Genomic DNA, 56,270 nt, shown 5'->3' with positions numbered 1-56,270 from the left:
CCCGGCCCGGTCGAGCTCGCCCAGGATGCCCATGATGCCGCCGGCCCGGTGCACGTCCTCGACATGCACGTTGGCGACCGAAGGCGCGACCTTGCAGAGCACCGGCACCCGGCGCGACAGCCGGTCGATGTCCTGCATGCTGAAGTCGACATGGCCCTCATGCGCCGCGGCCAGCAGGTGCAGCACGGTATTGGTCGAGCCGCCCATGGCGATATCCAGGGTCATCGCATTCTCGAAGGCGGCGACGGTCGCGATGTTGCGTGGCAGGACCGACATGTCGTCGGTCTCGTAATGCGCCCGGGTGATCTCGACGATCTTGCGACCGGCTTCGAGGAACAACGCCTTCCGGTCGGCATGCGTCGCCACGACGGTGCCATTGCCCGGCAACGCCAGGCCCAGCGCCTCGGTCAGGCAATTCATCGAATTGGCGGTGAACATGCCGGAGCAGGACCCGCAGGTCGGGCAGGCGGAACGCTCGATCACCTCGACCTCGGCATCGGTGATGCTGCTGTCGGCCGCGGCGATCATCGCGTCGATCAGGTCGACGCTGCGCTTCTGGCCGCGATGCACCACCTTGCCGGCTTCCATCGGCCCGCCGGAGACGAAGATGACCGGGATGTTCAGCCGCATGGCCGCCATCAGCATGCCCGGCGTGATCTTGTCGCAGTTGGAGATGCAGACCATCGCATCGGCGCAATGCGCATTGACCATGTACTCGACGCTATCGGCGATCAGGTCGCGCGACGGCAGGCTGTACAGCATGCCGTCATGGCCCATGGCGATGCCGTCGTCGACCGCGATGGTGTTGAATTCCTTGGCCACGCCGCCGGCCGCCTCGATCTCCCGCGCCACCATCTGGCCAAGGTCCTTGAGGTGGACATGGCCGGGGACGAATTGGGTGAAGCTGTTCACCACGGCGATGATCGGCTTGCCGAAGTCGCCGTCCTTCATCCCCGTCGCGCGCCACAGACCGCGGGCGCCGGCCATGTTGCGGCCATGGGTGGTGGTGCGCGAACGATACTGGGGCATGTCGGGGATCCCGCCTGGATTGCTCGCAGCGGCTGGGACGGGCCAAGACATGGAGGGGGTTGGATTCGAACCAACGTAGGCGTAGCCAGCGGATTTACAGTCCGCCCCCTTTAGCCACTCGGGCACCCCTCCGCAGTCCTGGTGGTCAAGGCCCGCGAGAGGCGGCGGGTTATCCGGTTTCGGGCCAGCCTGTCAATCCGCCCCGTACCGTTCGCCGTCCTTTACCGTCGCCCGACCTGGCCATTGGCCAGGAACTCACCCATCCAGGGCCGCCGATGACCGGTCAAGTTCCAGCCGGTCGCCTCCGCCGCACCCTCCGGCGGGTCCGGGACATCGGCGCGGACTTCCTGGCGGTCGCGCTCACCGCGCAGATGCGCATAGCGGCCGGCCGCCTCCAGCCGCAGGGCGCTGGCCGGTCCGGCGAGGCGGGCGATGCCGTCGCTGGGATGGAACACGCCGGCGACGGTCACGCCCGGCGGCAGGTGCCGCGCCAGCAGGAAATTATGGCCATCCCCACCCAGTCGCAGCCCGAGGAAGGTCGCCTGCGGCCGCAGGCCCTCCGGTGGCGGCGCCGAATCGGGTCCCTCAGCCGGTCCGGCCCGGGCGATGCTGAGATACTCGCCCTCCAGACCCCAGCGGCAGACGATCAGCCATTCCCGCGTCGCCTGCCCCGCGCGATGCGGCGCGCCATAAGGGGATAGGGTGAGGCTGGCCCGCATGGCCATGACGAAGCCTTCGGGCACCATGCCAAGAATTGCCGCTTCGATCATGCCGCACCACCTCGCCGGGTAATTTCCAGGAAATTGGTTTCCGGCCGCTCGCCGGAGATGACCCGGCAGGTCGCGGTCTCGGCCGCCGGGATGCCATGGGCCAGCCGCATCACCCCGCCCGGGTCGCGCTGGAAGCGGACCCAGTCGAAGCAGGCCTCGTGGTAGGCGGCATCGGCCATGTCCCGGTCGGTATTCGCCACCACCAGCCGGCCGCCCGGTCGCAACAGCGCGAAGCAGGCGGCGGTGACGGTATGGGCCAGCCGGTCCGTCAGGTCGTCGTAGAGGGCGACCGCATAGACCAGGTCGAAGGCACCACGCGGCAGGGTGCCGTCGAAGGTCGCCTTGGGGCTGCGATGCAGCGTCTCGATCCCGCGCGCCGCCTGTTCGACCTGCACCACGGCCAGCGAGGCGGCATCCTGGTCGAGCGCCACGAAGCGGCCGATGCGCCCGCCCCGGACGGCACGGGACAGGTCGGCCTCCCGCAGATGCGCCGCCCCCAGGGCGAGGATATGCGGCGCCCGGCGCTGTTCGGCCGCCGCGTCGATCCGCTCCGCCATGGTGGTGATGCGCTCGCGCGCCGCAAGCGCCGCCGGGGCGGCGAGGTCGCGGCGGAACAGGTCGAGACCGAGCGGGGTCACCGGCTCGTTCTCCAGCGCCGCCTCGCCCAGGTAGAGCATGTCCAGCATGGGGGCATCGCCGGCATAGCCGCGTGGCTTGCGGTAGCCGCGCCGGGCCAGCGGGTTCTCGTGCAGCAGCGGCAGCAGCGGGTGCGCCCGCACCGCAGCGATGGTGCGCTGCCAGCTGGCCGGTGCCGCGGTGTTCCGCAGCCAGCGAAGCCCCTCGGCCAGGCCATCCGCCGCCGCCGCCGCGGCCTCGCCACCCTTGAGCCTGGCGAGGGCGAGATCCATCAGGCTGCGCGGGTCCGGCGGTGCGGAAGCCTGCGACAGCCCAGGGGGATTGACCACCTGGATCGGCATATGGGTCATCGTGACGCCTCATTGCATTGGGCCACCGGCTCAGCCGATCGGTGGCCATCTCATGCCGCGGAGACTGGCGCAGCCACCGTGACCCCAGCGTGATTGCCTGGGGTGCATGGTCATGCAACGAACGAATCACGCTAGGGTCACGCCCACCCGCACAGGATGCCGGCGTGGGTGGAGTTGGGGACATGAACGCATGACAGCGGATACGGGTCCGAAGGGGGGCGCTGCGGCGGCCTGTCCCTTTGCCGGCGGGCAGCCGAAGCCGGGCGGCGCGCAGGATGGCATCCTCGGCCCCCTGCCGGGATTCCGGCACTTCCTGGGCGCCCCCGGCGCGGCGGAACGCTTCCAGGTGGATGGCGCGGACCCGCGGCAATCCGCCGATGCCATGGCGGTCCTGCGCCGCCGGCTGCGCGGCCTGGCGCTGCTGATGGGCAACCGGCCGGCGCATGCGGCGGAGAATCCGCAGATCCCGTCGGGCTATACCTATCTGCTCCAGCTGACGGCGCATGACCTGGTCTCGACGACAACCGGCTTCTGGTCGGCCGGTGGGCCGCGGCCGGGCGTCGCCAATGCCGCCGGCGCGCCGCTCCGGCTGCGCACGCTCTATGGCGATGGCCCGGGTGCCTGCCCCTTCGCCTTCGCCCCGGATGGCGCCCGCGACCTGACGCGCAGCCGCTTCCGGCTTTCCGCCATCCGCGATGCGCCGGCCGCGACGCCCGATGCCGGCGCCTACCGCGACATCGGCCGTGCGGCGACGCCGGGCACGCTCGGGACCCGGCGGGGCAGCGGGGAAGCCCTGCTGGCCGATACCCGGAACGACCAGTCGGCCCTGCTCGCCCAGGTCACCGGCCTGTTCGAGATGCTGCACAACGCCATCCTCGACATGATCCCGCCGGTCGGCACCCTGCCCGCCAAGGCGATGCGGGAGGCCGCGGCGGCCCGCTTCGCCGTGGCGCGGGAGGCAACGGCGCTGATCTTCCGCGCCGTGCTGCGCACCGACGTGCTGCCGCGGATCCTGGATCCCGCGGTGCAGGCCTTCTACGGCGGCCCCGCGCCGGATCTGCTGGACCGGCCGGCCGATGGTGCCATCCCGCTGGAATTCTCGCATGGCGCCTTCCGCTTCGGCCATGCCATGGCGCGGGACAGCTATCGCATCGGCAGCTTCGCGGCGGCGCCGCTGGCGGATCTGCTGCGGCTGAATTCCAGCCGCAGCCCGAATGCGATGCCGTTGAGCCGCAATTGGATCCTGCGCTGGTCGCAGTTCTTCCCCCTGCCCGGGCTGCCGGCCCCGAATGCCAGCATGAAGCTGGGGCCGCAGCACAGCCCCATGCTGATCGCCGATGGGCTCTTCGATCCCATCGCGGAGGGCGATCCCTTCGGCGTCGCCTTCCGGGACCTGATGAGTTCGAGCCTCGCCGGCCTGCGTTCGGTGAACGACCTGGCGACGCAGCTGCTGCGGCTGCGGCCCAGGCTGGCCGCCTTCTCGCCGATGCTGGTGGATGCGGCGGCGCGGCGGTCGGCCTTGGCCGCCTGGCTCAGCCGCGACCCGGCGCTGAGCCTGCTGGACCAAGCCGATGTCGAAGCCCTGGCCGCCGAGCCGCCCCTGCCCTTCTACGTCCTGTTCGAAGCCGAGCAGGAAGCGGCAGGCGAGCGGCTCGGCATCCTCGGCTCCGTCCTGGTCGCCGAGACGATCTACGGCGCAATGCTGCGGGAGCCGCTGCCCTCCGAGACCGGCGACGGCGGGCTGGCCGCCGCGCTCGACCGGCTCTGCGCCACCTGGCTCGGGGATTGGCGCTTTCCGGACCGTCCGGTGGTGCAGGACATGCCGGGGCTGATCGCCTTCGTCGCCCGTCGGCTGGACCTGACCGCCGCCGACCCCGCCTTCCTTTGATCCCACCTTCGCCGACCAAGGAGCTGAGCCGATGATCGATCCGACCGAACCGATGGACATGGCCCCGGTGAATTACGAGAACTGGGGCAAGCTGATGAAGACCTGGGCGACTGGGGAGGATTACGTGAAGAACGGCCACCACTTCCCGGTGCCGAAGACGCTGGAGGAGGTGAAGGAGCAATTGCGGATGGCGCAGACCGGCGTGGTGCTGCCGGCCCGCATCCAGCACCTGCAGGTCGTCGTCGGGCGCAGCGACACGCTGCTGCTGCGGCTGCCGCCGCCGGATCTGGTCAAGGCCTCGGAGAAGCGACTGGCGACGGAGGATTATACCCTGCCGGCCTTCTACAACGAGCATTACGACGGCCAGGCCCCGACCGCGCTGCCGGACAAGGCGGCACGGCTGAAGTTCCATGCGCAGCGGATCGGCGACTACTCCATCGCCAACTGCCAGTAGCGGGGCCTCCGCCCTACCAGTCGTTGTGCCGGGCGCCCGCAGTGGGCAGCCCGGCGGCGGCGATCCCATCGCGCAGCCGCGTCCATTCCTCGGCACGGCGGATGGGATAGAGGTGGAGCAGCCAGCGCACCATGTCCTCCTCGCCCGGCCCGGTCTCGGCGAACCAGCTCGCCCGGACACCGCGCAGGAAGCGCTCGGCCGATTGCGCCGCCTCCTCCGTCCGGCCGAGCCGGGCGAGGGCCGCGGCGCGCCAGGCCGGCAGGGTGCGGATGACGTCCTGGGCCCGGTCGCAGGCCTCCAGCGTCGCCGCGTCGTCGCCGCGCAGATAGGCGATGGTGACCTGGTAGCCCCAGTGGGTCAGGCTCGGCATCAGCGTCATCTCGAGCGACTGCGCCGCCAGTCCCGCCGCCTGGTCATGATTGCCGCTGAAGCTGTGGAACAGCGCGGTCGAGATCAGGGTCCAGCTGTCGTTGGGGTTGAGCTCGCAGGCCAGCCGCATCGGGACCTCGGCCTGGGCATGCTGGTTGCTCATGGCCAGCGACCAGCCAAGGGTGAGCTGGGCGCGCGAATCGGTCGGGTCGAGATGCACGGCGCGCCGGGCCAGTTCCACCGCGCGCTTCTCCCGGTCGCGGCTGCGGCGTTCGCCCGGATGGATGATGTGGACCGAGTTCTCCATCTGGGCCAGCCCGCTATAGGCGGAGGAGAAAGCCGGATTGTGCTCGATGCATTCTCGGAACAACTGACCCGCGCGGGCCCAGTTCTGCGGGCTGAAGCTGCGGATCATGGCGGTCGCCCGCAGCCAGCGGTCATAGGATTCGAGCGAGACATCCGCCTCGACCGAAAGCCGCTGCAGCCGGGCGGAGGAGATCTGCAAATTCAAGGCAATCGCAATGCGGCGGACGATGTCCCGATGCGCCTCGAACCAGCCATCCAGCCGCAACTCCATCCGTTCCGACCAGACGAAGATCCCGCTGTCCTGCTCGGCAAGGGTCAGCACCATGCTGATGCGCTCGCCGACCTGATAGGTCGTGGCGCTGATGCGGTAGCGGGCGGAGACACGGTTCGCCGTCTCGGCGGCCGGCGGCATCATCGGGCCATCCACCACGAACCATTCGCGGAAGCGGACCAGGCAGGCGATCAGGTCGTGACGGAATCCCTGGGCCAGATGCAGCTGTTCCGGCGCCACGCCATTCATGGCGAAGGGCTCGACCAGCAGCGCGATCCGGGCGGGCGTACCGGCCATGCGCGGCACCGGGACGGGGGCCAGCGCTTCGTTGAGCATGGCCGCCGCCGGCGCGTTGGCCGCCGCGCCGGGCGATGGCGCATCCGCCAGGCCGGTGGCGATCGGGCCGATGCGGCCGAGCTTGATATCGGCCACCAGCGCCTGGGTCGGCGCCGAGGGCTCGGTATCGTAGTCGTCCTCCAGCAACCGCCAGAGCTGGTCGTAGGTGCGGAGCGCGGCGATGGCATCGCCGGATTCGGCATTGCCGCGCATGACGCCGCGGCAGGCTTCCTCATGCGTCGGATCGAGCTTCAGGATGGCTTCGGCCAGTCGCAGCCGGATGCTGCGGGGCTGGCTTTCCTGCCGCATCGCTGATTCGAGCGCGCGGATCAGCCGGTCGTGATAGCCCTGGCGGGTGACCATGAGCCAGCCGCGGAAGGCGGGGTCGAGGTCGTCCAGCCCCTGCAGCAGGGCTTCGCTCAACCGTTGGGTGGTGAAGAGCAGCGGATGGGATATGCCGCGTTCGGCGGCCCGCAGCACGTCGCGCGCATCCGGCACCACCGCAGCAAGGTCGAGCGCGACATTCAGCCGCCCGGCCCGCAGCGCGTTGCAGCCGATCGCCTCCAATGCCTCGCGCAACTCATGCACAACCTGGCGCAAGGAGGCACGCGCCTTCTCCTCGCTGGCCTCGCTCCACAGCAGGCCGACCAGCCTTTCCCGGCTTTCCTCACCGCTCTCGCTGAGCAGCAGATAGCCCAGCAGGGCACGGGCCTTGCGGCTGCGGATGCGCAGTTCCCGGCCGGAGGACACGGCCCGCATGGGACCAAAGAGCGAAACCAGCAGCGGCGGCGACAGGTTGATGCCCGTTGCTGCGCCCGATGCGATGGCTTGGCTTGGCTGCGATGGCTCCTCCATCCACTCCTGATCCGGTCAATGGCGCGGTGATGGCCTCTGCCCTCACAACAACGCAATTCCTCCATGATGGCAATCGCCGCTGCCGGTTTCGGCTTGGCAGGCCGCAAGCCTTTCACCGATGACCCGGCCCGGCTCGACCGCGAGGCCGGGGCACAGCATCCGCATGACCGGCACGCCGAGTTCGGGCCGGGTCAGGTCGCGGGCCAGCACCGGAATGCCCTGTTCATGCAGGCGCCCGATCAGTGCGGCCAGGGCCTCGGCCGGCGGCTCCGGCAGGTCTGCCGTCATGACCGCCGCCCCATGGGGATGCAGCAGGATGCAGCCTGCGGCATCGAGCCTCTGGTAGCGGGCGAGCAAGGCGTGATCCCGTGCATTCAATGCCGCGGCGCCGGCCTCCCGCTGCTTCGCCAGCACCACGGCATGGGCCATCTCCATCTGCGCCATCTCCCGCACCGCGGCCTCGGCGGCACGGGCGCGGCCGGGACGGGCAGCCAGGCCGCAGCAGAACCCACGGCCATCCGCCCCGGTGGAGATTGCGGCCAGCACCGGCACGCCGAGATCGGTGGTCAGGTCGAGCAACCAGCTGCGCCGGCGCCCGGCACCCTGGCGCAAGCCCTGGACCAAAGCCTGCGCCGCCGCGGCGGCCGGATCCTCCAGCGGCACCGGGCGGCCACGCCGGCCCCCGCGCCACCAGAGCGCCGCCGCATCCCGCTCCACCAATTCCAGCAGCGCATGCAGCGCCGCGGCTTCCGGCGTGGACCCGGCCGCGCAGCCGATGCTGAGCGGCCAGGGCGGCGGGAATTCCCTGACGGCATCGGGCTGACGGAAGCAGAGGCCGGCCGGAACCCAGCGGCTTCCGGGACCGTCCAGCCGCAGCATTTCCGCCCAGGAGGACGGCCTCGTGCCGGGCGGGAGCACCTGACCGAGCCATCGGGCATCAACCGCATCCGGCGGCGCTGGACGCTGCGACGCGCGATCCGCCGTGGTTTCAACGGACGCGAGCAGTTCCACCCCCTCCCCCGCACAGCTCTCGAAGGCTTGCAGCAGGCTGGTGCCGGCACCGGAGGCAGCGGCGTGCGGCAGGCCGGGCCGCGCGGCCAGCAGATCCAGCGGCACCTCCGCGCCGAAGACGGCGAGGCCCGGGGCGGTGGGACATTCGAGGCTGAAGAGGCGGGTGAAGCGGGAGGCGGCCATCAGCAACCGGGCGCGGCCCTCTTCGGCCGGACCAGGGATGGCCGGCATTGGGCAGGCCAGCCAGTCGAGGAAATCGCGCGCATCGGCCGAGCCCGAGGCGGCCGGGTCCAGCAGCATTTGCCCGGCTGCCAGGCAGATCGCGGCGGTATCATGCATCGGGGCCCCACGGGATGGATCGCAAGGCAGGCTAGCAGGCCCGGCCCATGGGCCGCGACGGTTCAGCCGAACAGGAAATCCCCGGCAGCCAGCGCCGCCCTGGCAATGCCATTCAGCACGATGAAATCGCCCTGGCCAAGGTCGATCACGGTGTTGCCGCCATCCTGCGTCGTGGCCGCGAGGACTTCGATGGCCGTCGCCAGGCCCAGGCCGAGCAGGCGGATATGATCGGTCCCAGGCGTGAAATCACCGATCACGTCGCGGCCGGTGCCCCGTTCGAAGACGAAGCTATCCGCGCCAGCCTCACCGAAGAGCAGGTCGCTTCCCGTCTTGCCGTTCAGCGTGTCATCGCCGTCGCCACCCAGCAGCCAATTCCCCAGCTGGTTGCCGGTCATCGCATTGGCGATGCCATTGCCGACCCCGAACAGCGTGCCGCCTTGCAGCACCAGATTCTCCACATTGGCGGGCAGCTGATAGCCGGCGCCGGCCATCATGGCGAAGACGGTATCAAGGCCTTCGCCCACGCCCTCGAAAACGAGATCGGTCATGCTGTCGATGGAGTAGGTATCGTCCCCGGCCAGGCCATGGAGATAGTCCCGCTCCCCAAGGCCGCTGGCGCCATCGAGCGTATCGTCGCCATCGCCGCCGGCGAGCACGTCGGAGGCGAGGTCCGGGCCGCCGGTCAGCGAATCATGGCCGGCACCGCCGACCAGGGTGTCGGGCCCCGCCCCGCCATCGAGACTATCGTCCCCATCCAGGCCCAGCAGCAGATTGGCGCCTTCGTTGCCGGTCAGGCTATTCGCCGCCGCATTGCCGATGCCATAAAGGTCGCCAGCCCCCGCAACGAGGACCAATGCCTCGATGGCGTCGGGGAGATGATAGCTGCCGGCCGCGATGACCCTGTCATTGCCCTGTCCGGAGATCTCGAAGACCGCATCCGCCTGGCTGTCGATGTAATAGGTATCGTTGCCCGGGCCACCGGCCAGGGATGCATCGCCCGAGAGTGCGTAATGCCAGCCGAGGCCGGCGATGCCGCCGCCATCCCAGTCGTTGCCCGCCGCATCCGCGACATGTCCCGCGGTGACGAGGCCCTGGAGCTTGATGGCCTGCGGCCGCCACGCGAGATCGAGGTGGAACAGCAGGATGGCCGGCTGAGGCACCGCGGCGAGGCTGGCGAGATAGGACACCCCATCCACCACGACGGCCAATGCCGGCGGCGCACCGGAGAGGACCAGCGGTTCGGAGAATTCCAGGGTGATATCGAGGCCATCGTCCCGCACCGGCTCACCGACAGGCAGGACGGTGGGCGGCGTCTGGTCGGCCGGCCAGAGACTGGCCAGCAGCAGCCCCTGCGGCGCGGTGAACTGCAGCCCATTGCCCGCGGCATCCAGCAGGCGCCCGCCGGGATCATCGAGCCCGATGACCCGGATGCCGGACCGCGCCACATCGCCGGCCTGTACCACAAGGTCGAAGGCCAGGCTGGTCGTGGTGCTATGCGACAGGTCGAAGGTCGCGGTCCGGTTGATCCCGTCCAGGTCGAGCAGCAGGCCGGGTAATTCGGGCCCATCGGCGAGATGGACCGGCTCGGTCGTCGTCAGCACCAGATGCAGGATCTCGCCGGGAATGTAGCGGCCGGCACCGGGCAGGGCCAGGCTGGCAACCGGCACCACCGCATCGATCACCTGGGCCGCCAGGGCGGGGGCGGCGGGCAGACTGAGGTCGAGCGGGTGGCCGGCGAGATCGGTCACGGCTCCGCCCGGGTCGCTGAGCCCGACCAGGGTGATGCCGGTCGCCAGCAGTCCCGGCGTCACCATGGTGCCGAAGCGCAGCACGCCGGGGTCGCTCCCCGGCAGCAGGCTGGCCTGCACGGGCTGGCCGCCGATGCTCAGGTGCAGCAGGGGCGCCACGCCGCCCGGGGCAATGGTCACCGCCTCGGTCAGCTGGAGTGCCAGGATGATGCGGTCGCCCAGGCCGAAGGGCCCCGCCTGCTCCAGCGCGACGGCCAGGATGGCGGGCGGGGTCAGATCCGCCTGCACCAGCACGGCGGACAGGTCGGGCAGCGTGCCGAGGTCCCCGGACCAGGCATTGCCCATGGTATCGGCGATGCTGGCGCCATTGGGGAGCAAGGCGCCCAGGGCGATCCCCGCCTGGGCCACCGCATTCGCCTGGACGACGAGGCCGAAGCTCAGCCGGTCCGCCGCCGGCTGGCCCTGGTAGCCGGCCAGCCAGGTTATGCCGCCGATGGTCACCTGCAGCTGCGGGCCGGACCCGACACCCTGCAGAAGCTGCACCGCCTCATCGAATACCAGGGTGAAGGCCAGCAGGTCCCCGGCGGCATGATTGCCGGCGGCGGGACCGATGATGCTGGCCAGCACCGGCGCGGTGAGATCCGCTTGCACCAATACGCCCGAAAGGTCCGGGACCCCGGCCAGCCCGCCGGACAGCGGATTGTTGGAGGTATCGCGGATGGCCCCGCCCGTGGTCAGCAGCCGGCCGAGGGCGATGCCATCCTGGTCCGAGACCCCGGCCGGCAGGACCAGCCGGAAGGTGAGGCGGTGCGGCGCCGCGTTGGAGACATAGCCGGCGGTGAGCACCTGGTCCCCGACCAGCACCTCCAGCAGCGGCCCGCTGCCGCCCGGGGGCGTGCTGACCGCCACCGGCTTGTTGAACTGGATGACGAAGTCGAGCGCATCCCCGGATGCGTAATTGGCCGGCGCGGGGGCCTGCACCGCGGTCACCACGGGCACCGTGGTCTCACCGACCCGCAGGTTGAGCGGGGTGCGGGAGGAGGTATTGCCGGCGCCGTCCTCCGCCTCAATCCCGATCGCGTAGAACTGGCCGAGCGGGCAGTCGCCGAGGTCGAGCGTCCAGGCGCCGCCGATCCCGGCCGTGGTGGTGGCCAGCAGCGTGCTGCCGTCATAGGCGCGGACGATGGCGCCGGCCTCGGCGGTGCCCGCGACGCTCGGGGTGGTGTCCACCGTCTGCCAGATCGGCTGCGAGCGGTCCCCGGTGGTATCCCCGGCGAAGCCGGTCAGCACCGGGGCGTCGGGCGCGGTCTGGTCCACCACCAGCCGGTAGCCGGCGCTGTCACCCGCGGCGGTGCGGGCGATGAGGTCGACGCTCGCCTCCCCGATCACATTGGCCAGGGCCCGCCAGGCGCCAACGCCATCGGCCGTGGCGCTGCCGATCTGGGTGCCGCCGCGCAGGATATGGACCAGGGCACCCGGCGCCGCCGTCCCATAGAGAACCGGCGCGGCATCGGCGGTGATGCCATCCCCGGCGGTGCCCGAATCATTGATCAGGCCAAGGATGACCGGGAGGAGGCTCATCGGGCGACCGATGCGGCGGGGTGGGCGGGCATGGCCTGTCTTGGTCCCTGTCCAGACCGGCCGAGTGTCGGTGCCCCGGGTAAAGGAAGCGTAGCCATGGGCGGCAGACGCATCCGGCCCGCCATGCTATCGGCCGGGCATGTGCACCGTCATCCTGCTGCACCGGCCTGGCCATGCCTTCCCGGTCCTGATCGCCGCCAACCGGGACGAGCGCCTGGACCGGGCCTGGGACCCGCCCGCGGCCTGGTGGCCCGGGCAGCCCGCGGTCGTCGGCGGCCGGGACCGGACGGCGGGGGGCACCTGGATGGCGGCCAGCCGGGGCGGCGCGGTGGCGACCGTGCTGAACCGCCCGGGCAGCCTGGGGCCTGCCCCCGGCCTCCGCTCCCGCGGCGAATTGCCGCTGCTGGCCCTGGCGGCGGGCAGCGCGGCGGCCGGCGCGGCCGCGATCGCCGGCCTGCCGGCGGCGGAATGGCGCCCCTTCAACATGGTCCTGGCGGATGCCGCGGGCGCCTGGTTCCTGCGCGGCACCGGCCAGGGAAGGCCGGCGGCGCTGCCGCTCGGCCCCGGGGTGCACATGGTCACGGCGCATGATCCGAACGACCTGGCCAGCCCGCGCACCGCCCGCCACCTGCCGCGCTTCCGCGCCGCGGCGGAGCCTCGGCCCGAGCAGGAGGACTGGCAGGGCTGGGAGGCGCTGCTGGCCGATTCCGGCTTCGACACCGGTGCGGCGGAAGCCCTGCGGGTGCCGCCGACCAACGGCTTCGGCACGGTGTCCTCCAGCCTGCTGGCCATCGGCCGGGATGGGCAGGTCATCTGGCGCTTTGCCACGGGGCCGGCCGGGGAAGCCCCCTTCCTGCCCGTCGCCATGCCCTGATCCGCGGCTGCCGCGGGTCTGCCCAGCCTCGCCGGGCCGCCGCATTCGCCCCTTGGGCCGTGGCGGTATCAGCAACCCCTTGCTATACCCCACCCGCCGGAGCACCCGGGCCAGCCGGGATGCCCGCGCGCGGCCATGGGTGCGACTCGCAAGAAGTCGCCGACAGAAGGATAGTCCACACCATGGCGCGACGCCGTCAGCTCTATGAGGGGAAGGCCAAGATCCTCTTCGAAGGCCCCGAGCCCGGCACCCTGGTGCAGTATTTCAAGGACGACGCCACCGCCTTCCATGCGCAGAAGAAGGGCATCATCACCGGCAAGGGCGTGCTGAACAACCGCATCAGCGAATACCTGATGACCCGGTTGATGGAGATCGGCGTCCCGACCCATTTCATCCGCCGGCTGAACATGCGGGAGCAATTAATCCGCGAGGTGGAGATCATCCCGCTGATGATCGTGGTGCGGAACGTGGCCGCCGGCAGCCTGAGCACCCGGCTCGGCATCGCCGAGGGCACCCGCCTGCCGCGCTCGATCATCGAATACTACTACAAGAACGAGGCGCTGAACGACCCCCTGGTCTGCGAGGAGCACATCACCGCCTTCGGCTGGGCGGCGACCCAGGACCTGGACGACATCGTCGCCCTGACGCTCCGGGTGAACGACTTCCTCACCGGGCTCCTGCTCGGCGTCGGCATCAGCCTGGTGGATTTCAAGCTGGAATTCGGCCGGCTCTACGAGAACGACGAGATGCGGATCGTCCTCGCCGACGAGATCAGCCCGGATAATTGCCGGCTCTGGGACAGCAAGACCGGCGAGAAGATGGACAAGGACCGCTTCCGCCGCGACCTCGGCAAGGTCGAGGAAGGCTACCAGGAAGTGGCGCGCCGCCTCGGCATCCTGCCCGAGGCCGGCGTGCGGGACCTTAAGGGTCCGGAGATGATGCAATGATCCTCGCCGGTCGCCGCAGGGCGGACGCGAAGCGGAGTACCGAAGGCGTGAATCGGAGGGACCAATGAAGGCACGTGTGACCGTCATGCCCAAGGCGGGCGTGCTGGACCCCCAGGGCAAGGCGATCGGCCATGCCCTCGCCGGCCTCGGCTTCGAGGGCGTGGGCGAGGTTCGCGCCGGCAAGGTGATCGAGCTGGAACTGGCCGAGACCGACCCGGCCAAGGCCCAGGCCGCGGCCGAGGCCATGGCCCGCAAGCTGCTGGCGAACATGGTGATCGAGAGCTTCTCGGTGACCCTGGCATGAGCCACCGCTTCGGCTGTGACGGAGCTTCGCCCAGCCGATGATGAAGACCTCCCTGCTCATCATGGCGGCGCTGACGGTGCTGATCTCGATCGGCCTGCGCTGGCGTGAGGAGCGGGTGGCCGCGGTGAAGCCGCAGGTCCGGCCGCGCCGGGGCTGGCTGGCGGCGCAGAAGCGCACGTTGAACCGCTGGCTCACCGCCGCGACGCTGAGCGCGGTGGCGACCATGCTGGTGCTGGGCGGGCTGCATTGGCTGAAGGTGTGGCAGGGAAGCTGAGTGGGGAGTTGATGTGATGCAGGCTGGAATCGTCCTTTTCCCCGGCACCAACCGGGAACGCGACATGGCCCTGGCCCTGCAGCGGGTCACCGGCCGCAAGCCGGCCATGCTCTGGCACCGGGACACCGAATTGCCGGCCGGGACCGATCTCGTGGTCCTGCCGGGCGGCTTCTCCTATGGCGACTATCTCCGCTGCGGCGCCATGGCGGCGCAGAGCCCCATCATGCGCGCCATCCAGGCCTTCGCCGCCGGCGGCGGCCATGTGCTCGGCGTCTGCAACGGCTTCCAGATGCTAGTCGAGGCGGGGCTGCTGCCCGGCGCGCTGTTGAAGAACGCGACGCTCCGCTTCCTTTCGATGGATTGCCACATGCGGGTGGAGCGCACCGACACCCCCTATACCCGGCACTTCCAGCGCGGCGCGGTCTTCCGCTCCACCATGGCGCATGGCGACGGCAACTACTTCGCCGACGACGCGACCCTGGACCGGCTGGAGGGCGAGAACCTGGTCGCCCTGCGCTACGCGACCGCCGAGGGCGCGGTGACCGAAGCGGCCAACCGCAACGGCAGCGCGCGAAACATCGCCGGCATCCTCTCCCCCAACCTGCGGGTCATGGGGCTGATGCCGCATCCCGAGAACCAGGTGGACCCGCTGATCGACGGCACCGACGGGCTGCCGCTGTTCGAAGGCCTGGCCGAGGCGCTGGCCACGGCCTGAGCTAGCCCTCAGGCCGCTAGGGCATCCGCGCCGCCTGCACCCGCCGGTTCAGGGACCGGCCGGCCTCGCTGCCATTGTCGGCGATCGGCTCGTTCGGCCCCCGCCCCTCGGCCGCCAGCCGGTCCGCGCCGATGCCGCTGGCGACCAGCCATTGCCGCACGCTGTCCGCCCTTCGCTGCGACAACGGCAGGTTGGTCGCGGCGGAGCCGGTGCTGTCGGTATGGCCGATCAGGGTCAGCCGCAGCCCCGGGTCGGCGGCGAGCGCATCCCGCACCTGGTACAGCACCGGCGCGGCATTCATGTCGAGGTCGGCGGAGCCGGTCCGGAAGGTGATATAGAGCTGCACCTGCCCGGTCCGCTGCAGGCTCTCCGCCACCGGGGCCTGCACCGGGGCGCCGGCCTTGGCCGCCCGCGGGTCGCCCAGGAAGCGGTAGCTGGCGCCAAAGGCGCCGTAGTTGTTGCTGGCGATGCCGTTCCGCGTGGTGCCGGGATAGCGCGGCGCCCCGGGCAGCATCTGCAGGCTCACGGTGCCGCCCGTCTGGGCGATCATCCCGGCATGGACGGCGGCACGGCAGGTCGCGCTATCCGCCGTATAGGTATCCGTCCCCCAGATGCTGCCGCGCAAGGTCGCCTCGCCCGGGCAGAGGCAGCTCACCTGCTCGGCGCTATCGGCGAAGGCGGTCATGCTGTCGGGGCAAAGCTGCGGGCCGCTGGCCGCGGCGCCCTGGAAGCGGAAGCTGGAGCCATAGGCGCCGTAGTTGTTGCTGGCGATGCCGTTGCGGGTGGTGCCGGGATAGCGGGCCTCGCCAGGCAGCATCTCCAGGGTCACGGTCCCGCCCTGGCGGCCGATCCGCCCGGCATGCAAGGCGGCACGGCAGGTCGCGCTATCCGCGGTATAGGTATCCGTCCCCCAGACCGAGCCCGATCCGGCCTGGGCGGCTGGGCAGCCGCAGGTCACGACCTCCGTGCTATCGGCGTAGGCGCTCATCGTATCCGGGCACTGGCCGGCAGTGGTGGGGCCGGCATTGGTGGGGCCGGCGCCGACCTGCGGCGGCCGCTGCGGGTCGCCCCGGAAGCGGTAGCTGGCGCCATAGGCCGCATAGTTGTTGCTGGCGACGCCGTTGCGGGTGGTCCCGGGGTAACGCGGCGCGCCCGGCAGCATCTCCAGGGTCACGGTCCCGCCCTGGCGGCCGAGCATCCCGGCATGCAGCGCCGCGCGGCAGGTCGCGCTGTCCGCGGTATAGGTATCCGTTCCCCAGACCGAGCCTGCCCCCAGCTGGGCCGCCGGGCAGCTGCAGGTCACCACCTCCGCGCTATCGGCGAAGGCGCTCATGTTGTCGGGGCATTGGCTGATCTGGGTCGGAGCGGCCGGGGCCGCGGGGGCCGCCTGGGCCCGGACCGGCTCCCCCTGGAAGCGGTAGCTGCCGCGGTAGCTGCCGTAATTCTGGCTTTGCACCCCGTTGCGGGTGGTGCCGGGGTAGCGGGCCGCGCCAGGCAGCATCTCCAGGGTCACGGTCCCGCCCTGGCGCCCCACCATCCCGGCATGCAGCGCCGCACGGCAGGTCGCGCTATCCGCCGTATAGGTATCCGTCCCCCAGACCGAGCCCGACCCCAGTTGCGCCATGGGACAGACGCAGGTCAGGACCTCGCTGCTATCGGCGAAGGCATCCATGTTGTCCGGGCACTGGCTGGGCGGCGCCGCCACGGCCGGGGCCTTCGGCGCCCCATCGAGCTGCGCCGCGGCGGGGAATGTCAAAAAGGGGAATGCCAGCAGAGCGAAAAACAACAAGGACAGAACCGCTCTCGGCATGGCAGGTGTTCCCCTGACGCGACGGAGCGGGCCACCGCCACCTCCGCGACTGATGCTATAACGCCACACCATTTCGCCTCCATGGGAATCCCGAAAGCGTGAGCACCCAGCAAGCCACCCCCTCCCCCCTGGACGCCAGCCGGGCGCGGCAACTCGCCGGCGAATTCGGCCTGAAGCCGGATGAGTATGAGCGGGCCCTGACCATCCTTGGCCGCACGCCGTCGCTGACCGAGCTCGGCATCTTCTCCGTCATGTGGTCGGAGCACTGTTCCTACAAATCCAGCCGGGTCTGGCTGCGGGAACTGCCGACCAAGGCCCCCTGGGTGGTGCATGGCCCGGGCGAGAATGCCGGCGTCATCGACATCGGCGGCGGCCTGGTCGCGGTCTTCAAGATGGAGAGCCACAACCACCCGAGCTTCATCGAGCCCTACCAGGGCGCGGCGACCGGCGTCGGCGGAATCCTGCGCGACGTCTTCACCATGGGCGCCCGGCCAATCGCCAACCTCAACGCGCTGCGCTTCGGCCTGCCCGGGGCGCCGCGGATGAAGTCCACCATCGACGGCGTGGTCCGCGGCATCGGCGGCTACGGCAATTGCGTCGGCGTCCCGACCGTGGGCGGCGAGGTCAATTTCCACGCCGCCTACAACGGCAACCCGCTGGTCAATGCGATGACCGTCGGCATCGCGCCGAAGGACGGCATCTTCCTCAGCGCCGCCGCTGGCGTCGGCAACCCGGTGGTCTATGTCGGCTCGAAGACCGGCCGGGACGGCATCCACGGCGCCACCATGGCCAGCACCGAATTCACCGCGGACTCGGAAGAGAAGCGCCCCACGGTCCAGATCGGCGACCCCTTCGCCGAGAAGCTGCTGATCGAGGCCTGCCTCGAGCTGATGCAGACCGATGCCATCGTCGCCATCCAGGACATGGGCGCCGCCGGCCTGACCTCATCCTCGGTCGAGATGGCCGGCAAGGGCGGCGTCGGCATCGAGCTGGTGATGGACAACGTCCCCCAGCGCGAGGAGGGCATGACCGCCTATGAGATGATGCTCTCCGAGAGCCAGGAGCGCATGCTCATGGTCCTCCGCCCCGGCGCCGAGCACATCGCCGAGCGCATCTTCACCAAATGGGAGCTGGATTTCGCCGTCATCGGCCACCTCACCGATACCGGCCACATCACCATCCGCCACAAGGGCATCCTCGAAGCCGACATCCCCCTGGCCCCGCTGGAATCCGAGGCGCCGCTCTATCGCCGGCCAACCGCCGAGACGCCGAAGCAGCCGGTGCTGGATGCCGCCTCGGTCGCCGACCCGATGGGGATCGAGGCGGCCCTGCAGACCCTGGTCGCCTGCCCCGACCTCTGCTCCCGCCGCTGGATCTGGGACCAGTACGACAGCATGGTCGGCGGCCAGACCGCCAAGCGCCCCGGCGCCGCCGATGCCGCCGTGGTCCGGCTCGACGACAGCAGCCGCGCCCTGGCGCTCACCACCGACTGCACCCCGCGCTACTGCTTCGCCGACCCGGAGGAAGGCGGCCGCCAGGCGGTGGCCGAGGCCTGGCGCAACATCACCGCGACCGGCGCCCTGCCGCTGGCCATCACCGACAACATGAATTTCGGCAATCCCGAGAAGCCCGAGATCATGGGGCAATTCGCCAGCGCCGTCCGCGGCATGGCCAGCGCCTGCATCGCCCTCGACTTCCCGGTCGTCTCCGGCAACGTCAGCCTCTACAACGAGACCGAGGGCAAGGGCATCCTGCCCACCCCGGCCATCGGCGGCGTCGGCGTGCTGGAGGACGTGGCCCAGGCCATGGGCCTCGCCATGCCGGCCGGCGCCGACCTCGTCCTGGTGGGCGAGACCCGCGGCTGGCTCGGCCAGTCGCTCTGGCTGCGGGAGATCGCCGGCCAGGAAGCCGGCGCCCCGCCGCCGGTCGACCTCGCCGCCGAGCGCCGCAACGGCGACTTCGTCCGCGCCCAGATCCTGGCCGGCACCATCCGCGCCTGCCACGACTGCTCCGATGGCGGCCTGCTGGTCGCGGTCGCCGAGATGGCCATGGCCAGCGGCACCGGCGCCACCCTGCTGCCCGGCCCGGCCGGGACCCCCGCCCATGCCCACTGGTTCGGCGAGGACCAGTCGCGGTACGTTCTGGCGGTGATGGATGCGGCCGCCCTGCTCGCCGCCGCCAAGGCCGCCGGGGTCCCGGCGACCAGCCTCGGCCGCAGCGGCGGGGAGGCCTTGGTTCTGCCGGGTGGCACGTCCATATCCGTCGCGACACTGCGGCAGGCGCATGAAGCGACCCTGCCGGCCTTGATGGGGAACTGACCGATGGCGATGCAACCGGCGGAAATCGAGGCGCTGATCAAGGCGGCCCTCCCCGATGCCGAGATCACCATCGAGGATCTGGCGGGGGACGGCGACCATTACGCCGCCACCGTCGTCTCCGAAGCCTTCCGCGGCCGCAGCCGCGTCCAGCAGCACCAGCTCGTCTATGCCGCGCTCCGCGGCCGCATGGGGGGCGAGCTGCACGCCCTCGCCCTGCAGACCTCAGCACCCGCCGCTTAACGGAGAGTATCCATGACCAATCCCGCATTCGAACGCATCGAGACCGATATCAAGGCCAATCCGGTCGTGCTGTACATGAAGGGCACCCCGGTCTTCCCGCAGTGCGGCTTCTCCGCCCGGGTGGTGCAGATCCTCTCCCACATCGGCGTGCCCTTCAAAGGCGTGAACGTGCTGGAGGACATGGAAATCCGCGAAGGCATCAAGGCCTATGCGAATTGGCCGACCATCCCGCAGCTCTATGTCCAGGGCGAGTTCGTGGGCGGCTGCGACATCATCATGGAGATGTTCCAGGCCGGCGAACTGCAGTCCCTGATGAAGGACAAGGGCATCCCGGTTTCCGCCGAAGCCTGAGCCCCTGCCGGCGGAGGCCTCGTGCCTCCGCCACCTCGGTGGTCATTCCGCCTATCGTTTGTCGAATTGTATTCACAATTGTGAAGCGACGGTGTTGTCTGCTCTCTGTTCCGTGAACAGCGCGAGCGAGGCCGTCCATTGCCCGACACGAACCTTCCCGCTACCGCCCCGACCCAGGTCGCCCAGTCGACCGAAGGGGAGGTCTCGGACGCCGCCCTGCTCTTCGGTACGGCATCCAACCCGCCCATCTGGCTCTGGCTGACCATCGAGCCGGCGGAGCTCACGGCCCTGGAAGCGGCTCTGCTGCGCCATCTCCGCTCCCCGCTCTTCCCCTCCCGCATCGGCGAGGATGCCGTCCGCCCGGGCGATGATGCCGGTCTGCTGGAATTCGCCAGCCGCTTCGGCTCGATCTGCGGCCGCTTCGCCGAGGGCGCCGCGCTGGTCCTGACCGCAACCCGCATCGTGGCCGAGCGCGGCGGCCCGCTCTCCCGTCAGGGCGCCTTGGCCTGCATCGAGGCCCTGCAGCACCGCCTCCATGCCGATGCCCGCGGCCTCGCCGGCGATGCCGCCCGCCTGCGCCATTTCGTCCTGGCGGCCCGGCTCTCGGCCGACCTCTGGCTGCGCTATATCCCAGGGATGGAACAGGGCCGCCCATTGCCGGCGCGCCTGGCCGATTTCCTGGAAACCCCCGCCGCGCCGGCGCCGCCCCCGCCGGCACCGGTGGTGGTGCAGCCCTCGCCGGGAAGCCGCGTCACGGTGCTGCAGCCCTTCACCGCTCCGAACGACCGCGGCGAGTGGCAGAGCTACCAGCCGCTCACCACGCCGCTGCCGCTGCACCGCGTCCCCGCCGATGCGCTCGGGAAGCTGGCCCGGCTGGCCGAGGCGGCCCCGAGCTTCGCCGCCCCGATCGCCGAGATCCGCCGCACCCTGGCGCTCGCCGCCCATGCCGGGCGCCCCTCCCCCCGCCTGCGGCCGCTGCTGCTGGTCGGCCCGCCGGGCGTCGGCAAGACCTGGTTCGCCCGCCGCCTCTCCCAGGCGCTCGGCCTGCCCTTCGCCAGCCTCAACCTCGGCGGCGCCACCGACAACCGCTGCCTGCAGGGGACCGCCCGCGGCTGGTCCGCCACCACCCCGGCCTGGCCCATCGCCGAGATGGCCCGGCTCGCCACCCCCAATCCGGTCTTCTTCCTCGACGAGATCGAGAAGGCCGGCGGCCAGCGGGACAGCAACGGCCGGGCGCACGACACGCTGCTAGCGATGATCGAGCCCGAAAGCGCCGTCGGCTGGTTCGACGAATGCCTGCGCACCGCCGCCGACCTCCGGCACGCCATCTGGGTCATGGCGGCGAACGAGACGCGGGGAATCTCGGCGCCGCTGCTGTCGCGCCTCTCGGTCCACCACATCGCCCCGCCACCGGCGAGCGCCTTCGGCGGCACCTTCACCAGCCTGCTGGCCGGGATCGCCGCCGACATGGGCTGCGCCCCCGAGGAACTGCCGCTGCTCGAGCCGGAAACGCGGGAGGCACTGCGGCAGGGCTTCGCCGGGCACCGCAACCTCCGCCGGCTGCGGGCCCAGATGGAGGAATGCCTCGGCATCGCGGCCGAGGCGGCACTGGCAGCGCCCCGCTGCTGAGCTAGACTGGAGGGCATGAGCAGCTTCCTCTCCCTCTACCGGCACGGCTTCGCCCGGGTCGCGGCCTGTTCCACCCGCTGCGCGATCGGCGATCCGGCGACCAATGCCGGCACGATCCTGGCGATGGCGGCCCGTTGCGAGGCGCAGGGCGTGGCCGTCGCGGTCTTCCCGGAGCTCTGCCTCTCCGGCTACGCCATCGACGACCTGCTGCTGCAGGACCCGCTGCTGGATGCGGTCGAAGCCGCCGCCGCCCGCCTCGTCGCCGCCTCGGGCGCCATCCGCACCCTGCTGCTTGTCGGTGCACCCATCCGCTACCAGGGGCGCCTGTACAACTGCGCCCTGGCCATCCAGGGTGGCCGGCTGCTCGGCGTGGTGCCCAAGGTCCACCTGCCGAATTACCGGGAATTCTACGAGCACCGCCATTTCGCCGCCGGCCTCGGCACCGAGGGCGGCAGCATCACCCTGGCCGGCCAGACCGTGCCCTTCGGCCCGGACCTGCTCTTCGCCGCCGAGGGCCTGCCCGGCCTCATCGTCCATGCCGAGGTCTGCGAGGACGTCTGGGTGCCGGTGCCGCCGAGCTCGGAGGCGGCGCTGGCCGGTGCCGTCGTGCTGGCCAATCTTTCGGCCAGCAACATCACCATCGGCAAGGCGGAGACCCGCCGGCTGCTGGCGCAATCCCAATCCGCCCGCTGCCTCGCCGCCTATGTCTATGCCGCCTCCGGCCCCGGCGAATCGACCACCGACCTCGCCTGGGACGGCCAGTGCTCGATCTTCGAGAATGGCGCCGTCCTGCGGGAAAGCCCGCGCTTCCCCGCCGGCGACCAGCTCGCGGTCGCCGACGTGGACCTCGACCTGCTGCGCCAGGAACGCGCGCGCCAGGGCACCTTCGACGACAACCGCCGCCGCCAGCCGGGCGCCGCCGGCTTCCGCCGCATCGGCTTCACCCTGAACCCGCCCGCCGGCGACCTCGGCTTCGAACGGCCGATCGAGCGCTTCCCCTTCGTCCCGGCCGACCCGGCCCGGCTCAGCCAGGACTGCTACGAGGCCTACAACATCCAGGTCTCGGGGCTGGAGCAGCGGCTGGTCGCGGCGCGGATCAAGCGCATCGTCATCGGCGTCTCGGGCGGCCTCGATTCCACCCAGGCGCTGATCGTCGCCGCCAAGGCGATGGACCTGCTCGGCCGGCCGCGGACCGATATCATCGCCTATACCCTGCCCGGCTTCGGCACCAGCGACGGCACCAAGGGCAATGCCCATCGGCTGATGGCGGCCCTCGGCGTCGATGCGCGGGAGCTGGATATCCGCCCGGCCGCGCGGCAGATGCTGGGCGACCTCGGCCATCCCTTCGGCCGCGGCGAACCCGTCTACGACATCACCTTCGAGAACGTGCAGGCCGGGCTGCGGACCGACTACCTGTTCCGCGCCGCCAATCTGCACGACGGGATCGTCCTCGGCACCGGCGACCTGTCGGAGCTGGGCCTCGGCTGGTGCACCTATGGCGTCGGCGACCAGATGTCGCATTACAACGTCAATTCCGGCGTGCCGAAGACGCTGATCCAGCACCTGATCCGCTGGGTCATCGGCACCGGGCAGTTCGATACCGAGGTCGGCGAGACCCTCGCCTCCATCCTGAACACCGAGATCTCGCCCGAGCTGGTCCCGGCGACCGACGGCGAGCCGATGCAGAGCACCGAGGCCAAGGTCGGCCCTTATGCGCTGCAGGACTTCAACCTGTTCTACACGCTGCGCTACGGCTTCCGCCCGTCGAAGATCGCCTTCCTGGCACTGCGGGCCTGGGGCGATGCGACGCGCGGCGGCTGGCCGCCCGGCTTCCCCGAGGAAGCCCGCCGCGCCTACGACCTGCCCGAGATCCGCCGCTGGCTGGAGGTCTTCATCCGCCGCTTCTTCGGCTTCAGCCAGTTCAAGCGCTCCGCCATGCCGAATGGGCCGAAGGTCTCGGCCGGCGGCTCGCTCTCGCCCCGCGGCGACTGGCGCGCCCCCTCCGATGGCAATGCCAATGCCTGGCTCGAGGAGCTGCGTCGGAACGTGCCGGAAGGCTGAACCACCCGGCGCAGCGTCGGCCAGAACTGCGTCGTGCTGGACAGGCGCCGGGGTCACGGGCAGGTTGGCCGCGGATGACACCCGCACTGGAATTGCAGGGCCTCCGCACCGAATTCCGCATCAAGGGGCAATGGCATGCCGCGGTGCGCGACCTGTCGCTGCGGCTGATGCCCAATGAGACGCTGGCCCTGGTCGGCGAGAGCGGCTGCGGCAAGAGCGTGACGGCGATGTCCGTCATGGGCCTCGTGCGCCCGCCGGGCGGCCGCGTCGCCGCCGGCCGCATCCTGCTCGATGGCGAGGATCTGGCGGGCCTGTCGGAGCCGGCGCTGGAACGCCTGCGCGGCGACCGCATGGCGATGATCTTCCAGGAACCGATGACCGCCCTGAACCCGGTGATGACGGTCGGCGACCAGGTGGCCGAAAGCCTCCGCATCCATCGCGGCCTGTCCCGCTACGCCGCCCTGGACCGCGCCCGCGGCCTGTTCGAGGAGGTGAAGATCCCCTCCGCCGCCGCCCGGCTCGGCGAATATCCGCACCAGTTCTCGGGCGGCATGCGGCAGCGGGTGATGATCGCCATGGCGCTCGCCTGCGACCCCGCGGTGCTGCTGGCGGACGAGCCGACCACCGCGCTCGACGTGACGATCCAGGCCCAGGTGCTGGGGCTGCTGGCGGACCTCAGGGAGAAGCACCGGATGGCGGTGCTCTTCATCACCCACAACCTCGGCGTCGTCGCCCAAATCGCCGACCGGGTGGCGGTGATGTATGCCGGCGAGATCGTCGAATCCGGCCCGGTCCGCAGCATCTTCGCCGCGCCGGCGCATCCCTATACCCGCGCGCTCTTTGCCGCGATCCCACGGCTCGACGTGCCGGGCCAGGCGCTGGCGGCGATTCCCGGCCGGGTGCCGGCGCTGGATGCCATGCCGGAAGGCTGCCGCTTCGCGCCGCGCTGCCCGCTGCGCCAGGCGGGCTGCGAGGCGCCGCAAACGCTGGCCGATCTGGCGCCGGAGCATGCGGCGCGCTGCCATGTGGCGACGGGGGCCCTGGCCGATGCTTGATCCGAAGGGGCGCGTGGTGATGGTCAGCGGTGCCCGCCGCGGCATCGGCCGGGCCGTCGCCGTGCATCTGCGCGACCTCGGCTGCCTGGTCAGCAGCGGCGTACGCGCGCCCGAGGCCGCCGATGAATGCCGCTACGAGGCCATCGAACCCGGCAGCGCCGAGGCCTGGGTGGCGGCGACGGTGGCGCGCTTCGGCAAGGTCGATGCGGTGGTCAATGCCGCGGGCATCAACCCGGTCGCCACCCTGCTGTCGGAGGACGAGGCGCCGCATGACGCGATGTGGGCGGTGAACGTGAAGGGGCCGATGCGCGTCATCCGCGCCGCCTGGCCCCACCTTATTGCCTGCGGCCAGGGGCGGGTGGTGAACATCGCCTCGCTCTCCGGCAAGCGGGTCCGCAATCCGAACATCGGCTATGCGATGAGCAAGTATGCCGTGGTCGCGCTGACCCATGGGGTGCGCCGGGAAGGCTGGGACCACGGCATCCGCGCCACCGCCCTCTGCCCCGGCTTCGTCGAGACCGACATGACGGCGCAATCGGCCCATCCGCGGGAGCAGATGTCGCGGCCGGAGGATATTGCCGTCTTGGTCGGCACCCTGCTGGCGCTGCCGGACCATGCGGTGGTCGCGGAGCTGCTGGTGAACTGCCGGCTCGAGGACATGCTGTGACCCTGGTGCGGCTGCTGGACCAGGATCGGCCCGGCCTCGAATTCTCGCTCGACGGCACCCCGCTGCAGGCCCTCGCCGGCGATACGCTGCTGACCGCCATCCTCGCCGCCGGCCGCGGTCTGCTGCGGCATGGCGAGTTCGGCGACGGCCCCCGCGCCGGCTTCTGCCTGATGGGCGCCTGCCAGGATTGCTGGGTCTTCGTCGAGGGTCGCGGGACGCTGCGCGCCTGCACCACCCTGGCGGAGCCCGGCATGCAGGTGCGGCGGCGATGAGGGTCGCCGTGGTCGGCGCCGGCCCGGCCGGCGTGCGCGCGGTGGAACGGCTGGTCGCGGCCGGACTGCGCCCGACCTGGGTGGAGGAAGCGCCCGATGGCGGCGGCCGCATCTACCAGCGCCCGCCGCCCGGCTTCCGCCGCGACCATGCCGCGCTCTACGGCGATGACGCGGACAAGGCGCGGGCGCTGCACGCGGCGCTGGATGCGCTGAAGCCGCGCTGCGACTGGCGGCCGGAGACCCTGGTCTGGAACATCCGCCGCGATGCGCTGGAGACGATGCGCGCCGGCACCGCCGCGACCATCGGCTTCGATGCGGTCGTGCTCTGCACCGGGGCGATGGATCGGGTGGTGCCGCTGCCCGGCTGGACCATGCCGGGCGTCACCACCCTCGGCGGGGCGCAGATCGCGCTGAAGGCGCAGGGCGTCGGCATCGGCCGGCGCGTCGTCTTCTGCGGCACCGGGCCGCTGCTGCTGCTGGTCGCCACCCAATACGCCAAGGCCGGGGCGGAGGTCGCGGCGGTGCTGGACACCACCCCCTTCGCCACCAAGCTGCGGGCGGTGCCCGGGCTGCTGGGCAATGCCGGCACCTTCCTCCGCGGCCTCCGCCTGCGCGCCGGCCTCCGCGTCGCCGAGGGCATCACCCCGCTGGGTATCGAGGGCGATGCCGCCGTGCAGGGCTTCCGCTGGCGGGATGCGGGCGGGCGGGACCATCGGGTGGACTGCGACGCCGTGGCCTTGGGCTGGGGCCTCAAGCCCGAGGCGCAGCTCGCCGACCTCGCCGGCATCCCCTTCCGCTTCGATGCGACGCAAAGCAACTGGGTGCCGGAGACCGACGGCACCGGCCGGACCAGCATTCCCGGCCTCTACCTCGCCGGCGACGGCGCCGGGATCGGCGGCGCCGATGTCGCCGAGCTGGCCGGGGCCCGGGCGGCGCTGGCCCTGCTCGCCGATGCCGGCCAGGCCGTCGATGCCGCCGCCCTCGACCGCCGGCTGGCGCGGGAGGCGCGTTTCCGCGCCGCGCTGGAACGGGCCTTCCCCTGGCCTGCCGCCCTGGCCGCCGCCATGGCCGACGACACCATCCTCTGCCGCTGCGAGGCGGTGACCGCCGGCGAGGTGCGCGCCCTGGCGGCCCCGGAGATCAACCGGACCAAATCCTACTCGCGCCTCGGCATGGGCCGCTGCCAGGGGCGGGTCTGCGGCCCGGCCGGCGCGGCGGTGCTGGCCCGGGTACTCGGCTGCTCGCTGGAGGAGGCCGGGCGGCTGCGCGGCCAGATGCCGGTGAAGCCCATCCCCCTGCCGGTGGCAGCCACCCCATGACCGATGCCGATGTGCTCATCTTCGGCGGCGGCGGCGTCGGCTGCTCGGCCGCCCTGCATCTCGCCCAGCGGGGCCTGCGCACCGTGCTGCTGGAACGCGGCCTGGTCGGCAGCCAGGCCAGCGGCGTCAACTACGGCGGCGTGCGGCAGCAGGGGCGCCATGCCGCGGAGCTGCCGCTGTCGCGCCTCTCGCGCGAGATCTGGGGCCGGTTGCCGGAGCTGGTCGGAACCGCCTGCGAATTCGACCCCTGCGGCCATCTCAAGCTGGCGCGGACCGAAGCCGATGCCGCCACGCTCGAGGCCTGGAACCGCATGGCACGCGAGCACGGGCTGGCGCCCCGGCTGATCGGCCGCAACGCCATCCGCGCCGAACACCCGTATTTCTCGGACGATATCCTGGCCGGCAGCCTGCTGGAGGAGGATGGGTCGGCCAATCCCCGACTGCTTTCGCCGGCCCTGGCGAAGGCGGCGCGGGCGGCCGGGGCGACCATCCTCGAACACCACAAGGTCGAGGCCCTGGCGCATGACGGCACGCGCTTCACCCTGGCCGCCGCCGGCCGGGAATTCCGCGCCCCCGTCCTGCTGAATACCGCCGGCTTCTGGGGCGCCGCCGTCGCCGCCCGCTTCGGCGAGCCGGTGCCCTGCACCCCGCTGAGCCCCAACATGGTGGTGACCGAGCCCCTGCCCTATTTCCTCAAGCCCAGCCTCGGCGTCGTCGGCGGCGACATCTACCTGCGGCAGATCGCGCGGGGGAATGTCATCTTCGGTGGTGGCCATGGCGAATGCGACCCGGCCATCCCGGCCTCCCGGCCGCGGCCGGAGGTGACCCTTGCCGCCATGCAGCGCGCCGCCGCGGTCATCCCGCGCCTGGCCGGCGCCATGGTCATCCGCAGCTGGTCCGGCATCGACGGGCAGATGGCGGATGGCCTGCCGGTCATCGGCGCCTCCGCCACCACCCCGGGCCTTTTCCATGCCTTCGGCTTTTCCGGCCATGGCTTCCAGCTCGGCCCCGGCACCGGCGCGGTGCTGGCGGGGCTGGTGGTGGATGGCCGGTCGCCGGTGGACGTGACAGGTTTCGACATCCGTCGTTTCGGCGGGCAAACTGCGGCCGATCCTAGGGGAGAGTTTCACTGATGGGCCTTCGCGGCATCCTGCTGGCCGGTGCGCTGGCCTTCGGCATTCCCAACCTGGCGGCGGCGCAACCGGTGCAGACGCTCCGCGTCGGCATGGCGGCCCAGGACGTCGGCCGGCTCGACCCGCATTTCGCCGTCTCCACCATCGACCGCGTCGTGGTCGCCTGGATGTTCAACGGCCTGGTCCGCTTCAAGCCCGGCTCCATCGACCCGGCGGCGATCGAGCCCGACATCGCCGAGCGCTGGGAGAGCAGCGCCGACGGCAAGACCTGGACCTTCCACATCCGGCCCGGGGTGAAATTCCACGGCAACTACGGCGAGGTCACCGCCGAGGACGTGGTCTTCAGCCTGAAGAAGGCCGCGACCGCCGCGACCAGCGCCTTCAGCGCCGACTACCGCGCCTTCGAGAGCATCGAGGCGGTCGATGCCGCCACCGTCCGCATCACCCTCCGCACCAATGTCCCGAGCCTGCTCGGCCTGGTGACCAACTACTCCGGCGGCTACATCGTCTCGAAGAAGGCGGTCGAGGAGCGCGGCGAGGCCTTCACCCGCAGCCCGATCGGCACCGGCCCCTTCGCGCTGGACCGCGTCACGCCGAACCAGAGCGCCGAGCTGGTCGCCCATGCCGGCTATTTCCGCGGCACGCCGCAGATCGGCCGCATCAGCTACCGCTTCATCCCCTCCGACGCCTCGCGCGACCTCGCCTTCCAGAACCGCGAGCTGGACCTGAACTACGGCCGCGCCGACCAGGTCTGGGTGAACCGCACGCGGCAACTGCCCGGCGTCACGGTCGATGTCTTCGAGCCGGCCGAGCTGACCATCCTCAACCTCAATACCTCGATGCCACCCTTCAACGACATCCGCATCCGCCGGGCGCTCGCCCATGCGGTGAACCGGCCGGAGATGGTGCGCTGGCGCGGCCCGGATGTCAGCCGGGAAGGCCAGAGCCTGGTGCCGCGCGGCTACCTCGGCTTCACCGCCGACAACGGGCTGCCGCAGCACGACCCGGCCCGCGCCCGCGCGCTACTGGCCGAGGCCGGCTTCCCGAACGGCATCACCATCAAGGTCATCCATACCCAGCTGCCGGAGATGCTCTCCGGCATGCAGGTGCTGCAGCAGCAGCTCCGCCGCGCCGGCATCACGCTCGATCTCCAGGTCGTGGAGCACGCGACCTTCCACCAGCAGATCCGGCAGAACCTCTCGCCGCTGGTCTACTACGCCGCCGCCCGCTTCCCCATCGCCGACATCTACCTGAGCCAGTTCTTCCACGGCCGCAGCATCGTCGGCACGCCCACCGCGGTGACCAACTTCTCCCACTGCAACCAGGCCGATGCGCAGATCGACGCGGCCCGCGTCAGCACCGACCTCGAGGAGCAGAAGAAGCTCTGGGCCGAGGCGCAGCGCGTCCTGGTCGGCCAGGTCTGCGGCGTGCCGATCATCGAGACGCTGCTGGTCTTCGCCCGGCGCGAGAACGTCGACTACGGCTACAAGCTGGAGGGCAGCATGAGCCTCGGCCCGCTGATCACCGAGACGACCCGGCTGAAGTAGCATGCTCGGCTTCATCATCCGGCGGCTGCTGGCGGCGATCCCGACCCTGCTGGCGGTACTGACCCTGGTCTTCGTCATCGTCCGGATCGTCCCCGGCGACCCCGCCCTGGTCATCCTCGGCGATCAGGCGACACCGGAGGCGGCGGCGGCGCTGCGCACCCGGCTCGGGCTGGATCGCGCGCTCTGGCTGCAATACGTCTCCTTCATCGCCGATGCGCTGCGCGGCGACTTCGGCAACAGCATGGTCACCGGCCGGCCCATCCTCGCCGAGGTCGGCGCCGTGCTGCCGCATACCATCGACCTGACGCTCGCCTCGATGGTGATCGGCGTCGTCGTCGGCATCCCCGTCGGCATCTGGGCGGCGCTCTACCGCAACGGGCCGATCGACGTGGCGGCGCGGCTGCTGTCGCTCATCGGCCTGTCCTTCCCGGTCTTCGTCTCCGGCATCTTCCTGCTGCTGGCCTTCTCCCTGCACTGGCGGCTCTTCCCGGTCATCGGCAGCGCCGATCTGGCGGACCCGCTGGACCGGCTGCACAAGCTGGTGCTGCCGGCGGCGACCCTCGGGCTGGTCATGGCGGCCTACATCACCCGCGTCACCCGCAGCGCCATGCTGGCCAGCCTGTCGGAGGATTATATCCGCACCGCCCGGGCCAAGGGCGTGCCGGCAAGGCGCATCGTCTGGGTGCATGGCTTCCGCAACGCGGCCATTCCCGTCGTCACCGTCGTCGGCCTCTATGTCGGCATCCTCATCGGCAACAGCGTGCTGACCGAGATCGTCTTCAACCGCCCCGGCCTCGGCAAGGTCATCGTCGGCGCGCTGAACCAGCGGGACTACACCACGCTGCAGGGGCTGATGGTGATCTACTGCTTCCTGATCGTGGTGGTGAACCTCATCACCGATCTGCTCTACGGCGTCATCGACCCGCGGGTGAAGGCATGATCGCCAAGGCCCGCGCCAATCCGATGGCGGCGCTCGGCGCGCTGCTGACCCTGCTCATCTTCGCCGCGGCGGTGCTGGCGCCCTGGCTCGCGCCGCATGACCCGGCCGAGCAGGACATCATCGCCCGCCTCGCCCCGCCGGGCGGCGACTACCTGCTCGGCACCGACCAGTTCGGCCGCGACATCCTCTCCCGCCTGCTCTGGGGCGCCCGCATCTCCCTCACCGTCTCGCTCGGCGCCATCGCCGTCGCCATGGTGGTCGGCGGCACCATCGGCATGGTAAGCGGCTATATCGGCGGCCGCTTCGACCTGCTGGTGATGCAGGTGATGGACGTGCTGCTGTCCTTTCCCTCGCTGATCCTCGGGCTGATCGTCGTAGCGCTGCTGGGGCCGGAGCTGGTCAACCTGGTCGTCGCCATCGCGCTGACCGCCGTGGCACCTTTCGCCCGCATCGCCCGGGCGCCGACCCTGTCGCTGAAGGAACGCGCCTTCATCGAGGCCGGCCGGGCGCTGGGCTTCTCCCATGTCCGCATCCTCTTCGGCCATATCCTGCCGAACATCCTGTCGGAGGTGCTGGTCATGGGCAGCCTCTGGATGGCGACGGCGGTGCGGGTGGAGGCTTCGCTCTCCTTCATCGGCCTCGGCGTGAAGCCGCCGACCGCGACCTGGGGCGGCATGACCCGCGACGGCTTCGAGAATATCCTCGATGCCCCCTGGCTGGCGGTCTTCCCCGGCCTTGCCATCCTGCTGCTGGTGCTGGGGCTCAACATGGTGGGGGATGGCCTCCGCGACGCCACCGATCCCAAGTTGCAGAATGAATAGGCGATGCGGTCGCGGAGCCCCGCAGTCCGCCCGGCGGACGAGGAGCGGAGCGTGAATCGCATCGAAGATGCTCCGCCCCTGTTGCAGGTCTCCGGCCTGCGCAAGCACTTCGTCCAGCGCAAGGGCTTCCCGCGCAGCCGCGTCGTCACCGTGCGCGCGGTGGAGGATATCTCCTTCAGCATCGCCCCCGGCGAGGCCTTCGGCCTGGTCGGCGAATCCGGCTGCGGCAAGTCCACCGCCGCCCGTGCCATGCTGCGGCTGATCGAGCCCGATGCCGGCAGCGTCCGCTTCCGCGGCGAGGAATTGCTGACCGCGACCGGCCCCGCGCTGAAGACGCTGCGGCGGCGGATGCAGATCGTCTTCCAGGACCCCTTCTCCTCGCTCGATCCCCGCCAGCGGATCGGCGCCGCCCTCACCGAGCCGATGCGCGTCCATGGCCTGGCCGAGGGTGCCGCCGCCCGCGCCCGCGGCGCCGCCCTGCTGGACGAGGTCGGGCTGCCCGCGACGGCGCTCGACCGCTTCCCGCATGAGTTCAGCGGCGGCCAGCGCCAGCGCATCGGCATCGCCCGCGCCCTGACGGTGGAGCCCGAGCTGATCGTCGCGGACGAGCCGGTCTCGGCACTGGATGTCTCGGTCCAGGCCCAGGTGCTGCTGCTGCTGCAGGACCTGCGCCGGCGCCGCGGCCTCTCCTTCCTCTTCGTCAGCCACGACCTCTCGGTGGTGCGCTGGTTCTGCGAGCGGGTCGCGGTCATGTACCTCGGCCGCATCGTCGAGGAAGGGCCGGCGGCGCGGGTGCTGGCGGCGCCGCTGCATCCCTATGCCGCGCTGCTGCGCGATGCCTATCCGGTGCCGGACCCGGAGCGCCGCGCCGCCCTGCCGCGCATCATCGGCGAGATCCCCTCCGCCGCCGCCCCGCCGCCCGGCTGCCCCTTCCACCCGCGCTGCCAGCACGCCATGCCGGTCTGCGCGGTGCAGCTCCCGCGCTGGACCCCGGTGGGGCCCGACGGGGCGGATGGCGGCGTCGCCTGCCACCTGCACGGCTAGCCGCCGGCGGCGTCGGGCCTGCCCCCGCAGCAAGCCCGGATCCTCGCACCGATCGGCCGATGCCATGCGCCGCAGCCGGGATGCGGCCATGTGCCGAGGTATTTTCGGCATGGCGGCCATCGGGCAGGCGGGCTGGTGGGGGCGTCCCCCGGCCGGCATGATGCCGCCGAATGCCGAAGCCCCCGCCGAGTCCCGCCCTGACGCGCCTGCCGGTGGATGACGCGGCCATGCTGGGCCGGATCTCCGCCGAGGCTCTGGCGGCGGGCCATCGCTACGTCAGCCAGGGCCGGGTGCGCCGGCTGGCCCTGGCCGAGGACGGCCTGCGGATCGAGGCGGAAACGCAAGGCACCCAGCGCAAGCCCTATCGCCAGGCCATCATCCTGCGCATCGATGCCGCCGGGAACATCGGCTTCACCGGCCATTGCAGTTGCCCGGTTCGGGTCAATTGCAAGCATGTGGCGGCGGTGCTGGTCGCCGCGCATCGCCGCCTGCCATCATTGGAACTGCCCGCGGTGGCGGCGGCGACCCTTGACGAAGTGCCGCCCGCGACCGCACCTCCGGACGCGTCGTTGCCGCATGACGTGATGGCCTGGCTGGACTCATTGACCGATACGAAGGACGCCACGTTGGAGGCCTATCCCGACACGATCACCCAACGCCTGCTCTACGTGCTGGAGACGGTGCCCGGGCCACGCGCCGAGGCCCTGCCGCAGGTCACCTGCTGGACCGTGACCCTGCGGCGCGACGGCGGCTTCGGCATGCCCCGCTCCTACCAGCCGCGCCAGGTCGAGATGCCGGCCCGCTACCTCCGCACCTCGGACAAGCTGATCCTGCGGCGGCTGGCCCGCTTCGGCTACGGCCCCCCGCTGCTGTCGAAGGACGACGACCCCGCCGACCTGCTGCGCCGCATCCTCGCCACCGGCCGCGCCCATTGGGAACTGCCGACCGGCCCGGTGCTGGCGGAGGCGCCGCCGCGGCCCGGCCGGATCGGCTGGGCGGTGAATCCGGACGGCACCCAGCGCGCCGCGCTGCTGCTCGACGATGGGCTGGTGCCGCTGCTGCTGCCGGCCCCCTGGTGCATCGACCTCGCCTCCGGCGCGGTGGCGCCGGTGGATGCCGGCATGCCGCCCGCCGTCGCCACGCGGCTGCTCGCCGCCCCCGCCATCCCGGCCGAGGCCGCGCCGCGGGTGGCGGAGGAGCTTGCCCGCCGGCTGCCCGAGCACGCGGTCGCCACGCCGGCGGTGCCCGGCCCGGCCGAGCCGCTGCGCGGGCCGGTGGTGCCGCACCTGACCCTGACGCTCGCCACCCTGCCCTTCGACCCGGCCCAGCGCGCGACCCGGCGCTACCCCTTCTCCGGCAGCTACGAGGTGCCGATCGCCCAGCTCGCCCATGGCTACGGCCCCTTGGTGCTGCCCTTCGGCGGGGAGGAGCCGCCGGCGGTCATCGCCCATGACGGCAAGCTGTATCGCCTGCAGCGCGATCAGGCCGGGGAGGCCGCCATGCTGCGGCGGATGAAGGGCATCGGCTTCGCCCCGATCAACCAGGTCGCGCCCGTGCCCATCGCCTTCCGCCACGGCACCGATTTCGTGCTGGACGACGACAGCGACGGCACCGACTGGCTGCATGTGCTGACCCGGGAAGTCCCGGCGCTCCGCGCTTCCGGCTGGCAGGTGGTGGTGACGCCGGAATTCCCCATCCGGCTGGTCGAGCCGGAAGGGCCGCTCGAGGCCATGCTCGAGGAAGGCCTCGGCCGCGCCGCCCCGGGGGCAATCACGGAGGATGGCGGCGAGGTCACCGAGGGCTCCGGCATCGACTGGCTGGAACTCCACCTCGGCGTGGTGGTGGATGGCCAGCGGATCGACCTGATCCCCATCCTGGTCATGCTGATCGCCAATGGCGCCGGCGCGGCGCTGGTCCGGACGGATGATGGCGACGAGGACGCCCCTTTCCTGGTGCCGCTGCCGGATGGCCGCCTCCTGGCCCTGCCGCGCGCCCGCATCCGCCCCATCATGCTGGCGCTGATCGAGATCTTCACCAGCGGCGGCATCGCCACCGGCAGCAGCAAGGTCCGCTTCAGCCCGCACGACGCCGCCGAGCTGGCGCTGCTGGAGGAGGAATCCGGCCTCCCCTGGCTGGGCGCCGAGGGCCTGCGCACCCTCGGCCGGCAGCTGCGCGCGGCGGGCGACGCCATCCCCGAGGTGACCCTGCCGGAAGGCTTCCACGGCTCGCTCCGGCCCTATCAGGCGCAGGGCGTCGGCTGGCTGCAGATCCTCCGCGCCGCCGGCCTCGGCGGCGTGCTGGCCGACGACATGGGCCTCGGCAAGACCGTGCAGACCCTGGCCCACGTGGCGATCGAGCAGGCCGCCGGCCGCCTCGACCGCCCGGTGCTGATCGTCTGCCCGACCAGCCTGGTGCCGAACTGGACGCGGGAGGCCGCCCGCTTCGCCCCCGGCCTGAAGCTGCTGGCCCTGCACGGCCCGAACCGGGCCGAGCATTTCGACGCCATCGCCGGCCACGACCTGGTGCTGACCACCTATCCGCTGCTGACCCGCGACCATGCCGTGCTGACCGCCCAGGCCTGGCATGCGGTGATCCTGGACGAGGCCCAGACCATCAAGAACCCCAATGCCGAGACCACCCGGCATGCGCTGCGCCTGCAGGCCCGCCAGCGCCTCTGCCTGTCGGGCACGCCGCTGCAGAACCATCTGGGCGAGCTCTGGTCGCTGTTCGACTTCGTCGCCCCCGGCTTCCTCGGCAGTGCCAAGGAATTCCGCAGCCGCTTCCGCACGCCGATCGAGAAGGGCGGCGATGCGGAGAAGCAGGCGATGCTGCATCGCCGGGTCCGCCCCTTCCTGCTGCGGCGGACCAAGGACGAGGTGGTGGGCGAGCTGCCGCCGAAGACCGAGATCACCGAGCCGGTCGAGATGGGCAGCACCCAGCGCGGCCTCTACGAGGGCATCCGCCTGGCCATGCATGCCCGCGTCAAGGATGCCATCGCCGAGCGCGGCATGGCGCGGTCCGGCATCATCATCCTCGATGCCCTGCTGAAGATGCGCCAGGCCTGCTGCGACCCGCGCCTGCTGAAGCTGAAGGCGGCGCGGGAGGCCCGGGCGGGCTCGGCCAAGCTCGACCGGCTGATGGAGATGCTGGAGACCATGCTGGAGGAAGGCCGCCGCGTGCTGCTCTTCTCCCAGTTCACCTCCATGCTGGAGCTGATCGAGGCGCGGCTGGCCGATGCCGGGATCGAGCACGTGCTGCTGACCGGCGAGACCAAGGACCGCGACCTGCCGGTCCGCCGCTTCCAGGCCGGCGAGGTGCCGGTCTTCCTCATCAGCCTCAAGGCCGGCGGCGTCGGCCTGAACCTGACCGCCGCGGATACCGTCATCCACTACGACCCCTGGTGGAACCCCGCGGTCGAGGACCAGGCGACCGACCGCGCCCACCGGATCGGCCAGGAGAAGCATGTCTTCGTCCATCGCCTGGTCACCATCGGCACCATCGAGGAGAAGATGGAGATGCTGAAGGACCGCAAGCGCGCCCTGGTCGCCTCGGTGCTGGATGCCGAGCACGGCGGGGCGCTGAAGCTGACCGAGGCGGATGTGGAGGAGTTGTTCGCGCCGGAATGACGGCGCGGCTAGCGTGTTGTTTGGTCGCGTGATTCACGTCCTTCGGCGGTTCCGCCTCGGACGATCACGCTCGAGCGCGGCCGCCCCACCAAGGCCAGCGCGCCGCCCAGAACCCCCACCCCCGCGGCCAGCGGGCCGAAGCCGAAGAAGCCGAACTCCGCCATCATCCAGCCGCCGAGGGAGGCCGCGCCGAGCCATCCGAAGGACGCCGAGGTCACGTTCAGCCCGAGCACGGTGCCCCGCACCTCGTCCGGCACATTGGCGAGCGCGGCCATCAGGCTCGGCCGCGCCAGGGCATTGACGAAGACATAGCCGAAGCCGAGGCCCACCGAGACGGCCAGGCCCGGCGTCCAGGTAAACAGGGCGAGCGCCACCGCGGCGGCGCCGAACATGGCCAGGGCGAAGGTCATCAGCCGGTTCGGCAGCCGGTCGGCCAGTTGCCCGCCGAGGATGGTGCCGAGGATATTGCCCAGGGCGAAGGCCGCCAGCGGCACCGCGACCCCGGCCAGCGACAGCCCATAGGTCGCCTGCAGGAAGGTGGCGAAATAGACCGCCGTCAGCCCGTAGCAGATGCGCTCGGCGACGCCCATCGCCAGCAGCCGGATCACCGGGCCCGACATGGCGCTGCGGTAGCTGGGGCGTGCGGTCCCGGCGGCGCGGGGGCCATCGACCGGCTGCCGGGTGGTGATCCAGAGGCCCAGCGCCGCCGCCAGCGCCACGGCCGCGACGCAGAGGTTCACCCCGCGCCAGCCGACATAGGCCCCGATCCAGGCCGCGAGCGGCACGCCGACCAGCAGGGTCAGCGATTGCCCGGCCATGACCCAGCCCAGCGCCCGGCCGCGCTGGCGGTCCACGACGCGGGCCGAGGCCTCCGCCATGACCACGCCGGTATAGCTGCCGGCGAAGCCGCCGGCGATCGTCGCCCAGGTCGCCACCCCGGCGTAGCTCCCCGAGGCCGCCACGCCGACCATGCAGGCCGCGAGCCCCAATGGCCCGCCGATCAGGAAGGGCCGCCGCCCCCAGCGGTCCGACCCGGCGCCGGCGACCAGCGAGGCCGCGCCCCAGGCGATGGAGGTCATGGCCATGAGGTTGGCGACCATCGGCAGGCTGGTCGCCAGGTCGCGCGCCATGTCGATCAGGAAGGGCGCGCGGGTGGTGCCGGAGGAGGAGGCGGCGAACATGCCGAGGCAGGCGGCCGCGAGCAGCGCCCAGGGCATCCGCGCCAGCGGCGGCAGATTGGGCGGCAGGCCGGGCGGCAGCCCGGCTGGTGGCAAGTGCTTGGGCAGGGCAGCGGGGGCATGGGGCATCGCCGAGCCTATCCCGCTTCCGCCCTGTCCGGCGAGGCCGCCGCGGCCGGGATGGCTAGGCGGCCACCGCCATGCCCTTCACCCGCGGGATCACCTCCTCCGCGAACAACCGGATGGTCTCGTGCCGCACCGACCGCGGGACGCCATAGGTCGCATTGCTGATGACGAAGTAATTGAAGCCGAGGTCGGCGATCTCCCGCACCCGCCGCGCCACCGTCTCGGGCGAGCCGACCAGGTTCTGCGCCAGGTAGCCATCGAGGTTCGCCGGGTCGCTCAGCCGCCGCAGATTGGCGAACATCTTGTTGAACTGCTGGTAGCCCTCGATATTGCCCCAGGGCGCGTCGTCGGACTGGTAGTGCCGCACCTGCAGGGCGAAGAATTCCGGCAGGTAGCGCAGCGCCTGCTCGCGCGCCGCTGCATCCGTCTCCGCCACGAAGCACTTGATGGAGATGGGAAAGGTGACGTCGGTCGGATGCCCGGCCGCGGCGCTGCGGGCGCGCCAGGTCTCGAGGATCCGGCGCAGGACCGCATCCGGGAAGCTGGAGAGGCACAGCGGCGGCAGGCCCAGGTCGGCCATGATGCCGCCGCTCTCGACGCTGCCGATGGCGCCGTAGAAATTCGGCCGCCGGTCGCCGAAGGCCGGGCGGATCTGGGTCGGCTCGGTCAGGTTGGCGTAGCGGCCGGCGAAGGTGAAGGCATCGCCCTGCATCGCCCGGCGGGTGAATTCCCAGGTCTCGCGGAAGCGGTCGCGCGCCGTCTCCATGCCGATGCCGAAGGCATCGTATTCGGATTTGGCGGTGCCACGGCCCATGCCGATATGCAGCTCGCCCTCGCTGAGGTTCGCCAGCATCGCCAGATCCTCGGCGAAGCGCACCGGCTCGTACCAGGGCAGCACCATGACCGAGGTGCCGAGGCCGAGCCCCGGGCAGGCGGCGGCGACATGCGAGAGGAACAGCAGCGGATTGGGTTGCGGGTAGTAGTCGCTGAAATGGTGCTCGACCATCCAGGCGGCGTCGTAGCCGGTCTCCTGCAGCAGCCGCGCATCCGCCAGGGCTTCCCGGTACAGCGCGCGGTCGTCCTTCTCCGGCTCCCCGACCGCGCCGATCTGATAGGCGAAGCGAGGCGTCCGCTTGCTGGACATGGTTTCCATCCCGTTCATCCCTTGACGAAACGGTAGGTGCCGCCTTGCGCCGGTGTCAATCGCACCCCGGATGGGCGGCTGGACGGGCACTCCCGCCGGGTGCAGCCTGCGCCCAAATGGGGGAAACGCGCATGCAGATCGGGTTCAACCTGCCGGTCAGCGGGCCGATGGCAGCCCCGGCGACCATGGCCGGCATCGCCAGGCTGGGCGAAAGCCTGGGCTTCGACTACCTGACCCTGACCGACCATGTGGTGCTGCCGGATGCCAGCGTGGCCGGCTATCCCTATTCGGAATCCGGCGAGTTCTACTCGCCCGACCCCGGCCACCGGCATGAGCAGCTCACCACCGCCGCCTATATCGCCGCCAAGACCGAGCGCATCCGGCTGGTGCTGGCGGTGCTGGTGGTGCCGCATCGCCCGGCGGTGCTGGCGGCCAAGATGCTGGCGACCATCGACGTGCTTTCGGGCGGGCGGTTGACGGTCGGCATCGGCGCCGGCTGGCTGCAATCCGAATTCGAGGCGGTGGTCACCACCCCCTTCGCCGAGCGCGGCGCCGTCACCGACGAATACCTCGACGCCTTCCGCACCCTCTGGACCGAGCCGCGCCCGCGGATCGATGGCAAATACGTCCAGTTCGGCGCCGGCATGGTCTTCGACCCCAAGCCGCTGCAGCGGCCGCACCCACCCTTCTGGGTCGGCGGCGAGAGCGGCCCCTCGATGCGCCGCGCCGCCCGGCTGGGCGATGCCTGGTACCCCATCGGCAGCAACAACGCCCACCTGCTGGATACCCTGCCGCGGCTGGAGGCCGGCATCGCCAGGCTGCGAAAGCTGGCCACCGCCGCCGGCCGCGACCCCGCCAGCATCGGCGTGGTCTACCGGGTGAAGCGCCACGGCCAGGACGCCCCGCCGGCCAGCGACGGCCACCGCCGCCTCTTCACCGGCGGCATCGACCGGGTGCTGGAGGATATCGCCGCGCTCCGCCGCATCGGCGTCACCGGGCTCGACTTCGACTTCGAGGGCCGCGACGCCGACAGGGCCGCCGCCGACATGCAGCGCTTCCGCACCGAGGTGCTGGACCGCATCCGCTGACTGCGAACCATAAGGAAACGCCATGACCGCTATCCGCATCATCGCCGAGGACCTGGGCTTCCCCGAAGGCCCGGTCGCCATGGCCGATGGCAGCATCATGCTCACCGAGATCAAGGGCGGCGCCGTCACCCGCGTCACACCCGATGGTACCGTGACCCGGCTCGGCCCGCTCTCCGGCGGGCCGAACGGCCTGGCGCGCGGGCCGGATGGCGCGCTGTATCTCTGCAACAACGGCGGCAGCCGCTACCTGCCCGGCCATTTCATGGGCCAGGGCCCTTCCGAGGACTACGTCACCGGCACGGTGGAACGGGTGGACCCGACGACGGGCGAGCGCCGGCTGCTCTACCACATGTGCAACGGCCACAAGCTCTCCGCGCCGAACGACCTGGTCTTCGACCGCCACGGCGGCTTCTATTTCACCGACCTCGGCAAGCGCTACGCCCATTCGCGCGACCATGGCGGGCTGTATTACGCCCTGCCGGACGGCTCCTCGGTGCGGGAGATCGCCTATCCCATCCTCAGCGCCAATGGCGTCGGCCTCTCCCCGGACGAGCGGATCGTCTATGTCGCCGATACCGAATCCGCCCGGCTCTGGGCCTTCGACATCGAAAGCCCCGGCGTGCTGCGCAAGCAGCCCTTCCCCTCCCCGCATGGCGGCCGCTGCATCGGCGATCTCTCGCAGTTCTGCCGCTTCGACAGCCTGGCGGTGCTCGCTTCCGGCAATATCGCGGTGGCGACCCTGGTTGCCGGCACCATCACGGTCTTCTCCCCGGCCGGGCAGGTGCTGGACGAGGTGGCGATGCCGGACAGCCACCCGACCAATCTCTGCTTCGGCGGCCCGGACATGCGGACCGCGACCATCACCCTTTCGGGCACCGGCAAGCTCGGCCAGATGCAGTGGCCGGAGGCGGGGCTGCGGCTGAACTTCCAGGACTAGGACCCGCTGAGGTCCTTCGGCCCAGGCCCTGCGTTCCCGTCGGCCGCGGACTGCTCTAGCCTGCCGGCCGAAGCACCCCGGAGCGCCCGCCATGACCGACAATCCGACCGCCTGCCTCCTCATCATCGGCAATGAGGTCCTCTCCGGCCGGACCCGCGACGCCAACCTGCAGTTCCTGGCGACCCGGCTGGGCGAGCTCGGCATCCCGGTCCGCGAGGTCCGGGTCATCCCTGATGTGCCCGAGACCATCATCGGCGTGGTGAACGAGGTCCGGGCGAAATTCACCCATGTCTTCACCACCGGCGGCATCGGCCCGACGCATGACGACATCACCAGCGAATGCGTGGCCCGGGCCTTCGGCGTGGCCTGGGAGGTCCATGAGGAAACCCGGGCCCTGATGGCCGCCGATTACGCCCGGCGCAGCCCGCCGGTCGAGTTCAACGAGGCACGGTTGCGCATGGCGACCCTGCCGCGCGGCGCCACGCCCATCCGCTGCTCCGAGACGACCGCCCCGGGCTTCACCATGGGCAATGTCCATGTCATGGCCGGCGTGCCGCGCATCATGCGCGCGATGTTCGAGGCCGTGGCGCCGAGTCTCGAGCGCGGCAAGCCGATCCTCTCGCATACCGTCCATGCCGACTATGTCTATGAAGGCCAGATCGCCGCCGGGCTGACCGCCATCCAGGCGCGCTTCCCGGCCCTCGATCTCGGCAGCTATCCCTATTACCGCGGCACCGGCGGCGGCGTCGCGCTGGTGGCCAAGGGGACCGAGGCGACGGAAGTCTCGGCCGCGGCCGAGGCGATGTTCGCCCTGCTGGCCGGCTTCGGCGCGGCCCGGCAGGGGGAGCCCGCGCCGGAGGGCTGATCCGCCTCGCCCGGCCGCCCGCTCAGGCCATGAAGCGGGCCAGCCGCACCGCGGTCTGGCCCGGCATGGTCCGCAGGCTCGGCATCACCATCAGGCAGTCGTCGTGTGGGGAGCGGACCTCGGTATCGCCATCCAGCGCGATCAGCGTATTGCGCTGCGGCACCACGTCGCCGCCGCGGAAGGGCCGCACGAAGACGAAGCCCTGGGTCCGCGCCGTGACGGTGCGGGTCACCTCGGCCAGCCGCGGACTCGGCGGCTTCGGCACCAGCGGCCAGAGCGCCGGGTCGGCCGGGCTCACCACGCCCGTGGCACGCAGCAGCGCCGCCCCGGTGGCTTCCATGGTGGCGACCGTCGTCGCCTCCCAATGCGAGCCGGCCTCGACCAGCACCGCAGTCGCATGGCCCTCCGGCGTGACGAAGGGGTGGTAGTCGATCAGCCGCCGGCCGCTGGCATGGCCATCGTCGGCGACGACCAGGGGTGGGACGCCGATGCGCATCGCCAGGGCCGCCGCCCGGGCCGACTGCCCCGCCAGCATCAGGGGATCCGAGGGCCAGAGCATCGAATGCAGGTCGAGCAGGATATCGACGCTGTCGATCAGCGGCCGCAGCACCCGCGCCCGGCGCAGCTCGTTGGACCGGCGGCCGCCCGCCAGCGTGTCCTGGTCCCAGAGCCGGTTGAGATCCTCGTCGAGGAAGCGGCTGGCGGTCGGGTCCTCGGGGTCGAAGCGGGCATAGGCATCGATATTGGCGAAGACCAGGGACAGCCGCCCCCGCACCGGCCGCAGCCCGGCCCGAAGCCAGCGGTCCAGCACCACGGCGCCGCCGATTTCATTGCCATGCACCAGCGCGACCACCGCCACATGCGGCCCGGGCTCCGGCGCGACGAAGCTCCAGACCCCCGGCAGCACGTTCCCGCCCAGGAAGGGGCGGAGATCCGGCGCGCTGATCCGCACATCCAGGCGCAGGGGCGGATGGCCCGCCTTGCCTTGGGTGCCGCCGGCGATCAAGGCGAGCAGTGCCGGGTGCAGGGTGCTGTCCTCCGGCATCGTCAGGCTGTCAGCGTATCCGCAAGCCGGCGCAGGAACGTGACGCAGGATTCGAGCTCGCTCTCGGCCACCCATTCCTCCGGTTGATGCGCCTGGGCAATATGCCCCGGTCCGCACACGATGGTGGGGATGCCTGCGCTTTGGTAAAGACCCGCCTCGGTTCCGTAGCTGACCCGGCCGGCCTGGTTGCGCCCGGTCAGCCGCTGCACGAGCAGCGTCAGCGGCGCCTCCTCCGCCAGGTTCAGCGCCGGCAGGACGGATCGCGGGGTGATCTGCAGGGCAGCGCCCGGCAGGACGGCGCGCAGCGGCGGCATGGCCACCGTCGCCATGAATTCCTCCAGCTCGGCCAGCACCGTCGCAGCCTCGTCGCCCGGCACGGTGCGGACCTCGAAGGTGAAGGCGGCCCGGTCGGGGACGATGTTGAGGATGCTGCCGGCCTGGAAGGTGCCGACATGGACGGTGGTGAAGGGCGGCTCGAAGCCCGGGGCACGCCGCCCTTCCAGCGCGAAGGCCCGGGCCCGGCGGGACAATAGCGCAACGCCCTCGGCCGCCGCCTGCAAGGCATTGGCGGTCTCCGTCGTGCGGGAGGAATGGCCGGACAGGCCGGTCACCGTCACGTCCCAGCTCGCATAGCCCTTGTGGGCGATGATGGGCGCCATGCCGGTCGGCTCCCCCACCACGCAGAAGCCGGCCGGCGGCGCCGCATCCAGCTCCGTCACCAGGCGATGGGCGCCGGCGGCATTGGTCTCCTCGTCATGCGTCAACCAGAGATGGACCGGCCGCTGCAGCTCCATCGCGGCGAATTCCGGCATCATCGCGATGGCACAGGCGGCGAAGCCCTTCATGTCGGAGGTGCCGCGGCCGATCAGCCGGCCGTCCTGCCGCCGCAGCCTGAAGGGATCGGCGAGCCATTCCTGCCCATCCACCGGCACGCAGTCGACATGCGCCGAGAGCGCCGCGCCGCCGGCGACGCGCGGACCGACCATGGCATGCAGGTTCGCCTTGACCCCCGCCGCATCGAGGGTGATGCGGCTCGCCACGCCATGCGCCGCCAGCCACGACTGCACGTCCTGCATCAGATCGAGGTTGCTGTTCCTGCTGGTGGTGTCGAACGCCACCAGCCGGTCGAGCAGCCCCAAGGCCTCACCGATCTCCGCCATCCCAAGTCTCCCGTTGCACAGTCTATACGGGGTGGCGTGGGCGGCAATCCGGGGGGGGTCAAGGCATGGATCATCGGCAAGGCGGGGGACGAGACGCGGGACCGCGCATCGCCATCCTCGGCCTGCACCTGGAGGCGAATGCCTTCGCGCCGCCGACGGTGGCCGAGGACTTCGCCCGGCAATGCCTGGTGCGCGGCGCGGCGATCACCGGCCTGGCCCGTGCCGCGGCCAGCCACATGCCCGGCGAGATCGCCGGCTTCTATCGCCGGATGGATGCGACCAGCCCCTGGCGCCCGGTACCCCTGCTGATCGCCGCCGCGCCGCCCGGCGGCCCGATCGAACAACGGGTCCTGCTCGACGTCCTGGACGAGATGGCCCGCGGCCTGGCCGCCGCGCTGCCGCTCGACGGCGTCTATATCGCCAGCCACGGCGCCTCCTCCTCCACCGGGGACGAGGATAGCGACGGCACCATCGCCGCCATGGTCCGCCGCATCCTCGGCCCCGCCGTGCCGGTGGTCTGCAGCCATGACCTTCACTGCAATGTGAGCGAGCGGCTGGTCGCCGCCGTCGATGCCCTGGTCGTCTACCGGACCAACCCGCATGTGGACATGGCCGAAAGGGCTGCCGAATCCGCCGATCTGCTGCGGGAGATGCTGGCCGGCATGCGGACCGCCCGCGCCTTCCTCCGCCTGCCGCTGACGCCGCCCAGCGTCACCCTGCTCACCGCCGCGGGCCCCTATGCCGCGATGATCCAGGCGGCCGAGGCCCTGATGGCGACCGATCCGCGGATCGCCAATGCCTCCGTCGCCGGCGGCTTCGTCTTCAGCGACCTGCCGAAATGCGGCATGACCATCACCGTCACCGCCCGGAACGGCGACCAGGCGGCCGCCGATGCCGGCGCCCTGGACCTGGCCCGCCGCGCCTGGGCCGACCACGCGCGCTACCAGCGCCCGCTGACCTCCATCGCCGAGGCGGTCGCCCTGGCGCTTGCCGCCGGCCGCGGCGAGGCACCGCCCATCCTGCTAGCCGATGTCGCGGACAACCCCGGCGGCGGCGGCCGCGGCAGCACCACCTGGCTGCTCCAGGCCTTGCACGAGGCCGCGGCCGCCGGCGTCGTGCTCGGCGTGCAGGTCGATCCGGCGCTGGCGGCCGAGGCCCATGCCCTCGGCGAGAATGCCCGCTTCGAGGCGGTCTTCAACCGCACCGAAACCCCCTTCAGCCAGCGTTTCGCCGCCGAGGCCCGGGTGCTGGCGCTGCGCGACGGCCAGGGACTCGGCCGGCGCGGCACCATGGCCGGACGGCAGTTCGACCTCGGCCCCTCGGCCTTGCTGGAACTGGCCGGCTCGGGCCTGCACGTCGTCGTCGGCTCCCTGCGCCGGCAATTGCACGAGCCGCGGATGCTGGAGCTGCACGGCATCGACATCGCCGCAGCGCGCTGCGTCGTGGTGAAGAGCCGTGGCCACTTCCGCGCCGGCTTCGACGAATTCTTCCCCGATGCGCGGATCTTCGAGGTGGATGCGCCGGGCCTGACCAGCCCGGTCCTGGGCCGCTTCTCCTGGAAGCGGCTGCCGCGCCCCGTCTTCCCGATCGACCCCGATGCCGCCTGGGCAGAGCCCGCCCAGGCCCCGGCCCCGGCCCAGGCTCAGGCCTAGGCTTCGACCATCCCCGCCACCCAGGCGCAGTACCGCGCCGCGGATTTCGCCAGTGCCGCCTTGCCGCCCGTCACGATCTCCCGCTCATGGAAGGCGCCGTAGATCGCGTCGAACTCCAGCCGGTCGCAATGGGCCGCCATCCGCCGCACCTCGGCCGGCGGCAGCGGGATCAGGCAGGGATAGCTGCGCATGAAGCCCAGGTGCTTGCGGTCCGGCATCACCTGCAGGATGTCCCCGCTCAGCAGCGCGCCCTTCCCGCCCCCGCCATCCGCCCAATGGGCGATGGCCCCGCCGGCGAAATGCCCGCCCAGGCGATGCAGGGTCAGCCCGGGCAGCACCGGCTGGGCATCGCCCTCCCAGAAGCGCAGGCAGGGGTCCGGCCGCGCCGCATGCTGCCGGTCGGCGGCATGGACCCAGACCGGCACGTCGAAGGCGCGGCCCCATTCGACCATGGTCGAATAGTAATGCGGATGGCTCAGGGCGATGCCGGCGATCCCGCCCAGTCCCCGCACCACCGCCTCCGTCGCCGCGTCCAGCAGGGCGATGCAGTCCCACAGCAGGTTGCCCGCCGGGGTCCGCACCAGCAGCGCCCGCTGGTTGATCCCCAGCGCGGGATAGGCCTGCACCGCCAGCAGACCCGGCTCCAGCTGCCGCCAGCCATTGGTATGGGCACCGCGCAGCCGCTCCAGCGTGGTCCAGGCCTGGCCGCGGGCCGGGACATATTGCCGCTCATCCTCGCAGATCGGGCAGCAATCCGGCGGTGCCGCGCTTTCGGCGAATTGCATGGTGCAGGTCTGGCAGATGAAATGCGGCATGCCGCTCAGCCTCCGCCGGGCCGGCTGCGCGCCTCGGCCACCAGCCGTTCCAGGGTGGCAAGGTCCACGGCGCCGGGGACCAGCGTATCGCCGATCAGCAGCGCTGGGGTTCCCTCGATCCGCAGCGCCTGGGCCAGGCGCAGGTTGGACTGGATGCGCGTCTGGATGCCGGCATCCTCCATGTCCCGCCGCAGCCGCGCCCAGTCGAGCCCGACCCGCTCCGCCTCCCGCCGCAGCACCGGCTCGGCCGGATCGTCGCGCAGCTTCATCAGCACGTCGTAGTATTCGGCGTATTTCCCCTGCCGCTGGGCTGCCAGCAGCGCCCGGCTGGCGAGGATGCTGTTCGGCCCGAGGATCGGCAGGTCCTTCATCACCACCCGGACGTCGCGCTGGCGGCGCAGCATCTGGTCCATGACCGGCTGCAGCTGCTTGCAATAGCCGCAGCGGGCATCGAAGAATTCGACGATGGTGATGCTGCCCTGCGGGTTGCCCTTCACCGGGTCGGCCGGGTCGCGGTACAGCGCATCGCCATGCGCGGCGATGGCGACGCGCTGGGCGCCCTCGCGGTCCCGCGCATCCGCCGATTCCAGCGCCCCCAGCGCCTCCCGCAGCAGGCTCGGGTCCTGGCGCAGCGCGTCGCGCAGGAGGGTCAGCACCTCCTGCCGTTGCTCCGGCGACAGGCCCTGGGCCGGGGCCGGTGCCCCCCAGGCCAGCAACGCGGCCAAAACCCCTGCGGATAATGCCTTCACCTTGGGTATCTCCTCCGCATCGCGTCGTCCTGCCCGCGCTGCTCCTGGGCCAGGGTATCGCGTTGCGGCGCATTGCGCAGCTTCCGCGGCCCGGACGGCGCCGAGACCGTCACGCGGCGACCCGACACGGGCGCGGGTCATCGGATCTCGCGGCGCCTCCGGGATGCGGGGGATGGGTCCGCCGGCGATAGGGCCGGCCTCATGCGCCTGCCGGCCCGGCCCGGCCCGGACGAACATGCGGTTGCCGCTGGTGACGAAGGCGGCTATGGGCCGGGCCTGGATCAACGTGATGCGCGCCGGGCCGGCATCCATGCCGGCGGCCCGACCGCGCCGGCCGCGCCCCGGGGTCCGTGCCACCTGGGCCTGCGCCACACCCGGTGCGATAAGGGGCGGCGCCATGAAGGGGACCAGGGACAGCAGCATGACCAGCAGCGCCGAGATCAAGGCCAGCGGTTTCCGCATGGAGACGTATCGAGCGCGGCCTGCCGCGCCGCGGAAAGCCGGGCACATCGGTTTCGTCCTGCTGGCGGCAGCCCTTGCCCTGCCCGGCTGCGACACCGTCAACCGCGCGGTCTCCTCCGTCGTCGGCAGCGGCCCGCCGGTGGGTGCCCCGGGGAATGTCCGCGGCTTCCTGGGCGGCGTCGCCACCGAGGATCCGGCGGCGGCGCTCGCCGCCCGCAACGTGCTCTCGGCCGGCGGCACCGCGGTGGATGCGGCGGTCGCGGCCGGCTTCACCCTGGCGGTCACCCTGCCCTCCAAGGTCGGGCTCGGCGGCGGCGGCGCCTGCCTGGTCTTCGACCAGGCCAAGGGCGCGACGGAGGCGGTGCTCTTCCTCCCCGGCACCCGCACCGCGACGCCGGCCGGGGCGGATCGTCCGGCCGCCGTGCCGCTGCTGGCCCGTGGCCTCTTCGGCCTGCATACCCGCAACCCCGGCCGCCCCTTCGAGGAGCTGATCGCCCCGGCCGAGCAGCTCGCCCGCTTCGGGACCGAGGTCAGCCGCGGCTTCGCCGGCGACCTCGCCGCCGTCTCCGGGCCGCTCTTCGCGGATCCCGCGGCGCGTGCCCTCTTCGCCCGCGCCGATGGCAGCCCGAAGCGTGCCGGCGACCCGCTGCTGCAGCCCGAACTCGCCGGCACCCTGGGCCAGCTCCGCCTCGCCGGGGTCGGCGACATGCATCAGGGGACGCTCGCCAAGCGGCTCGAGGAAAGCGCCCGCAGCATCGGCGGCGGCCTGACCGCCGAGGAGCTGCGCGCCGGCCTGCCGAACCTGGTCCCGCCCTTCGAGCTGCCGTCGCGCAACGGCGACCGGATCGCCTTCCTGCCGCCCCCGGCGGATGGCGGGCTGGCCGCCGCCGCCGCCTTCACCGCGCTGCAATCGGGCGCGACGCCCGAGGAAGCCTCCCGCCGCGGCCTCGCCGCCGTCACCGCCTGGCGGCAGCAGGGCGGCGACCCCAAGGCCGTCGTCGCCGCCACCAACCTGCCGGCGGCGACGCCGGGCCCGGTCGGCGCCTCGGCCGGGCTGGTGGTCTTCGACCGCATCGGCAATGCGGTGACCTGCGCCTTCACCATGAACAACCTCTTCGGCACCGGGCGGATCACCCCGGGCCTCGGCTTCCTGCTGGCGCCGGCGGCGAATATCGGCCAGGTGCGGGCACCGCTGCTCTCGGCCGCCATCGCCTACAACCCGAATATCCGCGGCTTCCGCCTCGGCGTGGCCGCCTCCGGCCAGGACCAGGCGCCGATCGGCGTCGCCGGCCCGGCCGCCTTCCAGCTTTACCGCTCGCTGGCGCCGGTCTCGGCGGTGGAGACCGGCGCCATCGGCACCGCGCGGACCCAACTCGGCGCCTGCGCCAATTACCTGCCCGGCTATCCCGACCGCTGCGCCATCGTCAGCGACCCGCGCGGGGGCGGCGTGGCACTCGGCGCCATCGACCAGTAGCCATGGCGCTGAAGATCGGCCGCGGTGCCGCGGCGCCGCCCTTCCTGGTGATGGATGTCATCGCCGCGGCCAATGCCAGGGCCGCGGCGCTGCCGCCCGGCACCTTCCCGGACGGCCTCGGCATCCTCCGCATGGAGGTCGGCCAGCCCGGCACCGGGGCGCCCCGCGGCGCGGCGGAAGCCGTGGTCGCCGCGCTCGAGGCCGGTGCCCCCATGGGCTATACCGAGGCCTTCGGCCTGCGCTCCCTGCGCGAGCGCATCGCCGGGCACTATGCCGAGCGCTACGGCGCCACCGTCCCGGCCGAGCGCATCGCCGTCACCGTCGGCGCCTCGGGCGCCTTCCCGCTCGCCTTCCTCGCCGCCTTCGACGTGGGCGATGCGGTGGCCATGGCGGCACCCTACTACCCGCCCTACGTCAATATCCTGACCGCCCTCGGCATGGTGCCGCAGATCCTGCCCTGCGATGCCGCCACCCGCTGGCAGCCCACCATCGCCATGCTGGAGGCGCTGGACCCGCGGCCCGCCGGGCTGATCCTCGCCAGCCCCTGCAACCCCGCCGGCACCATGCTGCCGGCCGAGGAATTCATCGCCATCGCCCGCTGGTGCGAAGCCCAGGGCGTCCGGCTGATCTCCGACGAGATCTATCACGGCCTGACCTATGGCACGGTGCAGGAGCGGACCGCCGTCGCCCATTCGGCCAGCGCCATCGTGGTCAACAGCTTCTCCAAGTATTTCTCCATGACCGGCTGGCGCATCGGCTGGCTGGTGCTGCCCGAGGACCTGGTCCGCCCGGTCGAGTGCCTGGCGCAGAACATGGTCATCAATGCGCCCCACGTGGCCCAGGTGGCGGCCGAGGCCGCCTTCGCCTGCCGGCCGGAGCTCGAGGCGAATATCGCCCGCTACCGCCGCAACCGGGATGCGCTGCTGGCCGGGCTGCCGGCGGCGGGACTCGACCGGCTGTCGCCGGCGGACGGCGCCTTCTATCTCTGGGCCGATGTCGGCCACCTGACCAACGACAGCCCGGAATTCTGCCGCCGCCTGCTGGCCGAGGCCGGGATCGCCGCGACCCCGGGCGTCGATTTCGACGCTGCCCGCGGCAGCCGCTTCCTCCGCCTGTCCTATTGCGGGCCGGAGGCCGAGATGGCCGCCGCCCCGGCCCGGATCGCCCGCTTCCTCGGGCGGTAGCCGGCGTCTCAGTGGGACAGGAAGACCGGTAGCGTCATCTCCCGCAGCAGGGTCCGCGTGACCCCGCCGAGCACCATCTCCCGCAGCCGGGAATGGCCATAGGCACCGACCACCAGCAGGTCCGCCATGGTATCCGCCGCCTGGTTCAGCAGGATCGCGCCCGGCTCGATGCCCCGCGCCTCGGTCCGCTCCACCGCGACGGTGACGCCGTGCCGTGCCAGATGCAGGGCGATATCGGCGCCCGGCTCCTCGCCATGGGCCGCCTCGCCGGCGGCGGGGTTGATGGCGAAGACGGTCACGCTTTCGGCCTGGGCCAGGATGGGCAGCGCATCGTTCAAGGCCCGCGCCGCCTCCCGCCCGGCATTCCAGCCGACCAGCACCTTGTGGCCGATGCTGCCGAACTGCCCGGCATAGGGCACCACCAGCACCGGCCGGCCCGAGGCGAAGATCGCCTGTTCCAGCATCGCGGCCGCATCCGCCTGGCCGCCATCGGGGTCAGGCTGGCCGAGGATGGTCAGATCCGCGTAGCGGGCCTGCATCGCCACCTGGCCGGGGCCAAAACCCTCCACCAGCCGCCATTCGCCCGCCAGCCCCTGCCGCCGCAGGGTCTCGCGGAACACCGTCTCCACCGTGGCCGCCGCCGCCAGCGCATCCTCCCGCATCTGCGCCAGCAGGTCGCCCAGGACGGCAGCGCTGCCATCGCCGGCCATGAGCATCGGCGTCATCACATCGACGACCAGCAGCCCGGTGAGATGCGCATCGTGCCGTCGGGCGAGATCGGCCGCGAGCTTCAGCCGGGTCGCCGATTGCTCGCTGGGGTCCAGGGTGACCAGGATATCCTTGAAACGCATGATGGCCTCCGGCCCCGGGTGCGGGGCGAGGCCGGCCGGATCGCCGGCCTCTGGCGGCATCTTCCGCCTCGCCGGGCACCGAAGCCTTGATCGGCATCAAGCGACCGGATGCCTTTCGCAAAGGATGGGTGGCAGGCGGGTCCGGCCGACCTTCGGCCGGCGTCCAGGTGCGATCCTGCATGCCTGAGGGCGAAGCATCTTCTGCAAGGATGGGACAGTGATTGCCGCATGGGATGGCTGCTGACAGCGGGGGCCGGTTACGGCGACATCGGCACAGTCGGGCCGGAACTCAAAGCAGCCGGGAAAGCCGGATCAACCCGAAGGTACTGCCTAACCGCTATATGGAAGAAGAATGGCGCGCCCGAAGAGAGTGGGTATTTCGCGGTAATCCGCCACTTTCAGACTTCCAACCCGGGCTCCGTTGGCGCCGCGCTTCAATGGCTTGCGGGGCGATTTCCAACCCGTGGAGGCCGGGTTAAACGACACACCGTGACTGGCCCTCAGTGCCATGTTCTCTCTACGTTCCAGCATGGACCTCAACCGAATCGCCATCGAGGCCGAGGCCGATCGCCTCTTCGCCGTGTTCATCCGGATCCGGCTGCTGGCGCAGACCCGGGGCGTCCTGTTTGAAGAAGCGGGTGCGCAGGCCGTGAGCGAGGGGATGGTGGCCGAGGAAGATTGGCTTCTGATCCGCCAAGTCTAGCCTGCCATGTCCCGGCACTTGGACGGCTCGCCGCAGCCGGTGGACCCCGTATGGTACCGCCGGCTGGACTACCTGCACCTGGGCTGCGCCTGCGGCCATCGGGCAGCGCTGCAGATCGGTCCGCTGGCAAGGCGCCATGGCATGGCCCGAGACACAAAGCTGTACCAGATGATCGATCGCATGCGGTGCAGCTGCTGCGGCTCACGGCCAAGCACAGTGGGCGTCAGCCACCGATCCTAGGCGGCTTGGTTTCCATTTGCCTCAGACCGCAGCCGCGCGCCCATACAGAGCGAAACAATTAGGTAAGGCCAGCGCCGCAGCGCATCTTGTCGCAGGGGAAGCCCCTGGAGTGCTGGCCATGCTAATTCTAAGCATAATGCTAGCTTGGCTTGGTTTCACCGCTGCAATCTGTTTGTTGGTGATGGCTGGGTTTCGCTTCTACCAAGGCATCACCGGGGATTATGCATATACAGAAGCGTTCGGCGATCCTGTCGGCGCCGCAATCCTCTACGTGATGATGGCCGCAGTTGCTTGGCTGCTGGGCATGCTGGCAGGGCATTTTGTGGAGGAGGGTGCGCAGTAGCGAGAGGGCCGACCACCCTGCCCGGTGGTGGCCGCTGCGCATGCACTGCAAGCCCAACCCTGGTAGTGCCGCGAGCCTACCAACGGCCCGTTATCAGCTAGCGCGGAAAACTCGGCTTAAGTTATGGGAAACCCGATTACAGTCCAGCGAGCGGATGACCTTGCTGAAGGTCTAATCAAAAACTAAAATGATTGTAAATCTCTTTTCGACATACAGCTTTAGATTGATGACGGATGTTCTCTAAACTATCCGTGGCGAGACCCTACCCCCTTTGGGGCGGTCGGACACGGGGACGGTTGTGTCGGCTCAACCTCAGCGCATTCATCGCCAGCAAACACCTGGCGCAAGGATCCCGCCTCGCACGAAGGTGGTCAGCAGTTCGACGCGATGGGCCAATCCTTGGTCCGTTCGACGAGACGAGCAAGGTTGGTACATTCAGGAGGTGCGCCGCGGCACGATGGTCCGAACCGGCAGCGAAGGCGATGCCCGTGAGCTTTCGCTGATGTACTTCGAGGAATGGGTCACTCCGCAGGCCTCGCTGGTCCGGCAGCAGCTGGGCGGTTGGAACCTGGCCTGCTGGTGCAGGCTGTCGATGCCATGCCATGTCGACGTGCTGCTCGAGATCGCCAATGGCGAACTGCGCTGCGAGGCAGGCTAGGGCTACCGCTTCATCAAGTCGTGGCCAACGGACCCGGCTGGCCTTGAAGAATCGGCCGTCTGCCCCGCTCCCCGCGTCCCATATTACCGCGCCATCAATATGCGATGGCGGATCAAACAGCGACTGGCTCGAAGTTCAGGGGAGAGGCCGAGGCAAGGGCGGTTGCCATCAGCCCGACCGGGATTAGCAGCGCCTCGATGCGGCTGACCGCAACTACGACCAGAAAGCCGATGAGCTCGAGGTCATCCATTACCACATCCTCGCATTACCGCCGGAGTACCCGTCGCCAAGGCTGGACCCTGCCACGCCTTCAGAGGCAGCCAAAGTGGCAATTAAGTATAGGTAGTCCGAATTCACAACGACTTCGTTTCGATAACGTGCTTGGCTCTCACCTGGGAGGGAATGGACCATCGCCGTGGCCTAAAGGGTCCGTCCCCAGCAGATCGCTGTTGAGGCCGACGCTCGCATCGCGTCGGTTGCTGCAATGGCGTTGGGAGGACCGGCCATGCACACCGCTTATCCAAATTCTGAGTGTCCACACCTTCGAGGCAAGCGGATCCTGGTCGTCGAGGACGAGGCTATGGTCGCCATGCTGGTGGAACAGGTGCTGGTCCAGGCTGGAGCTAAGGTCATTGGTCCTGCATGCAGCTTGGATGAAGCGCTGCGGCTGACGGAGATGGCCGCGGCAGAGGGCGGCCTGAGCGCTGCGGTCCTCGACATCAACTTGGCAGGGCAGGCCGTGTGGCCGGTTGCTGACCGCCTGACCGCCCTCGGGGTCCCCTTCGTTTTCGGCACGGGGTACGAAGAAGAGCATAGCACGTCGTTCCATGCGGCGGCGCCGAGATTGCATAAGCCTTTCGACCTCGACGCCTTGCTTGCCGCTGTCGGGCGACTGGTGCCGAAAGGGAACCCGCCGGAAGCGACTATCCCGTCCAAAAGACAGCTTGATCCGGACCCCTGACTGTCATTCGCTCGCCGCGATGGGTCAGAGAGGCTCGGGCCTATCCTTGGCATCTAGCGACCAAGATCGCAGACAGGTGCCGGAGCAAAGGCGGGTTCATCTGAAAATGCGGACTGCTTCAAACCCTACTTTCTGTTGCGCCCGTCGAGCCAGCGATGGACCATAACTAACACCACAGCGATCAGGCTGAGCACGATCCCCACCGCTGCGATCATGAGAAAGTAGTAGACTGCCCGTGGCATCTGCCCAGCATGCGCGCTTCCCATGACGCCTGCATGCCTTGAATTCTGAGACATTCCACAACGGGGCTTGCTTCGAAGCCAGATGCCCCAGCTGCGGCTCTGAAGTCAGCGCCTCTCGCCCTACCGCCGCATGTACCCGGGCAGCTGCTGCTTCTCGATCCACAGATCCATCAGTGGCGTGATGGTCCCAGGCGCACCGAACGAGTTGCCGCTCAGCGGGTAGTTGGCCGTGAACAGGCCGCAGACATGGTTGCCCGGCAGGCATTCGATGCGGGCGCCGCGGTAGGTGTTGATGGAGCGGCCTCAAGGCGCAGGCTTGACGACCTTCCTGATGATGACCGGCCGGGTCGGAGAAGAGGCTACTGCCGGCGCCTGCCGACGCACCTACAATGCGATCTTATGCACCTCCGCACCCATTGACATAACCTCTCAGGTTCCCTAAATGACCTTCGTTCTTATAATCTCGAAGGAACCCGTCATGAGCATCAACCCGTTTGGTAAGGAGGCACGGAAGCTGAGGATCGACCATGATTTGCTGCTGAAGGACGTGGCTGACCGACTGAACGTAAGCTCCACTTTCCTGTCAGCAGTCGAGGCCGGTCGAAAAGCTATTTCGCCAGTGTTAGTCGACCGTATCGCCCAAGCAATGCACCTCAACGAAGAGGAGCACGAGAGACTTCGGAAGGCAGCCGCGTATTCTGTGACTGAACAGAAAATCAACCTAACGCCTTCGATGTCCCCAGCTGCACGTGAAACGGCATCAATGCTTGCGCGCAATTTTGAACACCTGACAGACCAAGACTTCAAGGAGATCCGTGAGATGTTTTCGAGGAAACTGATGTGAGTATCTCGTATCGCGAAGCGCCACCGCTTTCGCTCGCCCGCATCGAGACCATTGCATGGACTTTCAGGACATACATCGGGGCTGATGCGCCATGGCTTGATGTGCAGCGTCTCGCCGAACATGGGTTACATCTGTTGTTCGGTGAAGACGCGCATTTTGAGATAGCAAGTGCACTAGAAATGGGAAGCAATCACGCCTTAGCCGATCCTGACCGCAAGCACATCCTAGTCAGGGAAGACGTATACAACGGCCTTTGCCAAAACAGAGGCCGCGATCGGATGACGATCATGCATGAAATAGGTCATCTTTTCTTGCATTCTGGGGCACGGCTGGCTCGTAGGATGTCTTCAGAGCCCCCGCCGGCGTTCCGCGACCCTGAGTGGCAAGCAAAGGCTTGGGCTGGGGCGGCAATGATGCCGCGAGCGCTGATCCCCGATCCGTCAGGCACATCCGCGGAGTACATAGCGCGGGAGTTCGGGGTTTCTGTCGACGCAGCACGGATACGCTTGGGGCAGCTGAAAAGAATACCAAGCCCGAAGTAAAGCGAGCGATCAGGGCTGCAATCCCTAATCGCTCGTATGAAACCTGATGGGTACTGAGGGGCCGCCCAAAGGTGGCGGCGCCGACTTCGCTCACTGCACAGGTGTCGATATAGACACCCGAGCGTTTGTCGGCAATGCCTGTTTTTGGGCCCCTCGTTCACAGGCGCATTAGCGTCAACCGAAGGACTCAACCGATGAGCACGCCCGCTATACGCACACCGCTCCCTCCTCCCCCGCCGGGGTATCGCTACATTTGGCGCCCGTGGCGCCGGTGCCCTAGCTCCGGCAGGCAGCTGTGGGCTCGGAACTACGGCCTTCGCGCGTGGCCAATCTTGGTTCCCGTGTAGAAAAAAAGGCAGGAACAACCGATCCGCCTAATGGGCGACTAGGTGGCTAAGAGCTGTCCGGCAGTGAAAGCTGCCGGGCAGCTTTCACTCAGTTCCGGGGCATCGGGCGGCCACTCCAATTTCGTTTGGCCACTATCCGTCTAGTGGTGCATGGCGAGCAGACGGAACGCTGCGCGCCTTCGGCAGGTACGGGGCGAATTAACCCGGCGGCGGGTGGAAGCCCCGCATCCATCACCTCCGCATCTCATCTTTCGCCGCGCTGCTTCGCTACCCACACAGCCGGGCGCCAGTCTCTTTCGCAGCCAGGATTGCCCGAGCCATCTCCGCGGTCAGCACATCCTCGGCCGCCACATACATCGGCCGGGCGGCGAGGCCGAATTGCAGAAGGGGCACCCCGCAGGACGCCCCTCCATTCACCCGCCCCTCGCCGCCCGCAGACTAGCTTCGTTCAGATCCTCCGTCGTGCCTCCCGTCACCACCGTCCCGCTCGGTTGGTTGATGATCGCCGGGGCCTGGGCACGAGCCAGAGCCGGCGCCTGCCGCGCAAGCTGGTCCAGCCGTTGGTTGGCCGCCTGGCTGGCGGTACTGTTGCCATAGAAGAACTGGATGATGCCGCCGAGGATGCCGGAGACGCCGGCGAGGACCGTGGCATAGAATTCGGACGAGCCGTACGGCAGGCCATAGATGGCCATGCGCAGGATCATGAAGCCCCAGACGGATAGGATGATGCCGCCGCCTGTCACCTGGGCGATGGCGATCAGCCGCGACTG

General features: G+C 70.5%; 50 protein-coding genes and 1 tRNA gene (2 of these 51 running past the window's edge). 34 read left to right on the top strand and 17 right to left on the bottom strand.

The features are described from left to right. From ilvD to AC0IW9_RS01110, 4 genes are all read right to left on the bottom strand, one after another. On the bottom strand, window positions 1-1,029 hold the 5' portion of the coding sequence (gene ilvD / locus AC0IW9_RS01125) for a dihydroxy-acid dehydratase (protein WP_471646360.1). It extends 828 nt beyond the left edge of the window; only the first 1,029 of its 1,857 coding nucleotides appear in the window; it begins with the start codon at window positions 1,027-1,029; the stop codon falls past the left edge of the window. 50 nt (window positions 1,030-1,079) lie between these two features. Then, window positions 1,080-1,161 (bottom strand) — tRNA-Tyr (locus tag AC0IW9_RS01120). A gap of 89 nt (window positions 1,162-1,250) precedes the next feature. Continuing rightward, window positions 1,251-1,799, bottom strand: coding sequence for a hypothetical protein (locus AC0IW9_RS01115; RefSeq protein ID WP_471646359.1), 549 nt, complete (start codon window positions 1,797-1,799; stop codon window positions 1,251-1,253). Next, window positions 1,796-2,785, bottom strand: coding sequence for a hypothetical protein (locus AC0IW9_RS01110; RefSeq protein WP_471646358.1), 990 nt, complete (start codon window positions 2,783-2,785; stop codon window positions 1,796-1,798). The genes AC0IW9_RS01115 and AC0IW9_RS01110 overlap by 4 nt, the downstream gene beginning before the upstream one ends. A gap of 190 nt (window positions 2,786-2,975) precedes the next feature. Between AC0IW9_RS01110 and AC0IW9_RS01105 the strand changes: the two genes are divergently transcribed. Beyond that, the gene (locus tag AC0IW9_RS01105; RefSeq protein ID WP_471646357.1) at window positions 2,976-4,673 is read left to right on the top strand and encodes a peroxidase family protein; all 1,698 of its coding nucleotides are present in this window, start codon (window positions 2,976-2,978) and stop codon (window positions 4,671-4,673) included. A 31-nt stretch (window positions 4,674-4,704) separates the two neighbouring features. Then, a complete protein-coding gene (locus AC0IW9_RS01100; RefSeq protein WP_471646356.1) occupies window positions 4,705-5,127 on the top strand; it encodes a hypothetical protein in 423 nt (140 codons plus the stop codon). 13 nt (window positions 5,128-5,140) lie between these two features. Here the strand turns inward: AC0IW9_RS01100 and AC0IW9_RS01095 are convergent, their stop codons facing one another. The 3 genes from AC0IW9_RS01095 to AC0IW9_RS01085 all read right to left on the bottom strand — a co-directional run bounded on the left by AC0IW9_RS01095 (window position 5,141) and on the right by AC0IW9_RS01085 (window position 11,943). Then, entirely contained in the window at window positions 5,141-7,264 is a 2,124-nt protein-coding gene (locus tag AC0IW9_RS01095; protein WP_471646355.1) for a BTAD domain-containing putative transcriptional regulator, read from the bottom strand. Between the two features lie 42 nt (window positions 7,265-7,306). Beyond that, entirely contained in the window at window positions 7,307-8,614 is a 1,308-nt protein-coding gene (locus tag AC0IW9_RS01090) for a YcaO-like family protein (RefSeq protein ID WP_471646354.1), read from the bottom strand. Window positions 8,615-8,676: 62 nt separating this feature from the next. Further along, complete coding sequence (locus tag AC0IW9_RS01085; protein ID WP_471646353.1) at window positions 8,677-11,943, bottom strand: calcium-binding protein; 3,267 nt, start codon at window positions 11,941-11,943, stop codon at window positions 8,677-8,679. Between the two features lie 139 nt (window positions 11,944-12,082). On the opposite strand from AC0IW9_RS01085, the gene AC0IW9_RS01080 reads away from it, so the two are divergent. The 5 genes from AC0IW9_RS01080 to purQ all read left to right on the top strand — a co-directional run bounded on the left by AC0IW9_RS01080 (window position 12,083) and on the right by purQ (window position 15,057). Next, on the top strand, window positions 12,083-12,817 hold the full coding sequence (locus AC0IW9_RS01080; protein WP_471646352.1) for an NRDE family protein: 735 nt from the start codon (window positions 12,083-12,085) through the stop codon (window positions 12,815-12,817). A gap of 182 nt (window positions 12,818-12,999) precedes the next feature. Further along, window positions 13,000-13,764: a phosphoribosylaminoimidazolesuccinocarboxamide synthase gene (gene purC, locus AC0IW9_RS01075; protein WP_471646351.1), complete on the top strand. Its 765-nt coding sequence runs from the start codon at window positions 13,000-13,002 to the stop codon at window positions 13,762-13,764. 64 nt (window positions 13,765-13,828) lie between these two features. Further along, window positions 13,829-14,068: a phosphoribosylformylglycinamidine synthase subunit PurS gene (purS, locus tag AC0IW9_RS01070; RefSeq protein ID WP_471646350.1), complete on the top strand. Its 240-nt coding sequence runs from the start codon at window positions 13,829-13,831 to the stop codon at window positions 14,066-14,068. Window positions 14,069-14,105: 37 nt separating this feature from the next. Further along, complete coding sequence (locus AC0IW9_RS01065; RefSeq protein WP_471646349.1) at window positions 14,106-14,342, top strand: hypothetical protein; 237 nt, start codon at window positions 14,106-14,108, stop codon at window positions 14,340-14,342. A 16-nt stretch (window positions 14,343-14,358) separates the two neighbouring features. Continuing rightward, window positions 14,359-15,057 carry a phosphoribosylformylglycinamidine synthase subunit PurQ gene (gene purQ / locus AC0IW9_RS01060; protein ID WP_471646348.1) on the top strand — a complete coding sequence of 233 codons (699 nt, stop codon included), beginning with the start codon at window positions 14,359-14,361 and terminating at the stop codon, window positions 15,055-15,057. Window positions 15,058-15,073: 16 nt separating this feature from the next. On the opposite strand, the gene AC0IW9_RS01055 is transcribed toward purQ, so the two are convergent. Continuing rightward, on the bottom strand, window positions 15,074-16,813 hold the full coding sequence (locus AC0IW9_RS01055) for an LCCL domain-containing protein (RefSeq protein ID WP_471646347.1): 1,740 nt from the start codon (window positions 16,811-16,813) through the stop codon (window positions 15,074-15,076). 152 nt (window positions 16,814-16,965) lie between these two features. On the opposite strand from AC0IW9_RS01055, the gene purL reads away from it, so the two are divergent. The 15 genes from purL (at window position 16,966) to AC0IW9_RS00980 (ending at window position 35,890) form a co-directional block, all read left to right on the top strand. Continuing rightward, window positions 16,966-19,185 (top strand): phosphoribosylformylglycinamidine synthase subunit PurL, encoded by a 2,220-nt coding sequence (gene purL, locus AC0IW9_RS01050; protein WP_471646346.1) that lies wholly within the window; start codon window positions 16,966-16,968, stop codon window positions 19,183-19,185. A gap of 3 nt (window positions 19,186-19,188) precedes the next feature. Then, the gene (locus AC0IW9_RS01045) at window positions 19,189-19,425 is read left to right on the top strand and encodes a BolA family protein (RefSeq protein WP_471646345.1); all 237 of its coding nucleotides are present in this window, start codon (window positions 19,189-19,191) and stop codon (window positions 19,423-19,425) included. Between the two features lie 12 nt (window positions 19,426-19,437). Beyond that, a complete protein-coding gene (gene grxD, locus AC0IW9_RS01040; RefSeq protein WP_471646344.1) occupies window positions 19,438-19,776 on the top strand; it encodes a Grx4 family monothiol glutaredoxin in 339 nt (112 codons plus the stop codon). A 138-nt stretch (window positions 19,777-19,914) separates the two neighbouring features. Next, the gene (locus tag AC0IW9_RS01035; protein ID WP_471646343.1) at window positions 19,915-21,405 is read left to right on the top strand and encodes an AAA family ATPase; all 1,491 of its coding nucleotides are present in this window, start codon (window positions 19,915-19,917) and stop codon (window positions 21,403-21,405) included. A 15-nt stretch (window positions 21,406-21,420) separates the two neighbouring features. Continuing rightward, window positions 21,421-23,466: an NAD(+) synthase gene (locus AC0IW9_RS01030; RefSeq protein WP_471646342.1), complete on the top strand. Its 2,046-nt coding sequence runs from the start codon at window positions 21,421-21,423 to the stop codon at window positions 23,464-23,466. A 74-nt stretch (window positions 23,467-23,540) separates the two neighbouring features. Next, window positions 23,541-24,521, top strand: coding sequence for an ABC transporter ATP-binding protein (locus AC0IW9_RS01025; RefSeq protein WP_471646341.1), 981 nt, complete (start codon window positions 23,541-23,543; stop codon window positions 24,519-24,521). After that, window positions 24,514-25,188, top strand: a complete 675-nt coding sequence (locus tag AC0IW9_RS01020) for an SDR family NAD(P)-dependent oxidoreductase (protein WP_471646340.1) — start codon at window positions 24,514-24,516, stop codon at window positions 25,186-25,188. The genes AC0IW9_RS01025 and AC0IW9_RS01020 overlap by 8 nt, the downstream gene beginning before the upstream one ends. Continuing rightward, a complete protein-coding gene (locus tag AC0IW9_RS01015; RefSeq protein WP_471646339.1) occupies window positions 25,185-25,460 on the top strand; it encodes a (2Fe-2S)-binding protein in 276 nt (91 codons plus the stop codon). The genes AC0IW9_RS01020 and AC0IW9_RS01015 overlap by 4 nt, the downstream gene beginning before the upstream one ends. Then, entirely contained in the window at window positions 25,457-26,779 is a 1,323-nt protein-coding gene (locus tag AC0IW9_RS01010; RefSeq protein WP_471646338.1) for an FAD-dependent oxidoreductase, read from the top strand. The genes AC0IW9_RS01015 and AC0IW9_RS01010 overlap by 4 nt, the downstream gene beginning before the upstream one ends. Continuing rightward, entirely contained in the window at window positions 26,776-27,912 is a 1,137-nt protein-coding gene (locus AC0IW9_RS01005) for an NAD(P)/FAD-dependent oxidoreductase (protein ID WP_471646337.1), read from the top strand. The genes AC0IW9_RS01010 and AC0IW9_RS01005 overlap by 4 nt, the downstream gene beginning before the upstream one ends. Further along, complete coding sequence (locus tag AC0IW9_RS01000; protein ID WP_471646336.1) at window positions 27,912-29,459, top strand: ABC transporter substrate-binding protein; 1,548 nt, start codon at window positions 27,912-27,914, stop codon at window positions 29,457-29,459. Before AC0IW9_RS01005 ends, AC0IW9_RS01000 begins: the two co-directional genes overlap by 1 nt. A 1-nt stretch (window position 29,460) precedes the next feature. Then, window positions 29,461-30,399: an ABC transporter permease gene (locus AC0IW9_RS00995; protein WP_471646335.1), complete on the top strand. Its 939-nt coding sequence runs from the start codon at window positions 29,461-29,463 to the stop codon at window positions 30,397-30,399. Then, window positions 30,396-31,220 (top strand): ABC transporter permease, encoded by an 825-nt coding sequence (locus tag AC0IW9_RS00990; protein WP_471646334.1) that lies wholly within the window; start codon window positions 30,396-30,398, stop codon window positions 31,218-31,220. Before AC0IW9_RS00995 ends, AC0IW9_RS00990 begins: the two co-directional genes overlap by 4 nt. A 51-nt stretch (window positions 31,221-31,271) precedes the next feature. Then, entirely contained in the window at window positions 31,272-32,264 is a 993-nt protein-coding gene (locus AC0IW9_RS00985; protein WP_471646333.1) for an ABC transporter ATP-binding protein, read from the top strand. Between the two features lie 170 nt (window positions 32,265-32,434). Next, on the top strand, window positions 32,435-35,890 hold the full coding sequence (locus AC0IW9_RS00980; protein WP_471646332.1) for a DEAD/DEAH box helicase: 3,456 nt from the start codon (window positions 32,435-32,437) through the stop codon (window positions 35,888-35,890). A gap of 8 nt (window positions 35,891-35,898) precedes the next feature. On the opposite strand, the gene AC0IW9_RS00975 is transcribed toward AC0IW9_RS00980, so the two are convergent. Then, a complete protein-coding gene (locus tag AC0IW9_RS00975; protein ID WP_471646331.1) occupies window positions 35,899-37,197 on the bottom strand; it encodes an MFS transporter in 1,299 nt (432 codons plus the stop codon). A 55-nt stretch (window positions 37,198-37,252) separates the two neighbouring features. Next, window positions 37,253-38,338 (bottom strand): LLM class flavin-dependent oxidoreductase, encoded by a 1,086-nt coding sequence (locus tag AC0IW9_RS00970; protein ID WP_471646330.1) that lies wholly within the window; start codon window positions 38,336-38,338, stop codon window positions 37,253-37,255. Window positions 38,339-38,469: 131 nt separating this feature from the next. On the opposite strand from AC0IW9_RS00970, the gene AC0IW9_RS00965 reads away from it, so the two are divergent. From AC0IW9_RS00965 to AC0IW9_RS00955, 3 genes are all read left to right on the top strand, one after another. Then, window positions 38,470-39,426: a TIGR03619 family F420-dependent LLM class oxidoreductase gene (locus tag AC0IW9_RS00965; protein WP_471646329.1), complete on the top strand. Its 957-nt coding sequence runs from the start codon at window positions 38,470-38,472 to the stop codon at window positions 39,424-39,426. Window positions 39,427-39,448: 22 nt separating this feature from the next. After that, entirely contained in the window at window positions 39,449-40,363 is a 915-nt protein-coding gene (locus tag AC0IW9_RS00960; protein ID WP_471646328.1) for an SMP-30/gluconolactonase/LRE family protein, read from the top strand. A gap of 91 nt (window positions 40,364-40,454) precedes the next feature. Continuing rightward, complete coding sequence (locus AC0IW9_RS00955; RefSeq protein WP_471646327.1) at window positions 40,455-41,228, top strand: competence/damage-inducible protein A; 774 nt, start codon at window positions 40,455-40,457, stop codon at window positions 41,226-41,228. A 22-nt stretch (window positions 41,229-41,250) separates the two neighbouring features. On the opposite strand, the gene AC0IW9_RS00950 is transcribed toward AC0IW9_RS00955, so the two are convergent. Together AC0IW9_RS00950 and argE are read right to left on the bottom strand one after the other, a co-directional pair. Then, complete coding sequence (locus AC0IW9_RS00950) at window positions 41,251-42,273, bottom strand: M14 family metallopeptidase (protein ID WP_471646326.1); 1,023 nt, start codon at window positions 42,271-42,273, stop codon at window positions 41,251-41,253. Between the two features lie 2 nt (window positions 42,274-42,275). Continuing rightward, window positions 42,276-43,433 (bottom strand): acetylornithine deacetylase, encoded by a 1,158-nt coding sequence (gene argE, locus AC0IW9_RS00945; RefSeq protein ID WP_471646325.1) that lies wholly within the window; start codon window positions 43,431-43,433, stop codon window positions 42,276-42,278. A 65-nt stretch (window positions 43,434-43,498) separates the two neighbouring features. Between argE and AC0IW9_RS00940 the strand changes: the two genes are divergently transcribed. Next, a complete protein-coding gene (locus tag AC0IW9_RS00940; RefSeq protein WP_471646324.1) occupies window positions 43,499-45,085 on the top strand; it encodes a M81 family metallopeptidase in 1,587 nt (528 codons plus the stop codon). On the opposite strand, the gene AC0IW9_RS00935 is transcribed toward AC0IW9_RS00940, so the two are convergent. Next, window positions 45,082-45,900: an MBL fold metallo-hydrolase gene (locus AC0IW9_RS00935; RefSeq protein ID WP_471646323.1), complete on the bottom strand. Its 819-nt coding sequence runs from the start codon at window positions 45,898-45,900 to the stop codon at window positions 45,082-45,084. The two genes, AC0IW9_RS00940 and AC0IW9_RS00935, sit on opposite strands and share 4 nt — an antisense overlap. A 5-nt stretch (window positions 45,901-45,905) precedes the next feature. Beyond that, the gene (locus AC0IW9_RS00930; protein ID WP_471646322.1) at window positions 45,906-47,111 is read right to left on the bottom strand and encodes a DsbA family protein; all 1,206 of its coding nucleotides are present in this window, start codon (window positions 47,109-47,111) and stop codon (window positions 45,906-45,908) included. Between AC0IW9_RS00930 and AC0IW9_RS00925 the strand changes: the two genes are divergently transcribed. Together AC0IW9_RS00925 and AC0IW9_RS00920 are read left to right on the top strand one after the other, a co-directional pair. After that, window positions 47,071-48,585 (top strand): gamma-glutamyltransferase, encoded by a 1,515-nt coding sequence (locus tag AC0IW9_RS00925; protein ID WP_471646321.1) that lies wholly within the window; start codon window positions 47,071-47,073, stop codon window positions 48,583-48,585. The two genes, AC0IW9_RS00930 and AC0IW9_RS00925, sit on opposite strands and share 41 nt — an antisense overlap. 2 nt (window positions 48,586-48,587) lie before the next feature. Next, window positions 48,588-49,769, top strand: a complete 1,182-nt coding sequence (locus AC0IW9_RS00920; RefSeq protein WP_471646320.1) for a pyridoxal phosphate-dependent aminotransferase — start codon at window positions 48,588-48,590, stop codon at window positions 49,767-49,769. A gap of 8 nt (window positions 49,770-49,777) precedes the next feature. Here the strand turns inward: AC0IW9_RS00920 and AC0IW9_RS00915 are convergent, their stop codons facing one another. Next, window positions 49,778-50,680, bottom strand: a complete 903-nt coding sequence (locus AC0IW9_RS00915) for a universal stress protein (RefSeq protein ID WP_471646319.1) — start codon at window positions 50,678-50,680, stop codon at window positions 49,778-49,780. Window positions 50,681-51,149: 469 nt separating this feature from the next. Here AC0IW9_RS00915 and AC0IW9_RS00910 point away from each other — a divergent pair, with 469 nt between their 5' ends. The 3 genes from AC0IW9_RS00910 (at window position 51,150) to AC0IW9_RS00900 (ending at window position 52,564) form a co-directional block, all read left to right on the top strand. Next, a complete protein-coding gene (locus tag AC0IW9_RS00910; protein ID WP_471646318.1) occupies window positions 51,150-51,323 on the top strand; it encodes a hypothetical protein in 174 nt (57 codons plus the stop codon). A 349-nt stretch (window positions 51,324-51,672) separates the two neighbouring features. Further along, the gene (locus tag AC0IW9_RS00905; protein ID WP_471646317.1) at window positions 51,673-51,906 is read left to right on the top strand and encodes a hypothetical protein; all 234 of its coding nucleotides are present in this window, start codon (window positions 51,673-51,675) and stop codon (window positions 51,904-51,906) included. Window positions 51,907-52,204: 298 nt separating this feature from the next. Next, entirely contained in the window at window positions 52,205-52,564 is a 360-nt protein-coding gene (locus AC0IW9_RS00900; RefSeq protein WP_471646316.1) for a DUF4326 domain-containing protein, read from the top strand. 112 nt (window positions 52,565-52,676) lie between these two features. Here AC0IW9_RS00900 and AC0IW9_RS00895 read toward each other — a convergent pair whose 3' ends face one another. Next, window positions 52,677-52,814, bottom strand: coding sequence for a hypothetical protein (locus AC0IW9_RS00895; protein ID WP_471646315.1), 138 nt, complete (start codon window positions 52,812-52,814; stop codon window positions 52,677-52,679). A 255-nt stretch (window positions 52,815-53,069) separates the two neighbouring features. On the opposite strand from AC0IW9_RS00895, the gene AC0IW9_RS00890 reads away from it, so the two are divergent. From AC0IW9_RS00890 to AC0IW9_RS00880, 3 genes are all read left to right on the top strand, one after another. Beyond that, entirely contained in the window at window positions 53,070-53,525 is a 456-nt protein-coding gene (locus AC0IW9_RS00890; RefSeq protein ID WP_471646314.1) for a response regulator, read from the top strand. A gap of 720 nt (window positions 53,526-54,245) precedes the next feature. Then, on the top strand, window positions 54,246-54,611 hold the full coding sequence (locus AC0IW9_RS00885; protein ID WP_471646313.1) for a helix-turn-helix domain-containing protein: 366 nt from the start codon (window positions 54,246-54,248) through the stop codon (window positions 54,609-54,611). A 179-nt stretch (window positions 54,612-54,790) separates the two neighbouring features. Further along, window positions 54,791-55,153 carry an ImmA/IrrE family metallo-endopeptidase gene (locus AC0IW9_RS00880; protein ID WP_471646466.1) on the top strand — a complete coding sequence of 121 codons (363 nt, stop codon included), beginning with the start codon at window positions 54,791-54,793 and terminating at the stop codon, window positions 55,151-55,153. 760 nt (window positions 55,154-55,913) lie between these two features. On the opposite strand, the gene AC0IW9_RS00875 is transcribed toward AC0IW9_RS00880, so the two are convergent. Beyond that, a protein-coding gene (locus AC0IW9_RS00875; RefSeq protein ID WP_471646312.1) for a hypothetical protein crosses the window boundary here: on the bottom strand, window positions 55,914-56,270 show its 3' portion. 255 nt of this gene lie beyond the right edge of the window; 357 of the gene's 612 nt are visible here — the last part of the coding sequence; its start codon lies off the right edge, out of view; the stop codon is at window positions 55,914-55,916.

Source organism: Belnapia sp. AC561 (assembly GCF_979252845.1).
The sequence above is the reverse complement of the archived record's forward strand: the minus strand, read 5'-3'. Positions and strand labels throughout refer to the sequence as shown.

Coding starts and splice junctions, on each gene's coding strand:
- AC0IW9_RS00895 (WP_471646315.1), bottom strand. CDS start 52,814: ATGGATGACCTCGAGCTCATCGGCTTTCTGGTCGTAGTTGCGGTCAGC.
- purS (WP_471646350.1), top strand. CDS start 13,829: ATGAAGGCACGTGTGACCGTCATGCCCAAGGCGGGCGTGCTGGACCCC.
- AC0IW9_RS01090 (WP_471646354.1), bottom strand. CDS start 8,614: ATGCATGATACCGCCGCGATCTGCCTGGCAGCCGGGCAAATGCTGCTG.
- AC0IW9_RS00930 (WP_471646322.1), bottom strand. CDS start 47,111: ATGCGGAAACCGCTGGCCTTGATCTCGGCGCTGCTGGTCATGCTGCTG.
- AC0IW9_RS01110 (WP_471646358.1), bottom strand. CDS start 2,785: ATGACCCATATGCCGATCCAGGTGGTCAATCCCCCTGGGCTGTCGCAG.
- AC0IW9_RS00940 (WP_471646324.1), top strand. CDS start 43,499: ATGGATCATCGGCAAGGCGGGGGACGAGACGCGGGACCGCGCATCGCC.
- argE (WP_471646325.1), bottom strand. CDS start 43,433: ATGGCGGAGATCGGTGAGGCCTTGGGGCTGCTCGACCGGCTGGTGGCG.
- grxD (WP_471646344.1), top strand. CDS start 19,438: ATGACCAATCCCGCATTCGAACGCATCGAGACCGATATCAAGGCCAAT.
- AC0IW9_RS00890 (WP_471646314.1), top strand. CDS start 53,070: ATGCACACCGCTTATCCAAATTCTGAGTGTCCACACCTTCGAGGCAAG.
- AC0IW9_RS01115 (WP_471646359.1), bottom strand. CDS start 1,799: ATGATCGAAGCGGCAATTCTTGGCATGGTGCCCGAAGGCTTCGTCATG.
- purC (WP_471646351.1), top strand. CDS start 13,000: ATGGCGCGACGCCGTCAGCTCTATGAGGGGAAGGCCAAGATCCTCTTC.
- AC0IW9_RS00925 (WP_471646321.1), top strand. CDS start 47,071: ATGACCAGCAGCGCCGAGATCAAGGCCAGCGGTTTCCGCATGGAGACG.
- AC0IW9_RS01085 (WP_471646353.1), bottom strand. CDS start 11,943: ATGAGCCTCCTCCCGGTCATCCTTGGCCTGATCAATGATTCGGGCACC.
- AC0IW9_RS01100 (WP_471646356.1), top strand. CDS start 4,705: ATGATCGATCCGACCGAACCGATGGACATGGCCCCGGTGAATTACGAG.
- AC0IW9_RS01000 (WP_471646336.1), top strand. CDS start 27,912: ATGGGCCTTCGCGGCATCCTGCTGGCCGGTGCGCTGGCCTTCGGCATT.
- AC0IW9_RS01020 (WP_471646340.1), top strand. CDS start 24,514: ATGCTTGATCCGAAGGGGCGCGTGGTGATGGTCAGCGGTGCCCGCCGC.
- AC0IW9_RS00970 (WP_471646330.1), bottom strand. CDS start 38,338: ATGTCCAGCAAGCGGACGCCTCGCTTCGCCTATCAGATCGGCGCGGTC.
- purQ (WP_471646348.1), top strand. CDS start 14,359: ATGCAGGCTGGAATCGTCCTTTTCCCCGGCACCAACCGGGAACGCGAC.
- AC0IW9_RS01065 (WP_471646349.1), top strand. CDS start 14,106: ATGATGAAGACCTCCCTGCTCATCATGGCGGCGCTGACGGTGCTGATC.
- AC0IW9_RS01010 (WP_471646338.1), top strand. CDS start 25,457: ATGAGGGTCGCCGTGGTCGGCGCCGGCCCGGCCGGCGTGCGCGCGGTG.
- AC0IW9_RS00880 (WP_471646466.1), top strand. CDS start 54,791: ATGGGAAGCAATCACGCCTTAGCCGATCCTGACCGCAAGCACATCCTA.
- AC0IW9_RS00990 (WP_471646334.1), top strand. CDS start 30,396: ATGATCGCCAAGGCCCGCGCCAATCCGATGGCGGCGCTCGGCGCGCTG.
- AC0IW9_RS01025 (WP_471646341.1), top strand. CDS start 23,541: ATGACACCCGCACTGGAATTGCAGGGCCTCCGCACCGAATTCCGCATC.
- AC0IW9_RS00955 (WP_471646327.1), top strand. CDS start 40,455: ATGACCGACAATCCGACCGCCTGCCTCCTCATCATCGGCAATGAGGTC.
- AC0IW9_RS00960 (WP_471646328.1), top strand. CDS start 39,449: ATGACCGCTATCCGCATCATCGCCGAGGACCTGGGCTTCCCCGAAGGC.
- AC0IW9_RS00920 (WP_471646320.1), top strand. CDS start 48,588: ATGGCGCTGAAGATCGGCCGCGGTGCCGCGGCGCCGCCCTTCCTGGTG.
- AC0IW9_RS01080 (WP_471646352.1), top strand. CDS start 12,083: ATGTGCACCGTCATCCTGCTGCACCGGCCTGGCCATGCCTTCCCGGTC.
- AC0IW9_RS00980 (WP_471646332.1), top strand. CDS start 32,435: ATGCCGAAGCCCCCGCCGAGTCCCGCCCTGACGCGCCTGCCGGTGGAT.
- AC0IW9_RS01105 (WP_471646357.1), top strand. CDS start 2,976: ATGACAGCGGATACGGGTCCGAAGGGGGGCGCTGCGGCGGCCTGTCCC.
- AC0IW9_RS01005 (WP_471646337.1), top strand. CDS start 26,776: ATGACCGATGCCGATGTGCTCATCTTCGGCGGCGGCGGCGTCGGCTGC.
- AC0IW9_RS01095 (WP_471646355.1), bottom strand. CDS start 7,264: ATGGAGGAGCCATCGCAGCCAAGCCAAGCCATCGCATCGGGCGCAGCA.
- AC0IW9_RS00935 (WP_471646323.1), bottom strand. CDS start 45,900: ATGCCGCATTTCATCTGCCAGACCTGCACCATGCAATTCGCCGAAAGC.
- AC0IW9_RS00915 (WP_471646319.1), bottom strand. CDS start 50,680: ATGCCGCCAGAGGCCGGCGATCCGGCCGGCCTCGCCCCGCACCCGGGG.
- AC0IW9_RS00975 (WP_471646331.1), bottom strand. CDS start 37,197: ATGCCCCATGCCCCCGCTGCCCTGCCCAAGCACTTGCCACCAGCCGGG.
- AC0IW9_RS01045 (WP_471646345.1), top strand. CDS start 19,189: ATGGCGATGCAACCGGCGGAAATCGAGGCGCTGATCAAGGCGGCCCTC.
- AC0IW9_RS00885 (WP_471646313.1), top strand. CDS start 54,246: ATGAGCATCAACCCGTTTGGTAAGGAGGCACGGAAGCTGAGGATCGAC.
- AC0IW9_RS00995 (WP_471646335.1), top strand. CDS start 29,461: ATGCTCGGCTTCATCATCCGGCGGCTGCTGGCGGCGATCCCGACCCTG.
- AC0IW9_RS01030 (WP_471646342.1), top strand. CDS start 21,421: ATGAGCAGCTTCCTCTCCCTCTACCGGCACGGCTTCGCCCGGGTCGCG.
- AC0IW9_RS00910 (WP_471646318.1), top strand. CDS start 51,150: ATGGACCTCAACCGAATCGCCATCGAGGCCGAGGCCGATCGCCTCTTC.
- AC0IW9_RS00965 (WP_471646329.1), top strand. CDS start 38,470: ATGCAGATCGGGTTCAACCTGCCGGTCAGCGGGCCGATGGCAGCCCCG.
- AC0IW9_RS00950 (WP_471646326.1), bottom strand. CDS start 42,273: ATGCCGGAGGACAGCACCCTGCACCCGGCACTGCTCGCCTTGATCGCC.